Raw genomic sequence first — 54,795 nt, forward strand, 5'->3', positions numbered from 1 at the left:
TCGATGAAAGTGTCCCTTCTCCCCGTTCACGGGGAGAAGATGGCGGCAGCCAGATGAGGGGCGGCGCAACCGCTGGAAAGGGTAGCTGGAAGGCGAAAATTCCGCGCTCAAGCGCCTAAATAAACTGAACCTGGACGATCTCATACCCCCGCGCGCCGCCCGGAGCGTTGACCTCGATGGCGTCGCCAACTTCCTTGCCGATCAGCGCGCGCGCGATCGGCGAGGAGATCGAGATACGGCCGGACTTCACGTCCGCCTCCTGGTCGCCGACGATCTGATAGGTCTTCTTTTCTTCGGTGTCCTCGTCGACCAAAACGACGGTCGCGCCGAACTTCACCTTGTCGCCGCTCAGCTTCGAGACGTCGATCACCTCGGCGCGAGCGATCAGGTCCTCGAGCTCGTTGACGCGGCCCTCATTGTGGCTCTGCGACTCTTTGGCGGCGTGGTATTCGGCATTTTCAGACAGGTCGCCATGCGAGCGGGCTTCGGAGATCGCCTCGATGATGCGTGGACGCTCTTCCTGCTGGCGCCAGCGCAGCTCTTCCTTCAATGACGCGAACCCCTCGCCTGTCATCGGAACCTTGATCATGATGCCTGACCTTTCCTGCCGCCACCCCCGCTTTTCGGGAACAGCCTTGTCAACGGGTACAAAAAGAAAACGGTCCGGCAGCCTCGGGCTAACGGAACCGTCTCACCACAATTTCCCCGAATATAGCAATCTTCGCGCGATTTTCACGCCCAAAAATGAAGTTCGGCAAAATGATCACTGCTTTCGCTTGATCGCCTGGCGGTGAATGCGGCAGCAGCGAGAAACCGGCTGCGAATGCTCGCAGCCGGTTTTGAGAAGCCGGTGGTCAGCTCCTCAGGAAATGATCGATCTGCTCTGACAACATGCCGTATTCGCGCGAGCCCTTGCCGGTTCGCTTCTCGATCTCGATCAACTGCTGTTGCGCGCCGGCAAGATCGCCGATCTGCAGATGCGCCTCGCCGAGATACTCGCGCACCAGCGTGTAGTTCGGGTCGATGCGCAGCGCTTCCTCGTAGTAGCCGAGGCCGACCGTGACGCGGCCGGAATGGCGATGCGAATAGCCGAGATAGTTGAGGATGCGCGGATCCTGCTTGTTGGCGGCGAGCGTCAGCACCGAGATCGCCTCGTCATAGCGCCCGGCCATCGCCAGATCGTGGCCAGCTTCGTAGATGCTGTCGTCATCCAGCATGCCATATTGCGGCGTTACGCATTTCTTCTTCTTCTTGTCCCAGACCTGGCCCTTCTTGCATTGGCTGGTTGTCTGGCCGCCGCTACTGCCGCCTTCACCTGCGGCGAATGCGGGCGCCGCGAACAGCGGCAGGGCAGCAACAGCCATGATCTGGATAAGCAAACGTCTGCGCATCGAAGCCTCCGTGAGCGTGACAATGGCAGATTAACGCGGCCTCTGTGCCGTTTCATCCCGAAAAGCCGGCGGCAGCCAAACTATTTGGACGTCCGGGCGCGTTTCCGTTCCTTGCGAACGGACGTGACGCGGGCCGCAAATCCGCTATCATCGGCCGAGCGCATCACCCGGAGAAAGGCCAGTGCAGCAGCGCCTCGAACAGGAATGGGAGCTTTCGATCGACCCGGACACGGTGCGCCTGTTTATCCTCAAGGCCAAGGCGCTGAGTGCCGCCGTCAACGAGGATTACGACGACGGCGCCGAGCATGAGGTCGAGTTCGACGGCGACACGCACGACAGCCATCATCACGACGGCCTGGTGGAAGAAGCCTCGGAAGACCTCACCGAGGAGGAATTCCGTGAGCTGATCAACGATCTCAATGTCGATGAAGCGGCCGAGCTCGTCGCGCTGGCCTGGATCGGTCGTGGCGACTACGAGGCTTCCGAATGGATCGACGCGGTGGCCGCGGCGCGCGAGCGCGCCAACAAGCGCACTGCCAAATACCTGCTCGGCCTGCCGCAACTCGCCGACTGGCTGGAGGACGGCCTGGAGGCGATCGGCGCGTAACGGCCCGGTAACCGATTTTGATCGCAACGCTGCTGCCGCCAAGGCAACTTTGCCTTGGCGGCGCCGTTTCCGGCCGATGGCAATGCTGAGCTTTTCCGGATTTTGCAGACTGGCGCTGCCCTTGGCGGCGGCGACCTTGCTGATCACGCCGGCCGATGCCAAGCATCGTCACAGGCAGCCGCTGACACCGCGTATGGAGCAGCCGTTGACGCAGCGGGCCGATCAGCCACTGAGGCCGAAGAGTAAGCACCGCGTGAGATCGCGGGGCAAGCGGCAGATCGCACCAAAGCAGACGCAGCAGCAAACGCAGGACCAGCCGACCTCGCCGGCCAATGTTCCGGTACCAGAGCCCCGTCCCGCGGAAGCGCAAAAGGACGACGCCGCAACGATGGAAGAGCGAAACGCTGCCGGTCCAAAGGACGCTGACGCATCCGCCCGCTTCAAGCAAGAAAAGCCTCGTCAGGGAAAGCGAGGGCGACCAGAGCCTTCAGCCCCGGAGCCATCAATCGATATGGAAAGCGAACCTGAGGCGCCGGCCGCGGTGCCGATTCCGACACAAAGACCCGACACCGCGGCACCGGAGGGTAAGCCGCCCGCTGTCGCCCCCACGCCCCCGGAAAAGCCGGCCGAACTGGAACCGGAGCCGCCTGCCGCGGCTCCGCTGCCGCCGGAGAAACCTGCTGAGGAGAAAATCCCTGCCGATCCACGGTCGGCCGAGGTTCCGGCCGAAAAGATGCCCGAAAGCGAAACCGCCTGTCGCGAGCGGCTGAAGGCACTCGGCGTCGAATTCGAGGAACACAAGGCTGAGCACGATGCCAAGATCGGCTGCTCGATCCCCTACCCCATCATCCTGAAAACGCTTGGAAAATCGATCAGCATCGGTTCCGGCACCGAGCTCAACTGCCGAATGGCCGAGGCTGCAGCGCGCTTTGCCGCGGATGTCGTCCGGCCGGCGGTGAAGGCCGAATTCGGCGCCGATCTCAAGGTGATCAACCAGGCATCTGCCTATGTCTGCCGCCCGCGCCACGGCGGCGGCAAGCTGTCGGAACACGCTTTCGGCAACGCGTTGGACATCGCTTCCTTCACCCTGTCGGACGGCAGGACGATCGGCATCGGCCCCGCGCCGCCCGAAAAGGACGGAAAGTTCCTGAATACGGTGCGCAAAGCCGCCTGTGGGCCGTTCAAGACCGTGCTAGGCCCCGGCAGCGACCCCGACCATGCACTGCACTTCCACTTCGACCTCGAGCCGCGCCGCAACGGCGGGACTTTCTGTCAGTGAGCCTGCCCCCGGGTCCGGATAAGATCATGTTCAGGCGGAAATAAAGAACAATGCCGCAATTCGGCCCTAGGCGTGAACACCGGCGCTGATCTTTCCTTTACTCTTCCTCACTAGACTTGTGCCATCCGGGGACAGGATGCCTTTCGATGGCCAGAAGATTTGGCGCCACGCTTTCCATGGCGCGGCAGAACAACCGTGCGCGCATTGTTGTCATGAGGCTGGCCACGGGGCTCGCCATTGCGGCCGTATCGGCCTGCAACACCGGCGATGTCTTCTCGCTGCAGCCTGCCGTCGATGTCGGCGGCCAGACCGCCGCCGTGCCGGAGGCGCCGCAATATTCCGGCATGCAGCGGCTCGTCCCGTCCAATCCCTATATGACCTCGGTCGCTTATCCGCGCATGGATGAGCCGATGTCGCCGGTCGAGCAGATGCCGGCCAGCGAGATCGACTGCCGCAATGAGCTGAAACGCATGGGTGTCGTCTACACGGACATCCAGCCGATCCATGAAGGCCAGTGCGGCATCGATTTTCCGGTGAAGGTTTCGGCCATTGGCAGCGTCGAGATGAGGCCGGCAGCGACGCTCACCTGCAACATGGCAGCGACCTTCGCCGCCTGGACCAGGAACGAGCTGGTGCCGGCCGCCCGCTGGCGCTATTTCTCCGGCGTCAAGACCATCCATCAAGGCTCGAGCTACTCCTGCCGCAACATCGCTGGCGAAGGTGTCCTGTCGGAACACGGCAAAGGCAACGCACTCGATGTCATGAGCATCGAGCTTAACAATGGCGACGACATCGATGTCCGCAAGCCTGGCCTGTTCGCTTTCCGCACCCGCGGCTTCTTGAACAATGTGCGCGCCGACGGCTGCCAGTATTTCAACACGGTGCTCGGCCCGGGCTACAATTACGACCACCGCAACCACTTCCACTTCGACGTCAAGAACCGCAGGAGCGGATATCGCGCCTGCCGCTGAGGCGGCGCAACCCTACTGCCCAATCCACGCGACACCGCATAGAGTGGCCGCGAACGCGTTCAGGAGTGGTTTCTCTTGGGTGAGCGAAGCGTTAGGCGGCGCGCGGCGATCTGGCTGGCGGCTTTCTGCGCCTTCTATCTGGCATTCGCCTATCTCGCCGCGCCGGAATTCTGGACCTGGCGGGAGCGCGGCTTCCGCACGCAGCGCCTCGAGATGGTGACGCACACGCCGCAGGGCATTCCGGGCGACCCGATCAATGTCGGCCTTGTCGGCACCGAAAAGGAGGTCGTCCATGCCTTTGCCGTCGCCGGCTGGGACACGGCCGACGCCGTCACGCTGAGGACCGCGATCGATATCGGCGAAAGTGTCTTGTTTTCCCGTCCCTATCCCGATGCCCCGATGAGCCGCTTGCTGTTCGAAGGCCGCGCCCAGGACTTCGCCTTCGAAAAGCCGGTCGGCGACAGCGCCGACCGGCGCCACCATGTCCGCTTCTGGCAGACAAACACGGTCGGCGATGACGGCCGCCCGCTCTGGCTGGGCGCCGCGAGCTTCGACCGCGGCGTCGGCCTCAGCCACGACACCGGCGCCATCACCCACCATATCGGCCCCGACATCGACGCCGAGCGCAACTTCCTGATCGGCGACCTCAGCGCGGCCGGCCTGCTGACCGCGACCACCGAGATACCGGGGATCGGCGCCACGAAAAGCGGCAGGAATGGCGGCGGCGATCCTTATTTCACCGACGGCATGGCGATGATCGGCGTATTGAAGATGCTGCCGTGAGGAGGTGACGCCGGTGCGGATCAGGTCGCGGTGATGACGATCTTGCCGAACGGCCCCTTCTCCAAATGCCCGAACGCCTGCGGCACGTCATTGAAGCCATAGACCTTCTCGATGACCGGCTTGATGCCGAGCGCTTCGATCGCCCGGTTCATGCGCTCGAAACTGCGGCGATGGCCGATGGAGATGCCTTGCACGACGATGCGGTTGCGCATGAACGGCAGGACCGGAAAGCTGATCTCAGTCGCGCCGAGCAGGCCGATGATCGACAGCCGGCCGTCGGCGGCAAGCGCGTTGAGCGACTGCCGCGCATTGTCGCCGCCGACCATTTCCAGGATGTGGTTCACGCCCAGCCCGTCCGTCAGGTCGCGGGCTGCCTCGTCCCAGGCCGGCTGCGTGCGATAGTTGATCACCTGCCAGGCGCCGAGATCCTTGGCGCGCTCGAGCTTTTCGTCGCTGCTCGAGGTGACGATGGCGCGCAGGCCGAACGCCGCGGCGAACTGCAGCGCAAACAGCGAGACACCGCCCGTGCCCTGGATCAGGATGGTCTGGCCCGGCACAGGCCTCGTCGCTTCGGCCATCGCGAACCAGGCCGTCAGCGCCGCGATCGGCAGCGTCGCCGCCTCGATATCGCTGAGCGATGGCGGCGCGAGCACGGCGGCGTCCTCGCAGAAGACGACATGCTCGGAAAGCATGCCCGAAACCGAGGAGCCCAGCGTGTGCTTATGGAGCACCGGCGGCGCATCGCCGTCCGGCCAGTCGGCGATCACCTGGCCGAGCACGCGCTGCCCGACCTGGAACCGGCTGACCGCGCTGCCGACAGCAACGACCTCGCCCACGGCATCGGAAGTCGGCACAAAAGGGAAGGAAAGATCGGGGATCAGCATGCCATCAACGATCAACTTGTCCTTGTAGTTCAGCGAGACGGCTTTCGTGCGCACGAGAAGCTCGTGCGGGCCTGGCTCAGGCATCCTGTCTCTCACCGGGTTCAATTTTGGCAGGCCGAACCCCGTCATCTGCCAGGACCTGTTGCCGTCGGTGCTCATACGTCGCGCGCCTCGATTGATAGCCACGCCAGACATTTATGCGATCCGACTATGGAAAAAAATGCCGAAATGAGGGACATTTGGCAACGAATTGAAGAGAAGAAGTCTACAAAGGTTGCGCCGTGGATTCGATTGACCTGCAAGGCATCGTCGCATTCGTACATGCTGTCGAAGCCGGCAGCTTCACCGGTGCCGGTGAACGGCTGCATGTGACCAAGTCTGCGATCGGCAAGTCGGTCGCGCAGCTGGAGCAGCGGCTCGGCGTTCGCCTGCTCAACCGCACCACCCGCAGCCTTAGCCCCACCAGCGAAGGCACCAGCTACTACGAAGCCTGCGTGCGGGCCCTGGCGGAAATCGAGGCCGGGCAGGCGCTGCTTGCCTCACGTCGGCAGATTCCTTCGGGCAGGCTCCGCGTCGACGTGCCGCTTGCCTTCGGCCGCAGATGCGTCGCCCCGTGCTGTTCGGCATCTCCAGCAGGTTCCCGGAAATGGCGATCGAGATTTCCTTCAACGACCGGCGCGTCGACCTGATCGAGGAAGGCATCGACCTTGCCGTCCGCATGGGCGATCTCGACGACAGCCTGTCGCTGGCGGCGCGCCGCATCTACGCCCAACGCTCGGCAATATGTGCCGCTCCCGTATATCTCGAAAAATATGGCAGGCCGCGGTCCATCGACGACCTCGTCCGCCACAGCGTCATCGGCTATGGGCGCGAGGGCGTCGTTCGTCCCTGGACCATCAGGAGCACCGACGGCCATCTGACGACTTTCGTCCCCAAGGCCAGGCTTGTCCTTGGCCACGGCGAACCGATGCTCGATGCCGCCCTTGCCGGCTGCGGCATCGCCTTTCTGCCGACCTGGCTGGCGGCTGAGAGCCTGGCGCGCGGCGAGCTCGAAATAGTCCTGTCCGACTGTCTGGTCGAAAACATCGTCGTGCACGCCGTCTGGCCGGTGACGCGAGCGCTGACGCCAAAGGCGCGGGTCGTCATCGACGCGCTCGTCGAACATTTTTCGACACCACCTTGGGATGCCGCCTGAACAATCCGCCTGTCATGGTCCGAAATTGTCATGCTTCAAAAATAATGGCGGACTATTTTCGAATGCACTGCGGCAATGCTATTGACCGCCCATGCTTTATGTTGAAATCGCCGTCGTGGCCGTCCTCATCCTGGTGAACGGCCTTCTGGCCATGTCGGAGCTCGCCATCGTCTCGTCGCGGCCTGCCCGCCTCAAGGCGATGATCGACCGCAACGTCAGGGGTGCCGGCCGCGCGCTGGCGCTGGGCTCCAACCCCGGTAAGTTCCTGTCGTCGGTGCAGATCGGCATCACCCTGGTCGGCGTGCTGTCCGGCGCCTTTTCCGGCGCTACGCTGGGCGAGCGATTGGCGCAATATTTGGTCTCGACCGGTATCCGCGAGACCATTGCCGACCCCATCGGCGTCGGCATCGTCGTCGCGCTCATCACCTACGCCTCGCTGATCGTCGGCGAACTCGTGCCGAAGCAGATCGCGCTGAGGGATCCGGAGCGCGTCGCCGTAAGGGCGGCGCCCGCCATGACCATCCTCGCAACCGTCTCGGCGCCGCTCGTCTTCCTGCTCGATCTTTCCGGCCGCGCTGTTCTGTGGCTGCTCGGCCAGCACGGCGAGGCGGAAGAGAAGGTGACCGACGAGGAGATCAAGATGCTGGTCGCCGAGGCCGAGCATCACGGCACGATCGAATCCGACGAACGGCGCATGATCGCTGGCGTCATGCGCCTCGGCGATCGTGCCGTGCGCGCGGTGATGACGCCGCGCACCGAGGTCGACTGGATCAACCTGCAATCCGACGAGGCAGCCATCAGACGGCTCTTGATGGAGACCCAGCATTCGCGGCTGCCCGCCGGCGACGGCAATGTCGACGCCATGATCGGCGTCGTCCAGACGCGCGACGTGCTGGCGGCGATCCTCGGCGGCAGGGTGCTGGAACCGCGCCAGCACGTGCGCGAAGCACCAATCGTGCATGATCAGGCCGATGCGCTCGACGTGCTGGCGAAACTGAAGGAATCGGACGTGCCGATGGCGCTCGTCCATGACGAATACGGCCATTTCGAAGGCATCGTCACGCCGGCCGACATTTTGGAAGCGATCACCGGCGTCTTCCGCTCGGATCTCGAGGCCGGCGAGGAAGAGAACGCCGTCAAGCGCGAGGACGGCTCATGGCTGCTCGCCGGCTATATGCAGGCCGACGAGATGGCCGAAGTGCTGGGCATCGACCTGCCCGAGAACCGCGACTATGAGACTGTGGCCGGCTATGTGCTGTCGCATCTGCACCACCTGCCCACAACCGGCGAATGCGTCGACGCGCAAGGCTGGCGCTTCGAGGTGGTCGACCTCGACGGCCGCCGCATCGACAAGCTGATCGCCACCCGCCTGCCCGACGGTCACCGCCCGATCGCGAGGCGATAGACCGCGCTAGGGCAATTCCAGGAAAAGTGCGTAACGGTTTTCCGTTCGGAATTGCGTCAAAACAAAGAGATAGAGCGGTTCGCCGTTTCCGTGAAACGGTGAAACGCTCTAGGGCAGCAACACAACCTTGCCGGTCGAGCGGCGCTCCTCGATCAGGCGGTGAGCTTCGCCGGCCTGATCGAGCGCAAAGCGGCCGCCGATTGTCACCCGCAGTTGGCCACTCGCCGCCAGTTCGAAAACTTCGGACAGGCTCGCCCTCTGCATGTCGGGACACAAAAGCGGCAGCAGCGCGAAGCCCTTGAGCGATTGGTTGCGGCCGATCACGCGTCCACGCGGTCTTCCTGAACCGCTCTGCGCGCCGGCACTCATGACTGCGCCCCCAGGAATGCTCGGGCGAAACCAGGCTCAACTGCTTCGATCGTCCCATCGGGCAGCTTGAGCAGGCGGTCAACCGCGATGCCGTAGATCCGCAGCCGCTCCTCGAGCAGGTGCGCGGCTTCCTCGAGGTCGCCCCCTTCGGCCTGGCGCAGCGCACGGTGCATCACGTCCCGGAAGATCAGCCTGATCTGCAGGAGCATGTCGGCGAAGGCAATCGGATCGGGCACCTTGAAGGCGCCCTCCTCGCTCCCCTTCCTCAGGAGGTTTGCGATCATCGGCAAGGCGAGCTCCCTGGCGGTCTCGTCGATCCTGTGGAAGAGCACGACGTTTTCCGGGCGAAAGACCACGGCGAAAGTTTTCCGAAGCTGCGGGGCCAACTCGACGTTGAGCCGCTGCGATCCGGAAAAAAGCGCGTTGAGGCGGCCGATGGCATCGAGTGAAGGATCTTCCAACATAGGCTCGAGTTCGGCGAGGCTCTCGCGCGCGATCCGCGCCGCGAGCGCTTCCAGCAGTGCCTCCTTCGAGGCGAAGTAGTGATAGAACGCCCCCTTCGACAGGCCGGCCTCGCGTATGATGTCGTTGACCGTCGTGTCGTCGTAACCGCGCTGGAAGAACAGTCGCTGGGCACAGTCGAGAAGCTCGGCAGAGCGTACTTCCGGCGACTTTATCACTCTGGCCAATTCGGTTCCCTCGGACGTTACTGAAAGCGTGATCGACAGGCAGGAACGCCGGCCCTGTCAATACGTTTTCAAATATAATAGACCGACGGTCGGTCTAATGCTATAGGTCCCGCCCTTGAAAGAGGAGCGCTCGATGCGCTTTAGACGCTGGATTGCAGGCATTGTCGTGGCTTCGGCGGCTGCGACCGCCGCGACTTGGTATCTGCTGCAGCCGACGCCCGTCTCGGTGGTGACGGCCAGGCGCGGCGACGCGGCGGAGATCGTCTACGCCAGCGGCTCGGTAGAGCCGAAGACCTGGGCAAAGGTGGCGCCCGTGGTCCGCGAGAGAATTGTCGAGCGGTGCGACTGCGAGGATTCGCGGGTCGAGCGCGGCGACGTGCTTGCCCGGCTCGACGATAGCGAGGTCAAGGCCGCGCTCGGTGAGCTCGAGGCGCGGCGGGCTCTGGCCGAACAGGAATTCCAGCGCCAGACGGTGCTCGCGGAGAAAAACGCTGCGAGCCAGCAGGCGCTCGATCAGGCGCGCAGCGAGCTGTCTCAGATCGAGGCGCTGATCGCCGCGCAGAAAGCGCGCCTCGAAACTTATATATTGCGCGCGCCGAGCCCGGGCGTCGTGCTGAGGGAGGACGGCGAGGTCGGCGAGGTCGCTGAACTCGGCACCATACTGTTCTGGATCGGCGAACCGCGGCCGCTGCTCGCGGTCGCTGAGGTCAACGAAGAGGATATTCCGCGCGTCGAGGTCGGCCAGCGGACGCTGCTGAGGGCCGACGCGTTCCCCGGCCGGAACCTGGAAGCGGTCGTCGACCGGATCACGCCCAAGGGCGATCCGGTGGCGAAGACATATCGGGTATACTTCCGCCTGCCGGACGACACGCCGCTCAGGATCGGCATGTCGACCGATGTCAACATCGTCACCCGCGTGGCCAGGAACGCGCTGCTGGTTCCCTCCGCCGCGGTTCAGGGAAACGATGTCGCCGTGGTCGAAGGCGACAGGGCATACAAGCGCGAGATCCGCGCCGGTATTCGTGGCGTGAAGGGCATCGAGGTGCTGTCCGGCATCGGCGAGCAGGATCGCATCGTCTCGCCTTACCCAGCCGACCTCAAAGACGGCACGCGCGTGAAGGCCACCGAGAAAGGCATGTGAGGCGAGATGCCGCTGATCCTCGACATCGCCGTCACCCATATCGCCGGCCGCGGCCGACAGACGCTGGTGGCGTTGATCGGAGTGGCGGTCGGCGTCGGCTTCTCGGTCGCCATGGCGGCGCTGATGCAAGGCGGACAGGACGATTTCGTCAGGCAGCTCGTCGACACCATGCCGCATGTCGACATAACCGACGAGCAGCGCACGGCTCGCCGCCAGCCCGTCGAGGACCTATTCAATGCTGTCGCCATATCGGGTCTGAGGCCGCGTGACGACCGCCGGGGCATCATCAATCCGACCGAAGCGATCGCATGGCTCGAAAGCTGGATGCCTGGACGGTTCGCTGTCAGCCTCAAGACGCAGGGCGTGATCCGCTATTCAAGCCGCGAAGTGGGCGCCGCCATCATCGGCGTCGAACCAGAGCGCGAGCGCGGCGTGTCGCCGATCGTGGATGATTTCGTCGCGGGCAACTTTGCGGCGCTGGCCGCAGGCGGAAACAACGTGCTGATAGGCGACACGATGGCGAGCCGGCTCGGCGCCGGGCTCGGCGACACGATCACGGCGGTGTCGTCGGAAGGGCAGACGCGCAACGTCAAAATCACGGGCTTGTTCCACACCGGCACGACCGCGCGTGACGAGGGCGAGGCCTACGTTCTGTTGAAAAACGCGCAGATCCTTTCGGAGCGGCCGAACGCCATCAACGAGATCCGGATCAAGCTCGACGACCCGAACCGTGCACCGCTGGTGGCGCACCGCGCCGAGGCCGAGCTCGGCTACAAGGCCGTAGCGTGGCAAGAGGCCAACGAAGCGATCCTGCAGGCCTTCGTCATCCGCAACATCATCATGTACACCGTGGTCGGCGCCATCATGCTGGTCGCAGGCTTCGGCATCTTCAACATCATCTCCACCATCACCCACGAGAAGACGCGCGACATCGCGATCATGAAGTCGCTCGGCTTCCCGGAAGCGGATATGCGGCGGCTGTTCCTGCTTGAAGGCGTGGCGATCGGCGCCGGCGGCTCGGCGCTCGGCTGCGCGCTCGGCTTCGCTCTGGTCTATGCGCTGTCGCTGGTGAGCTTCAAGATCGCCGCTGCCGGCCGGGAGATGACCCATCTGCCGATCGCCTGGAGCGCGCTGCACTACATCATCGCCTCGGTCTTCGCGGTCGGCTCGGCGGCGGTGGCCGGCTTTTTGCCGGCGCGGCGGGCGGCGAGGCAAAACCCGGTCGACATCATCAGGGGCGCGACATGAGCACGCTGATCGAGACCGAGAGGCTGACCCGAATTCTACCGGAGACGGTGCCGGTGACGCTCGTCAAGGACATTTCTCTTCGGATCGACGAGAATGAATTCGTTGCCATCACCGGTCCGTCCGGCTCGGGGAAATCGTCACTGCTTTACCTGCTCGGCCTTCTCGACCGGCCGACTTCAGGTCGGCTTGCGGTCACCGGCCATGACAGCGGCCCCATGGACGAAAAGGAACGCGCCAGAACACGGCTCGAAATGATGGGCTTCGTGTTCCAGTTCCATTTTCTGTTGCCGGAGTTCACGGCGCGCGAAAACGTCGAGATCCCGATGCGTAAGCTAGGCCGGCTCGCCAGAGCCGAGATGCGCAAGCACGCCGGTGATCTGCTCGGCTCGCTTGGACTGGGCGAGTATCTCGACCGACGGCCAGATCAGTTGTCAGGTGGTCAGCGCCAGCGGGTCGCGGTGGCGCGCGCGCTCGCCAATGACCCTCCGCTTATCCTCGCCGACGAGCCGACCGGAAGCCTAGACAGCAAGAGTTCCGAGCAGGTGTTCGAAATACTGCAGAACCTGGTGCGTGAGCGCGGCAAGGCGGTGGTCGCCGTGACGCATGACCTGGACATTGCCGCTCGCATGCAACGCCGCATCCATATCGTGGACGGCAAGATCGCGTGAAGGCTGCGGCTCGCCTTTGACCATCACCTCGGCAAAGCCGAGCCCAACGACAACTCATTTGGTGAACGAGCGGGAGCGCCTTGCCGACTGCATCATCAGGCCAAGGCAGGCGGCCGCCGCTTCCGCAAATTGAAAAGGGGCGGCGCAAGCGCCACCCCTGGGAATGATCTTTGAGAGGATGATCTCGGGAGGATGATCCTCCCGCGACGGCTCAAGCCGCCTTGGCTTCAGCGTCAATCGCATCGGCAGCGCGAGCAGCCTTCAGCACCTTCGCCCACCAGGCGACGTCGTTGACGAGCGCGGCCGCCGCCTGGTTCAGATGCTCGATGTCTTCCAGCTTCTTTTCGCCCTGGCGAACCGCAAGGAAATCGCCCCAGGCGATGTGGACGGCCGACTTGACCGGCGCCATCTGCAGCTCGACGGCATGCAGCCGCAGCTGTTCGACGGCGCGCGAGCCGCCGACGCTGCCGTAGCCGACGAAACCGGCCGACTTCTTGTTCCACTCATTGGCGGCGTAGTCGATCGCGTTCTTCAGCACGGCGGTCGGGCCGTGATTGTACTCGGCGGCGGTGAAGATGAAGCCGTCGAACTCGGCGACCTTCTTTTGCCAGCGCTGCGCCACCTCGTTCTGCGACGGCGCCCAAGCGGAGGAGGCAACTTCGTCGAAGAACGGCAGCGGGAAGTCGCGCAGATCGACGACTTCGACGTCGATGTCGGCATGCGTCTTAGCGATCTTGGCGATCCACTGCGTCGGCACGTCGGCGAAGCGGGCGGCGCGCGTCGAACCGACGACGATGGCGATTTTGGGTTTGGACATTGGGCTCTCCTTGCGGGGGATTTCTGGTATCGTTTGGATACCGGCGCTATATGTGATACTGACAAAGTCGCACGCAAGGAGGAACATTTTTGTTACTGAGGCACCCGCACAACACCGAGGACTGCCGCGCCGTGTCGGAAATCCTGCAGCGGGTCGGCGACAAATGGACCGTTCTGGTGGTCGGCAAGCTGGGCGGCGGAGCGATGCGCTTCAACGAATTGCGCGCGGCCGTCGGCGGCATCTCGCAGAAGATGCTCACCACCACCTTGCGCGGTCTGGAGCGCGACGGCTTCGTCACGCGGAAAGTGTTCCCGACCATTCCGCCGCGGGTCGATTACGAGCTCACCGAGCTCGGCCACGAGCTGCTGGTGCCGGTCGGCGCGCTCGGCGAATGGGCGCGAAAGAATACCGAAAGGGTCAAGGCCGCCCGCGCAAAGTTTGATGGCACTCGGGCTTGAAAGCCTTGCACCACAAGGGATTTTAGTTTCTTGGGTGGAAGGCTTTGCCACCGAAGAAGCGCGCCCAGCTATATCTTGGAATCTTTCCGTATTGGACGCGATGTCAGCCTAACGCCTGCTCGACTCTGATGCCGAGGACCGCGTTTTAAAGACAGCCATTCAGGCTTTTGACCTGGTGCTGCCACAAGGCGTTGGATTGCAAATCGCGCGCGTCGCGCCCTGCGTCTCAACGCTCCCGTTGCCATGCAATTGGGCGGTGCGCGGAAGATCTTTTTTGACCTCGGCATAGGCCGTTATGCCGAGCAGGCAGACCAGGGCGACAAGGGCTGCCACCAGCCAGCCGTTCAGCATGTGTTGACGCATTGTCTTTCCTCCGGCGCCTGCAGAATTGGGCGTGAAGGCAACCACAGGATGTCGCGAAGCGCATTGCTCGCGCAGGCGATGTTACAAATGACCCTGGATTGGAGAATCGCCTCCGTCAGCCTTCGGCCGGAACCGGCTTCGGTTTGCCCTCGCCGTCGAGCGCCACCATGACGAAATCGGCATGGGTGACCTTCTCCATCAGGTCGGAGAGGTAGCGCTGGGCCCAGGCCTCGACCTTGAGCGTCATCGAGGTGCGGCCGACGCGCTCGACATGGGTGTAGATGCAGAGCGTGTCGCCGATCTTCATCGGCTTGGCGAAGGACATCTCCTTCACCGCCGCCGTCACCACGCGGCCCTTGGCGCGCTCGGCCGCGCGGATGCCGCAGGCAAGGTCCATCTGCGCCATCACCCAGCCGCCAAAAATGTCGCCGGCGGCATTGGCGTCCGACGGCATGGCGAGCGTCCTCAGCGTCAGATCGCCGAGCGGCGGGCCTTCCGCGTAGTGCACCATAGAGGGATCCCTCCGAGATCGATTGTGCTGATCCCGTACCGGCACTGTCCGGACACGTCAACGCGCCACCAGCCGATGAAGGCACGGCTCGAAATTCCCCAAAGGATACAGAGCGGAGGTCACAGCGCTACATTGCGCGCAGCGAATTGAGGAGGCACCTAAGATGAAGCTCACCTTTCGTCCGCTAACCCCCGATCTATGGCCTGCGCTTGAAGACCTGTTCTCCGAAAGCGCCGTCTGCAATCGCTGTTGGTGCATGTATGGGCGGATCGGCAGTTCTTACCGGAAGAGACCTGGCGAAGAAAACAAGGCAGCCTTTCGGCAAACCGTCGAGCATGGCCCGCCTCCGGGCGTCCTTGCTTTTGACGGCGGTATTGCTGTCGGGTGGTGCCGGGTGACACCGCGAGACGCCGTGCCTTGGCTTGATCGACTGTGGCAGCTCAAGCGAGTGGACGATACGCCGGTCTGGGCTTTGTCTTGCCTCTACGTGCGAAAAAGATGTCGCAGGCAGGGCATCATGTCCCACCTGATCGCAGAGGCGCGGGAGATCGCAAGGCGCGCAAATGCTCCCGCTCTCGAGGCCTATCCTTTCGATGCCGAGGTGTCGCCGAGTGCTTCCGGTGGCGGGTACGCCTCTACCTTCGCTCGCGCCGGTTTTTCGGTGGTAGCTCGCAGGACGCCAGCCCGCCCGATCATGCGTTATGATTTCAAGAACATTGCAGACGATTGATGGCCGGACGCTTTCCCAAGTGGTAAACGGTCGCTTCGGACCGGAAGTCGAAATCCCAACGAAGTGCGCGGTCGCTTTTTTCACAAGCCATGCCGGAAGCCCCGGCGACGCGGTGAGCCGGCAATGTCTAGGGTAGGCGCCGGATTTCGGAGCCGCCCGCGCATCATGCAGACTTATGACTTCATCATCGTCGGCTCCGGCTCGGCCGGCTCGGTTGTCGCCGAAAGGCTCTCGGCCTCAGGCCGCTATTCGGTCCTGGTGCTGGAGGCCGGCGGGACCGACTGGCGTTTCTATGTCCAGATGCCGCTAGGCTACGGCAAGACCTTCTTCGATCCCGCCGTCAACTGGAACTACAAGGCGGAGCCCGATACCGGCCTTGCCGGCAATGCCGACCATTGGCCGCGCGGCAAATTGCTCGGCGGATCGAGCTCGATCAACGCCATGGTCTATATCCGGGGCGCGCGCGAGGATTTCGACGCCTGGGCCGCCACCGGCAATCCGGGCTGGAGCTATGACGAGCTGCTGCCCGCCTTCAAGGCGCTGGAGGACAATGAGGCCGGCGCCGACCAGTGGCGCGGTGTCGGCGGTCCGTTGCACATCACCGATTGCTCGAACGCCGTGCACCCGCTGACCAAGCGCTACCTGGCGGCCGCGCAGCAGGCTGGGCTGCCGTTCAATCCGGATTTCAACGGCCCCACCCAGGAAGGTGTCGGCGTCTACCAGATCACCACCCGGAACGGCCGCCGCATGTCCGCGGCGCGGGCCTTCCTGCGCCCGGCGATGAAGCGCGGCAACGTCCGCGTCGAGACCAACGCGCTGGCGACGAAAATCCTGTTCGAGGGCAAGCGCGCCGTCGGCGTCGAATATGAGCAGAACGGCGAAAGGAAGATCGTCCGCGCGGGCCGCGAGGTGATCCTCTCCGGCGGCTCGATCAACTCGCCGCAGTTGCTGCAGCTCTCCGGTGTCGGCCCAGCCGCGCTGCTCGGAAACCTCGACATCCCGGTCGTCCATGCCAACGACAATGTCGGCGCGAACCTGCAGGACCACGTCGGCATCAACTACACTTTCAGAGGCAAATTGCCGACGCTCAACCAGATCCTGCGTCCATGGTGGGGCAAGCTGCTCGTCGGCATGCAATACATCCTGGCGCGCTCGGGCCCGCTGTCGCTGTCGATGAACAATGCCGGTGGCTTCTTCCGCACCGACCCGTCGATGGCGCGGCCGAACATGCAGCTCTATTTCCAGGCCTTCTCGACGGTCATCCCGAGGAGCGGCGAGCGCCCGATCCTGACGCCTGACCCATGGCCGGGCTTTTCCATCGGCCTTTCCAATTGCCGCCCTTCGAGCCGCGGCGAGATCATGATCCGTTCGAGCAATCCGCGCGATTATCCGAAGATCACGGCGAACGCCTACTCCACCAACGCGGATGTCGACGAGATGCTGGCGGCGGTGAAGTTCGTGCGCAAGATCGCCGCGATGCCGGCCATGGCCGAGATCATCGAGGAAGAGGTTTTGCCTGGTCCGTCAATCACTTCCGATGCCGATCTGATTCAGGATTTCAGGAAGCGCTCCGGCACCGTCTATCACCCGGTTTCGACTTGCCGCATGGGGCCGGATGCCTCGCGCGCCGTCGTCGATCAGCGGCTGCGCGTGCATGGCCTCGATGGCCTGCGCGTCATCGACGCGTCGATCTTTCCCGACAACATCACGGGCAACACCAACGCCGCCTCGATCCTCACCGGATGGAAAGGCGCCGAGCTGGTTCTGGAGGATCAGAAATGAAAGTCACCGACGTCAAGACCTGGGTTGTCGGCAACCCGCCGCCCGGCATCGGCGGCAAGTATTTCATCTTCGTCAAGCTCACCACCGACGGCGGCGTGGTGGGCTACGGCGAGGCATACAACGCCACCTTCTCTGCGCATGTCACGGCCAGGATGATCGAGGACATGGCCGAGCGCTATTTGATCGGCCGCGATCCGCACGATGTCGAGAACCTGTTCCGCCGCGTCTATTCCTCCGGCTTCACCCAGCGACCCGATGTCTCCGGCATGGGCTGCTTCTCGGCGCTCGAAATGGCCTGTTGGGACATTATCGGCAAGGAGGCGGGCAAGCCGGTCTACAAGCTGCTCGGCGGCCAGGTGCATGAGACGCTGCGCTCCTATACCTACCTTTATCCGCACACCGGCAGCGTCCATTCGGAAGATGCCCGCGGCCAGAACGTCTACAACGATCCCGACATGGCCGCCGCCTGCGCGCTCGAATATGTCGAGCAAGGCTTCAACGCCGTGAAGCTCGATCCGGCCGGCCCCTACACCGCCTATGACGGCCACCAGCCGCGCCTCATCGACATCGATCTTTCGGCGCGCATGATCAAGGCGATCCGCGAGGCTGTCGGCACCAGGGCCGACATCCTGTTCGGCACGCATGGCCAGTTCACCGCCTCGGGCGCGCTGCGGCTCGCCCGCGCCATCGAGCCCTACGATCCGCTGTGGTTCGAGGAGCCGGTGCCGCCTGACATGCCGGAGGTGATGGCGCAGGTCGCCCGCGCCACCTCGATCCCTATCGCCACCGGTGAGCGGCTGACCACGAAATCCGAATTCGCACGCGTCATCGAGAACCGCGCCGCGACCATCCTGCAGCCCGACCTCGGCCGCTCCGGCGGCATACTGGAGACCAAGAAGATCGCCGCCATGGCCGAGGCATATCACATCCAGGTCGCGCCGCATTGCTATTGCGGGCCGATCGTCGGCGCCGCCAACATTCAGCTCGCGGTGACGCTGCCCAACTTCCTCATCCTGGAATCGCTGAAGCAGTGGGACGGTTTTCACGCGCAGCTGCTCAAGAAGAAGATCGAATGGCAGGACGGCAACGTCATCCCATCAAAGGAGCCCGGTCTCGGGGTCGAGCTCAACGAAGAGGTCTGCGACGCGCATCCTTACAGCGGCAAGGAATTGCATCTGCAGATGATGCAGACGCCGCTGATGCCGTGAGCGCGCGCCTCGCCTATGCCTTCATCGGGCTCGGCCATCTCGGCGGCAACCTGGCCGCCAGCCTGCTGCGCAACGGCTTTGCCGTCACCGTCTTCGACCGCGACCCGTCGCCGATCGAGCGGCTTGTCGCGCTCGGCGCGACAGCCGCCAGGAGCCCGGCCGAGGCCGCCGCCCGCGTCGGCAATGCGATCACCTGCCTGCCCTCGCCCAAGGTAAGCGAGGCGGTGCTGACCGGCCCTGACGGATTGCTTGACGGCCTGGCCGCTGGCGGCACCTGGATCGAGATGTCGACCAATGGCCGCGACGAGATTTTGCGGCTGTCGGCGCTGGCGTTGGCGAAGGGCGTCGAGACGCTTGAATGCCCGGTCACCGGCGGCGTGCATTTAGCCGCGGTTGGAAAGATAACCGCGCTGGTCGGCGGCGACGCCGCACTCTACGAACGGCATCGCCCTGCCATCGAGGCGATGTGCGCAAAATCGTTCCTGATGGGTCCGGTCGGTTCGGCGGCGGTGATCAAGGTCATCACCAACATGCTGGCCTTCATCCATCTGGTCGCCGCCGGCGAGGCGCTGATGCTGGCCAAGCAAGGCGGACTCGACCTCGCCCAAGCCTACCATGCAATCGTCGCCTCCTCCGGCAACAGCTTCGTGCATGAGACCGAAAGTCAGCTCGTCTTGAACGGCTCCTACGACATCGGCTTCACCATGGATCTGGCGCTGAAGGACCTCGGCTTCGCGCTAGCCATGGGCAAGGATTTCGGCGTGCCGCTCGATCTGGCAACCCGTGTCAACGCGATTTTCGAGCAAGGCAAGGAAGCCTATGGCGGCGATGCCTGGTCGACGCGGATCGTCAAGCTGCTCGAGGATGCCGTCGGAGCCGAGCTTCGCGCATCGGGTTTCCCGGCCAAACTTGAAACATGACCGGCAAAATTTTGCCCAGCCATTTCAATCGTCTGACAGCGCTTGCGGAATCAACCCCTGAGGCAGTTGATTCAACATCGCAGCGTCAGCGCGCCAGGCAGCATTTCGAAAGTCGCTGGAATCCTACCCGGCGACTCGCCGTCTATGTCGACCAGCGCGCCGTTCTTCTCCACATCGCCAACCGGCTCCACCAGCACCTTGCGGCCGCGCAGTATGGTGATCGCCGGGTGGTTGCGGTGGCGCCCGCCATAGAGCAGCCGAATGTCCCGGATCAGCCCGAGCTTGTTCTGCGCCCGCACGATGACGATGTCGAACTGACCGTCAGAGAGCTCGGCGTCGGGCGCGATCATCATGCCGCCGCCGAAGGACTTTCCGTTGGCGACCGCCACCAGCGCCATGCGCGCCTCGATCGGCTCGCCGTCGTCTATGGTGATCCTGACCTCCTGGAAGCGGTAGCGGAGGAACTCCAGCACCGTGCGCCAGAAGAACAGCGCCTTGACCGAGACCTGGCCCTTGCGCTTGTCGGCATTGACCGCGCGATCGGTGGCGCCTGACAGGCCGAGACTGGCGATGTTGATGAAGTGACGGCTGGCCAGCGCGCCGTGGTCGTCGATGTAGCAGATGCGTCCGGCGTCGATCTTGCGCGGACTTGCACGGGCTAATCGCGCCAGCGCCGGCTCGATTTCATCCGGCAGGCCCAGCCCTCGCGCGAAATCGATGCCGGTGCCGCAGGGCAGCAGCCCAAGTTCGCTCGTCCGGCCGGTCTCGAATTCTGCCTGCAGCAGCCCGTCCGCCACTTCGCTGGCCGTGCCGTCGCCGCCGGCGGCAATCACCAGGTCGCAGCCATCGGCGGCGAGGTCGATCGCCAGCCGCTCGGCATCGCCGCTGGTCTGCGTCTCGCGCAGATCGAATTCACCGAAATGCTTCTTGAGCGATGCGGCAACCTCGGGCCAATGACGCTTCAGCTTGCCGCCTCCCGCAATCGGATTGAGAACCACCCCGACCTTCAATCCGACCTCCCCCGAGGCATGCCGCCCAAAAGCGTGCGACGGTTTTGGATAGCGACATACATCCGCCAAAGAGCCTGGAGCAGATGCCCGCATCCTTTGCCGGCATTGAAACGCGGGCCGGTCGGCGGGGCAAGGGCTCCATCCTCCAAGGAGCCACGAAAATGCGGGGCAGGCTGTCTAAGGGGTTTGGGCCGCAAATTCAGGGACTTGTCGCGTCGGTCCCCGATAATCCCGCTATCCACAGGTCCGCGTGTATTCCGCAAAGCCCTTACCCGGCGTACATTGAACCCATCTCAGGCGGCTACCGAACGCCCCGCCGAAAGGCAAAGCGCAAGGCGGATTTCCTGAGGCCCGCACGAGCCGGAACGAGAGCAGGTTCGCCTGTTAGAGGGACGGATGTCGGCGGGGCCGCGGAAAGCGTGCGAACGCCGACGGCGGACCGATGCTGCCATGAAGGCCGGTTAAAACCTTCGATGGTACGCTGGGCGAAGCCCGCAAGGGTGGAGATCGGCGTGGTCCGGAACGGGCGCTGCCCCTCGGGTGGCGACTGGCAGGACCGTCAAAATCAAGGCCGGCTTGGCGCGACGACTTTACGGAAGTTGCTGCCGCGACTGGTTCCTGATCTGACAGGGAGGCGCTGGGAGAAATCCCAGCGCCGACTGTCTTTTGGGCTGCCGCTTCAACACATCTCTCCGGCGACTGATGCTTTCCGGCCACAGTCGCAAGCCAAGCAACCTTCCGCAACCGCAGTCATGCGCAATTCACAATCGCGGCCAAATCCCGCCTTGTTCCCCGGCGATTGATCAGCTTGGGAACGAATTCGAAGGGACAAGACCGTGATCAAGACCGCCCTTGTCGCCATGACCATCGTCGGCTGCGACTGCGACGCCAAGCTCTGCGAATATATCGGCGAGACGCCCGCCAAATGGGCGACGATCGCCGACTGCGAGGCGGCGATGAAGAGCCAGATGCTGCATCAGCGCAACTTCAACTATCCGCTGGTCTCGGGTATCTGCCGCGCCAAGGGTTCGGCATCGACCTCGGAGCTCGCCGCGAAAGCCTCGAGGCCGGCCCTGAAGCCGCCGAACCGCGTCGTCGGAACCATCGCGCCATTGCCGCCCGAGCTCAGCCATCGCCCGAGCGTCCCGGTCGGCGCGACGGTGACGGCCAGCGAGACGGAAGCCGCGCGACCGGTCGCCTTCGAGGCAGCGGTCGACGGCGGTAGCGCCGTGCTCTACCGCACCAAGGCCGGTTATGCGGTGGTCAAGACCGATCTCGGCCGCGCGGCTGACGCGACCGTGGACATGGCGAAGCGGTCGGCAAACTGGTTGGCGGGACTGGTGCCAAGCGGGCTGTAGGAGCATTCCCGGAAAAGTGTGAAGCGGTTTTCCGTCTGGAATTGCGTAAAACTAAAAGTCCACCTCTAAAGTTTGATCTGCAGGGTTTCCCAGAACTTGTCGATCATCGGTTGCTCGGTCGCCGCGTCCTGGTCGCCGATGCGCGTGATGAACAGCAGCCCCTGATCGGCAAGGCCGAAGCCGACGATTTCGAAATCGGCCGTGTCGGCGCGCGTCCTTACAGTGGCCTTGACGCCGGTCAATTCCCTGCCGTCGGGAAGCTTGCGGGTCGTCGGCTCCTGCGTCAGGGTCCCGCCCGCCTGGACCGATTCCTTCGTCATCTCCTGCAGCATCAGTTGATTGAGCGACACCGGGTTCATCTTGCCGTATTCCTGCACCACGACGATGGTGCCGAGGGCCGAGGCAGCCAGATATTGGGTGATGCTGTCGCCGAGGTCGGTCTTGGTGACGGAGATGTTGCTCGGATGGACGAAGGAAAAAGTGCCGCCCGAGAAGGTGGCGAAGTCGTTGCGGTCGAGCCTCACCTTCGCCATCTTGCCGCCAGGCAAGCTCACATTCGCGTCCTCACCGGGATCGATGTCGACAGTCACGCCGTCGATCGTCAGCTTGAAGGCCTTCAGGTCCTCGGCGCGGGCGAGCCCGGCGCAAAGCAGGATCGTGGCGAGCACCGTAGCCGCAAGTCTCAGTCGCATGTCCTGTTCCTCCAAACCAGTTCCACTCCAAGCTTCGCCGGTCGCGCGACGCCGAAGTCGCTCTGCTCACCACCTATCATTCGCTCATGACAGATAGCGTGACCACTCTGAAGGCGTCGATTGATAATGCCGGCGCGTTGCGGGAAGATAGCGGCCTATCCGGAGTTGGGGGGCTTCATGACCTTGACCGTTCGAGCCGCACTGTGTCTGCTCCTGGCGCTCGTTCCCTTGCATGTTCGAGCGCAAGACGCCGATCAGGGCGACGACAAGACGGTGATGGTGGCGCCGGACGATGCCGATATGGCGGCGGCGATCGCAAAGGCACGATCCAGCCTGGATGACTTCCTGGCTTTGTCCGACTCTCCGCCGCCTGGAACCGACAAGTTCAAGTTGAAGGTCATGGTCGTGGACGGAAATGTGACGGAGCATTTCTGGGTCATCCCCTTCAAGAGGACCGCCACCGGCTTTGTCGGCATATTGGCGAACGAGCCGGAACTCGTCCGCAACGTCGTCTTCGGCCAGAACATCGAATTCACCAGGGACGATATTTCCGACTGGGGATACACCAGGGACGGCCATCAGGTCGGCAGCTTCACCGTCTGCGTGATGTTCAAGCAAATGTCGAAGGAAGAGGCGGATTACATGCGCGCCAAATACGGTTTCGACTGCTAGCTGTTGCCCGCTACTCAGCCGCTTCGTCCTTCGCCCCTATCTTGCGTACCAGCGCCGCCGTCGCCAGCATCGCGCCGAGATCGGCGATCATCGGCGCGACATGGATGTTGTAGTCGATCGGCACGGAAATATCCGGCAGCTCGAAGAAGTTCTTCGACCGCGGCATCAGGAGAAAACCGTCGCTGCCACTCAGCGCCACCCGGGCCTGGTCGTAGGGCCATGTCTCGCCGAGCCAGGTCAGCGCCTGCGCCAGCCGCCCGGTAACCAGCGGCTGCGCCGCCTCGGCATTGTCGGTGCGGAATTCGTAGGTGGCATCGAGTTCGGCGACGCCGGATGACAGCTCCTGCATCTTGCTGACGAACATGCCGCGGAAGAAATGCACGACCTTGCCGGCCTTGCGCGCCGCAACCAGCGTGCCCGGGAACGGCTCGATGGTTTCGAAGGCGACGATGACGCCCTTGAAAGCCGTCGTCTCGCTTTTGCCCGAGCCTTCCCAGAGCTTCGCCTCGTAAAGCTCGAACGGAAAATCCTCGTAGCGCCCCGAGATGACGTCGTCGAAGCTCTGCCGGCTGAAAGCGCCGACGATTTCGCGCGGCATCCTGTCGAAGGAATTCGGCCGCACCCCATGCTGGTAGCGCACATCGCGCACGAAGCCGAAGATGATCGGCAAGAGCGAGTCGCGGAAGGATTGCTGCAGCCGGGTTGCCGGCCTCAGCGCCTGGAAATAGAGCAGCACCGCAACGATGAAGCCGCCAAGGTAGAGGAAGACATGCGGCGTCGAGAACCACTGCTCGTTGGGATCGGCGGCGCTGTTGAACAGCCACGCGACGAGCCCGACGAAAACGATTACCAGGCCGACAAACAGCGGCACCCGCCAGCGGACCTGTTTCCGGGCCGACGCCCGCTTCGCCTCATAGGCCTCGATGTTGTGCCTGATGCCGGCGATCACCGCTTCGCTCGGCATGAAATCCGCTGCTTCCATGGCCACCCCCGGCCGCCGCTATGATGCAGCCCATGATAGCGGCTTTTGCGCCAAAGTCGCCAGCAGTCGCCGGTCAGCCCTTTTGGCCCGGGAAAATCGCATCCAGGCGAGCCGTAACCCGCTGTCTTGCGACGCCTTCCAGCGCCTCTACCGGCGCCAGCCGCTCACGGCCGGCTTTGGCCAGGCGCATGAAGAAATGCAGTCGATAGGCGGCAACCATGCCGCGCGTGGCCGCATCGGTGCTGATATCGGCAACAAGGATCGAGCCGATGCGCCCAGGCCATGGCTGCCTGGCAAAGGCCGTGCCGAGGAAATCGCCCAAGCCATAAGCGACGAGGCTGTCTCCGATGCGATCGATCGGCTGGACGACGTGGGCATGGTGGCCGGCGATCAGCCGCACGCCATGACCAGTCAGTCGCCGCGCCAGCGCCAGCGTCGCCGGCCTCGGAAAATGCCGGAATTCCCAATCCCAATGCGGCACGGCGCACACGAGATCGAGGCCTGTCCCCGTCTCGCGTAACCATTCGGCTGGATCGCTCTGCATGGACACCAGCGCCCGAAATTCGGCTTCACCGGCGTTGCGCCAAAGCGTGAAGGCCGCGAAGCCGATCGTCAGCGGCCCGGCGGCATGATGCTGGACCGGCCCGCCGGCCGCGGTGCCGATGATGCGAATGCCGAGCCCCTTCAGCGCCACGACCGTCTCGTCGAAGCCGGCGACACCCTGGTCGAGCATGTGGTTGTTGGCGAGTGACAGCACGAGCTTGTCGCGGACAATACCGACAGCCGCGAGCGCGTCCGCCAAAAAACGCTCGGTCATGGCGTGATGCGTGCCGAGTCGGGTGCCCATCACGGCGCTCGGCCGCGCGACGATCGGGCTTTCGCAATTGCCGATCACGAGATCGGCGGAGCCGAGCAGCGCCGCGAGCGCAGGGTCGCATTCGGGCGCCGTGCGATTGGCGACCGCCGAAATGTCGCCGATGAAGGCAAGCCGCACCGTCCGCGCCGGGGGCGGATCGATCAGCGTCGCAGCCGGCGCCGCGAAACCGTTCCTGTCGCCGCCAAGCGACGGTTTCAGGAAACGCGGCAACCAGGACAATTTGTAGGAGAGCGGATAGTTCGACACGCGGTGCCCCTTTGTCGGCTCTGTGTAGACCGTCGCGCGGGCCGGTTGAAGCCGTCCACGAAGCCGAAAGCAGCCTGCTGACCGGCGCGGGCTGGAGGACGCCTTGGGCCAAAATACGTGTATGCTCGCGAACTGACGCAGTGGAGGGCGATGATGATGCGTACAGCGATCTTTGCAGCCGCCTTGTTTGCATTCCTGCCGGTATCGTCCGCCTGGGCGGAGATGCCCGAGGCGGCAAAGGCCATGTTCGAGGCGAAGAGCGTGACTGACCGGAACACGGCGCTGTCGACCTTGGAAGGAGAAGCGGCCAAGGATCCGGCATCGGCCTATGCCGCCGGCGCCGGCGAGTTCTTCACCGCGCTGGAAATCCTCGCCAGCGGCCTCCATCGCCACGGTTTCGAGAGCCCGCAATCCTTCATGCTGCCTCTGATGCGGCTGCCGGTGCCGGATAATCCCGATCCCGAGCCGCTCACCTACGAACAATTCCACGCCATTCTGGTCGCCTTCCGCGACCGGCTGGAGAAATCCGCCGCCACGCTCGGCTCGGTGCCCGCCGATGCCGATATCGGCATGGTGGTCGACCTCATCCATGCCGGCATCGATCTCAATGAGGATGGCAACATCGCGCCGGACGAAAGCATTGGCGCGATCATGGCCTCGCTCTCACGCGGCGGCATCGACACGAGGGATGGCGCACCGCAGCTTACCTTCCGCTTCGACCGCGCCGACGGCTATTGGCTGCAGGGCTATGCCGAGTTCCTGATGGCGCAGGCCGATTTCTGGCTGGCGCATGATTTCAGAAGCATGTTCGACGGTTCCTTCCACATGCTGTTTCCGCGCGCGAAATTACCCTTGCAGGACGCGCTGGTGCCGCCGGATGGCGGCATGAGCGGCAGCATCTTTTCCTCGGAATGGCGCTTGGCCGACTTCATCTCGCTGGTGCATCTCGTCAACTGGCCGGTGGTCGAGCCGGAGCGCCGGCAAGCCGCGCGCCGGCATCTTCTGGAGATGATCCGGCTTTCGCGTGAGGACTGGAAAGCGATCCGCGCCGAGACCGACAACGACCGCGAATGGCTGCCGGGACCGCGGCAGAAGGGCCTCAATCCGCTCACCGGCCTCGAGGTCGGCGAGGAGCAGGTGCAGGCCTGGCTGGCCACGCTTGATGTGGCCGAGGACCTTCTCGAAGGCCGTGTGCTGTTGCCGCATTTCCGCATCGCCGGCAAAGGCATCAACATGAAGCGCTTCTTCGACGAGCCGAAACCTTTCGACCTCGTCCTGTCGATCACCGGCCCCGCCATCGCGCCTTATCTCGAAAGCGGGAAAATTCTCACCAGCGACGATTTCGACCAGATCCAGCGCGAGTTCGGCGGCGCCGGATTCTTGACTTTCGCGCTGTGGTTTAACTGAGCCTGTTGCCGCGGCCTTTAGCGCGGGCTGTGTCGCCCCTCCTGACAGCCTTCTGTCAGCAGCGTCCGCAGGCAGCGACCGCCATTTCACTCCGCTCTTTCCATTTCGGCCGAGTCCTCCCATATTCGGGCCATGGCCAAACGCACCGACAAGAAAACGCCCTCGCCGGCGCAAGAGGGCGCGCCGAAACGGCGCAGCCCGCTGACCGAATTCCTCGACGCTGCCGAGCCGCTCGAACCCGGCGGCTTTGCTGAGGCGCCGCAGAGAGAGTTCTCCGGCGCACCGCTGACCGGTTCGATTTCCGATTGGGCCGGGCAGATCGAGCGCGAGGCGGAAAAGCAGCCGAAGACAAAAGCGCCGAAGAAAATCCCTGAACGCTCGTCCGCGCCGGGGCGTACGGCGCGCGGCACCTCGATGGGCGGCGCGGCGTCGGCGAAGGAACGCGCGGCCGCGGGCCTCAACCCGGTGGCCGGCCTCGACATCAGCCTGGAGGACGCCGAGTCGGTTTCTTCGAGTGGTGTCACCGCCACGGTGGCGGCGCTGTCGGCGCTGATCGAATCCGGCAACCCGCTGCACAAGGACGGTCAACTCTGGACGCCGCACCGTCCCGCGCGGCCGGAAAAGTCGGAAGGCGGCATCGCGATCAAGATGGTGTCGGATTTCGAGCCGGCCGGCGACCAGCCGACCGCCATCAAGGACCTCGTCGAGGGCGTCGACCAGAGCGACCGCACCCAGGTTCTGCTCGGCGTCACCGGCTCGGGCAAGACCTTCACCATGGCCAAGGTGATCGAGGAGACGCAGCGCCCCGCTTTGATCCTGGCGCCAAACAAGACGCTGGCCGCGCAGCTCTATGCCGAGTTCAAGAAATTCTTCCCGGAAAACGCGGTCGAGTATTTCGTCTCCTACTACGACTACTACCAGCCGGAAGCCTACGTCCCGCGCACCGACACCTATATCGAGAAGGAATCCTCGATCAACGAGCAGATCGACCGCATGCGCCACTCGGCGACGCGTTCGCTGCTCGAACGCGACGACGTCATCATCGTCGCTTCGGTCTCCTGCATCTACGGTATCGGCTCGGTCGAGACCTACACGGCGATGACCTTCCAGATGCAGGTCGGCGACCGCCTCGACCAGCGCGCTCTGCTCGCCGACCTCGTCGCCCAGCAATACAAGCGCCAGGACATCAATTTCGTGCGCGGCTCGTTCCGCGTGCGCGGCGACACCATCGAGATCTTCCCCGCCCACCTCGAGGATCGCGCCTGGCGCATCTCCTTGTTCGGCGACGAGATCGAGGCGATCACCGAGTTCGATCCGCTGACCGGCCAGAAGACGGGTGAGCTGAAGAGCGTCAAGATCTACGCCAACTCGCACTATGTGACGCCGCGCCCAACCTTGAATCAGGCCATCAAGTCGATCAAGGAAGAGCTCAAGCTGCGGCTGCAAGAGCTTGAAAAGGCTGGCCGTCTGCTTGAGGCGCAGCGGCTGGAGCAGCGCACCCGCTTCGACCTGGAGATGCTCGAGGCGACCGGCTCCTGCGCCGGCATCGAGAACTATTCCCGCTATCTCACCGGCCGCCAGCCGGGTGAGCCGCCGCCGACGCTGTTCGAATACGTGCCGGACAACGCACTGATCTTTATCGACGAAAGCCACGTCACCGTGCCGCAGATCGGCGGCATGTATCGCGGCGACTTCCGCCGCAAGGCGACGCTGGCCGAGTATGGCTTCCGCTTGCCTTCCTGCATGGACAACCGGCCCCTGCGCTTCGAGGAATGGGACGCTATGCGTCCGCTGTCGGTCGCCGTCTCGGCGACGCCCGGCGGCTGGGAGCTGGAGCAGTCCGGCGGCGTCTTCGCCGAGCAGGTCATCCGCCCGACCGGCCTCATCGACCCGCCGGTCGAGGTGCGCCCGGCCAAGAGCCAGGTCGACGATGTCGTCGGCGAGATCCGTGACACGACCAGGCTGGGCTACCGCACACTGGTCACGGTGCTGACCAAGCGCATGGCCGAGGACCTGACCGAATACCTGCATGAGAACGGTATCCGCGTCCGCTACATGCATTCCGACATCGACACGCTGGAGCGCATCGAGATCCTGCGCGACCTGCGCCTCGGCGCCTTCGATGTGCTGGTCGGTATCAACCTTTTGCGCGAAGGTCTCGACATTCCGGAGTGCGGCTTCGTCGCCATCCTCGACGCCGACAAGGAAGGTTTTTTGCGCTCGGAAACCTCGCTGATCCAGACCATCGGCCGCGCCGCCCGCAACGTCGACGGCAAGGTCATTCTCTACGCCGACCAGATCACCGGCTCGATGGAACGGGCTATGGCGGAAACCAACCGCCGCCGCGAGAAGCAGATGGAGTGGAACGCGGCCAACGGCATCACGCCGGAATCGGTCAAGTCGCGCATCGCCGACATTCTGGATTCGGTCTACGAGAAGGATCACGTGCGCGCCGACATCTCGCAGTTCACCGACGACGCCGGCGCCATGATCGGCAACAACCTCAAGACCCATCTCGAGGCGCTGGACAAGCAGATGCGCGATGCCGCCGCCAATCTCGACTTCGAGAAGGCGGCCCGCATCCGCGACGAGATCAAGCGGCTGCGCGAGATGGAGCTTGCCATCTCCGACGACCCGCTGGCGCGCGAGGTGGAAAGCCAAAGTCCTGCATCAGGCCGCGAAAAGGGCAAGCACAACAAGGGCGTGGCCAGACACCGTACGGCCGAGGAACAGGACCGTTTCCGCAGGCTCGACGAAGCACGCGCCGCCGAAGAGGCGGCCAAGGCTGCCCGGCCCAACCTCTTCCGCAAGCCGCATCTCGACGAGATGGGCGCTGATGGAGCGGTGCCGGCCAAAAAGCCGCTCTTCGCCAAGCCGTCAATCGACGACATGGGTCCCGGCACCGACATGCCGACCCCGGCAGGCGCGGTGTCGCGCTCGCTGTTCAAGAAGCAGAGCGCGCAGGAGGCGCATGGCTCCGACTTCGGCGTCCCGGGCGATCGCACCAAGCCTTTGTTCCGGAAGAACTCGCTCGACGAAATGACGGTGCGGCGGACGGAAAAGCCGGTCGGGGGAAAAGTGCCTGCGAAGCCGCAGCCAATCTCGGGGGCTGGGACCGAACGGGGCGCGAAGGACGACAAACCGATCGTCCGTCAGCGCTCCGGCATCGGCTCCTACGAAGATCCAGGCGACGAGCGCCGTCAAAAGCGCCGGCCTGGCAAGACGGGACGGCCGGGGCAGTAGCGCCTTTTCCTTCTCCCCTTGTGGGAGAAGGAAAGTGCGGTCCACTTGCCCTCACCCTCGCCTTTGGTGTAATCGCTTCGCATACTCGAACACCTGAAGGAGGGCTGCGTGTCTATCGATCACCACCGTCAGCGCGGCCCTGTCTGTGCCCTGCGAGCTTGCTTGCAGGGCTGACCAGGACGGTCCGGGAATTTCCCCGCTTCGATTTTTGGTCTGCCCTTCGTGGTGCTGCTGAGCTTGGCCTGACGGCCTGCCGGCGCACCGTCAAAGTGCATTGAGCCGGGCTCCGGCAAGACCAGAGAAATCGACATGGCCCTGATCAGCCTCAAATCCCTCGGCGTCACCATGAGTGCGCCGCTCTTCTCCAACCTTGACCTCACCATCGGCGCCGGCGACCGGCTGGGCATCGTCGCAGCCAACGGCCGCGGCAAATCCACCTTGCTGAAATGCTTGGCCGGCGAGCTGGATGCCACGGCCGGCGACATCACGAGGTCGCGCGGCTTGCGCGTTGGCCATGTCGAGCAATCCGTTCCCGATACGCTGCTCGACCGCGGCTTCCATCAGCTGGTCGCCGATGCCTTGCCGCCCGAGCAGCGCGACAGCGAGCTCTGGCGCGTCGACGTGGTTCTCGATTCGCTCGACGTACCCGAGGACATGCGCGGCCGGCCGATGCGGGCGTTGAGCGGCGGCTGGCAGCGGCTGGCGCTGATCGCCCGCGTCTGGGTCACCGATCCGGACGTGCTCCTGCTCGACGAGCCGACCAACCATCTCGACCTTGCCAAGATCGGCCAACTCGAGACATGGCTCAACGCGCTGCCGCGCGAGGTGCCGGTGATCGTCGCCAGCCACGACCGCGCCTTTCTCGACGCCACCACCAACCGCACGCTGTTCCTGCGCCCGGAAGAATCGCCGGTGTTCTCGCTGCCTTATTCGCGCGCCAGGCAGGCGCTCGATGAGGCCGATGCCTCGACGGCGCGCAAGTTCGAGCGCGACATGAAAATCGCCCAGCAGTTGCGCCGACAGGCCGCCAAGCTCAACAACATCGGCATCAACTCCGGCAGCGACCTGCTGACGGTGAAGACCAAGCAGCTCAGGGAGCGGGCCGAACGGCTGGAAGATGCGGCGGTGCAAGCGCATCGCGAACGCTCGGCCGGCGCGATCAGGCTGGCCAATCGCGGCACCCACGCCAAGGTGCTGATCACGCTGGAGGACGCCGCGGTCGAAACGCCCGACGGCACGCTGCTGTTCAGGACCGGCAAGCGCCACATCTGCCAGGGCGACCGTATCGTGCTGCTCGGCCGCAACGGCGTCGGCAAGTCGCGCTTCATCGACATGGTCCGCAACGCTATCACCGAGCCTGGGACCGCGCAGAACATCAAGGTGACGCCGTCGACGGTGCTCGGCTACAGTGACCAGGCGCTGTCGGGCATCACTGGCGACGACACGCCGCTGGCGATGGTCTCTCGCCGCTTCGAGGTCGGCGAGCAACGCGCCCGTTCTTTGTTGGCCGGCGCCGGCGTCGCCATCGAGATGCAGGAGAGAAAAATCGGCGCATTGTCGGGCGGGCAGAGGTCGAGGCTGGTGATGCTGGTCCTGCGGCTCATCAACCCCAACTTCTATCTGCTCGACGAGCCTACCAACCATCTCGACATCGACGGCCAGGAAGCGCTGGAGGACGAGTTGCTGAAGCATCAGGCGAGCTGCCTGCTCGCCTCCCACGACCGCTCCTTCATCCGCGCGATCGGCAACCGTTTCTGGCTGATCGAAAAGCGGCGCCTGGTCGAAGTCGACAATCCGCAGGAGTTCTTCCGCTCGGTCGCCGAAACGGAGCGCTGAGAGCACTGCAAAGGCCGGCCTCTTACGGGCCGGCTTTCCGTGCGCACAAAAAATTCAGGCGCTCTGTCGGATGGCCGCAGCATCCCTCGTCCTTGGGATGCCGACACGATGATGCCGGCATCAACCAGGGAGAGTTCATCATGTCGATACTGTCATCCATCGGCCGCATCGCCACCCAATATGCGGCGGCGCGTGCCCGCTATCGCAGCGAGCGCATCCTGCTTTCGCTGCCGGCCGAACTGCGCAAGGACATCGGCTTTCCGGAAATTTACGACACACGGAATAGCCGCCGCACCGCCACCTTCTCGACCAAGGTCATTTGAAGGCCTACCAACAAATGCGATCACTATCCAAGCTCGCCGGTTGCCCGGCCTGTCCGGGCCCGGCTCTCTAAAAAATTTCTGCGACCGTGTAGGATTGCCGTCGCCTCGTCCGTCTTTTGACCGCAACGCCAAAATCAATCCGTGAAGAGGAACACGCAAAATGACCGACCAGACCCCACCCCGCGCCAAAGTGCTTGGCGGATTGACCCCCTATTTGCAGGTCGACGGCGCCATCAAGGCGGCCGAGTTCTACAAGAAGGCTTTCGGGGCGGAGGAAGTCTTTGCCTATCCGCCGGATGACAAAGGCCGCACCATGCATGTCCATCTCTATGTCAACGGCTCGACGCTGATGCTGGGCGACGCCTATCCCGAACACGGCCATCCGCATCAGCCGGCGCAGGGCTACACGCTGCAGCTCCATCTCGGCAGCGACGACATCGATGCCTGGTGGAAGCGTGCGGTGGACGCCGGCTGCGAGATCGTCACGCCGCTCCAGGTGATGTTCTGGGGCGATCGCTGGGGTCAGGTGAAGGATCCCTTCGGCGTCGCCTGGGCGATGAACGCACCGGTGAAGTGAGCCCGTCTACCTCTCCCCCTGTGGGAGAGGTCGGATTGCCCCGAATTGCCCTTCGCAATTCGGCTGGCAATCCGGGTGAGGGGTAAGCAGCGCCAAGCTGGAACACCCCTCATCCGTCTCGGCGCTGCGCGCCGATCCACCTTCTCCCACAAGGGGAGAAGGGAGAGCCGCACCCAACCAAGGAGTTCACCATGTCCTATGTCGATGGCTTCGTGCTCGCCGTGCCGAAGGTAAATCTCGACGCCTACAAGAAAATGGCCACACAGGCCGGCGCTATCTGGAAGGAGTACGGCGCGCTCGCCTATGTCGAATGCATCGGCGACGACGTGCCCTATGGCGAGATCACCTCGTTCCCGCGCGCCGTCCAGGCCAAGGATGACGAAGTCGTCGTCTTCGCCTGGGTCGTCTATGAAAACAGGCAAAGCCGCGACGCCGTCATGGCCAAGATCATGGCCGACGAGCGGTTGAAAGCCGATTGGCCGACAATGCCGTTCGACGGCAAGCGCATGATCTTCGGCGGCTTCCAGCCGTTCATAGAGCTGTAGGCGCGGCGCCTCAGGCGAGGCGATCGAGCAGCGGCTTCAGCCGATCGCCATAGCGCTTCCACAGATCGACCGAGCCCTGATACATCGGCTGGCGCACCTGCGCGGCGGACGCCGTGCGCACCGGCCGGTCGGTCTCGTGGAACGACAGCACCTTGTCGTCCCAGGGCAGGCCGAGTTGCGCCATCAGCGCCCTTGTCTGCCCCTCCTGGTCGGCGACGAAATCCTCATAGCGCACATCGTGCACGACGCCGGGCAGCACTTTGTGCCAATGCGCCATGATGTCCGTGTAGAGGTTATGGAAATCGGCGAGCTCGCCGAGGTCGTAGCCATAGCGGTGGCTGTCGCCGCGGAAATGCACCTTGAAGATCGACAGGCACGTGGCCGCCGCGTCTCGCGCGCAATGCACAATCTTCGCCTTCGGCAGCATCATGTGGAGGAAGCCGACCAGAAGGAAGTTGCCCGGCATCTTGTCGGTGACATGGCGGAAGCCCGGATAGCGGGTATGCAGCATGTCGAGATAAGCCTGCCCCGCCTCGGCGAAGGCCTTGTCCGGAATGTCGGCGATCCCCCAGGGAAAGCCGCCCGGCATGCTCATCGGAAACTGCTTGCCGACCGCCGTCTTCAGGATGCTGAGCTCGCCCGCGCCAAAAACCTGGGGATGGCTGGCGATGATCTGCTCGACCAGCGTCGTGCCGGAGCGCGGCATGCCGACGACGAAGATCGGCGTGTCGTCGGAAATGTTGCTCGTCCGGTGCTTTTCGAAGAAGGCCTTGTCGAAGACCGCCTTCATCGCCTCGAACTCGTCGCGCGTCCTCACCGGATCGTAGTCGATGCCCTTGCGGCGAATCGAATTGCCCTCGGCGAAATAGTCGAAGGCGCGGCCATAGTCCTTCAGATCGTCATTGGCCTTGCCGAGGCCGAAGGAAAGCTGCATGCGCGCAAGGCTCTCTCGCGGCGCCTTGGCGTGCTCGGCCTCCATGCCGGCAAGCTCCGGGTCGCGCTCGGACTGGCGCTTGACCTGTGTCAGCAAAAGCCAGGCTTTCGCCATGGCGGGAGCGATCGCCACCGCCTGGCGGGCAAGATCGGCGGCATCAGTGAGCTTGCCCTTCTCCATCATGGCGACGCCGAGCCCGTAGAGCAGCTCCGCGTCCTTGGGCCGGATCGACAGCGACTCGCGGAAGAGGGCAATCGCCTCGTCCAGCCGCCCGGCTTCCTGCAGCGTTTCGGCAAGGCCGATGCGCGCGCGGACATGGAAGGGGTTGCGGCCGATAGTGCCGCGATAGATCTCCTCGGCGCCCTCGAACTGGCCGAGCTGCTTCAGCGACGAGCCGAGATTGTCGCGCGCGGCTAGCTGGTCCGGCCGGATCTCCACCGCGCCGCGGAAGAAATCGGCGGCGGCGGCGACGCGACCGAGATCGCGCATGACCGTGCCCATATTGTTGAGGAAATCGGCATTCCTGGACTGCAGCGTCACCGACTGCTCGATGAGGTCGAGCCCTTCCTCGCTGCGGCCGGTCTGATGCAAGAGAAGGCCAAGGAAATGAAGTGCAGCGGCATGGTTCGGCTGCTGCCCCAGCACCTGCCGGTAAAGCGACTCCGCTTCCTGGCGGCGCCCCGCCTGGTGCAGTTGCAGCGCGCGCTGCACATAGGGATCGAGCGGGCTCGCCGATCCTGGCTTGCCGCCCGCGTTTGCCGCTCTTCTCTGATCTCTGTTAATGGGAAACCTGCCGTATTTGTCCGCCCGCCGGACCTAAGCCAAGCGGACGGGAGATGCAAGTGTGTGGACTGGCGCTACGGCGGATTGCCTCGACACGCAGCGCAAACCAGGCCGCGCTAGCAAGGCCCGTCGCCGATGACGCGATAGTCCGCCGCGCGGGCCTCGCATGCGTTCGGGAAGGTGCGCACCGCGCCATGGCGCCTGGCGCAGACCGGCGCGTATTCGCGCGTGCAGAAGGTCTGCTCGCCGCCCCCGCCGCCGCCATCCCGGCAAGGACCATCGCGCACGATGCGATACCCGGCCGTCTCTGCCTGGCAGGCGTTGGCGAAGGTTTGGCGGTCGCCGCCGCGCCGTGCGCAGACCGGTTCATATTGCATGGTGCAGAGTTGCGGATGTGGCCTTGGCGGGCGTGGACGCGGCCCTTCATCGACCACGACGGTGCAGGCCGCCAGCAATGCCGACATAAGCAGGGCGACAAAGCCCTGCAGCGAAACGATTGCCGCTAGAAATCGCATGGGTCCCTCCCCGGTCCTCGTTCCGGCGCAACCGCGCCAACTCGCGCAATCCTCGACATTTCGGCATCGAACGCAACCCCGGCTTGTGGATTGCATGGGCGGAAGATCCAATGCATGTCGCCCAAAAGTGCGCAGCGGTTTTGGGAAAACGACATGCATCAAAACAAAGACTTAAAGCGCGTCGCTTGAGTCCGTTTCGACGTGACGCGCTTTATTGCCGACTGGCTTTCTCGCTGGCCCATGCCTGGCTCCTTTCTGGCCGATGACCAGTCATGGCGCCGGGTCTATCGATGCCCCTGCGTCGGGCGCGCTGAGGGCCGCCCGCGGCGCCGTCTTGCAACCATCACATTTCCGTGTAATAAATTTCGGGTTCGGGCATTTACGACCCGGAGAGCGGCACGTTTTGGAACGACCTTTCCCCGATAGTGTGAATCTCTGACGGCTCCGTTTTTCGGCGGGGGCCTTGACCATGCGCGAATGCATGACTGCCGAACCAAGCACCGGGACTAGCCCAGACACGAGACAGCGGGCGAGCCCACGAGACTGATACGGGTGAAGGAGTTTCCCCCATGGCCCAGACCGGCACCGTAAAGTTCTTCAACGCCACCAAAGGCTTCGGCTTCATCACGCCTGACGGCGGCGCCAAGGACGTGTTCGTCCACATTTCCGCGATCGAGGCCTCCGGCCTGCGCACGCTCGTCGATGGTCAAAAGGTTACCTTCGACGTCGAGCCGGACCGCATGGGCAAAGGCCCGAAGGCGGTCAACCTGCGCGCGGCCTGAGCGGGCAACGCTGCCTGTCTTCCGCTGATGAATGGCGCGGCAGGATCATGAATTGGCTTCGCAAGAAGCTTGAGTTTTCGAGGGCGCGACGGGACCGTTGCGCCCTTTTTTGTCCGGCAAATGCTGGATTGGCAGGCGAAAACTTTCTCTTGCCGATAGCGCTAAAATAAAGGACAAATTTCCTCTCGGGCAGTTTGCCGGCCCGAGACTGACATGATGGGATCAAAGGAGCTTCCCATGCCGCAGACCGGCACCGTCAAATTCTTCAACCATGCCAAGGGCTTCGGCTTCATCACGCCCGACGATGGCGCGAAGGATGTCTTCGTCCATATTTCGGCCGTGCAGGCGTCGGGCCTTCCCGGTCTTGAGGATGGGCAGAAAGTGACATTCGACACCGAGCCGGACAAGCGCGGCAAGGGTCCGAAGGCCGTCAATCTGTCTATCGGCTAAGCCGGCTCACGACAGATCCGACGGAGGCTGAGCAGGCGGGACGCTCCCGCAGAGCTCGGAATTTTTGTTCGAGCCGCGAAATCGTTCGCCCAATTCCGTTCAGCCTCCGTTCAGCCACGGTCTTCTATCAATCTTTGCTAAAGCCGATCCGCATCCCCTGAAAAATACGCGGGCCGGCGCGAAGGAGACCGAAAATGAACCGAATTCTCAAGACCGCCATTCTGACTGCGGGCATCGCCGCGACGACGCTGGCCACCTTCTCGGCCGCCAATGCCGACGACTGGCGCTGGCGCCATCATCGTCACGGTGGCCATGGTGACGCTCTCGCCGCCGGCGTGGTCGGCCTTGCGGCAGGTGCGCTGATTGGCAGTGCGCTCAGCAACCCCGGGCCGAGGTACTACGATCCAGCCTATGATGACGGCTATTATGTCGACCGGCCCGTTCGCCGGTATTACGCGCAGCCGCGTGTCGTCTATGCCGACCGCTATGCCGAGCCGTGGACCCGCGACTGGTACGAGTACTGCTCGGACCGCTACCGCAGCTTCAACTCGCGTACCGGCACCTTCACCGGCAATGACGGCGAGCAGCATTTCTGCGTCGCCAACTGACAAAGCTTAGGGTTCCCTGCCCCAAGCGAAGCGCCGCCTCTCGGTGGCGCTTTTCTTTTGGATGCAGGTCAGACCAAAAACGGATTGGTCCGCCGCTCCTCGCCGAAACGGCCGCCCGGACCGTGGCCGCAGATGAAGCCGACATCGTCGCCGAGCGGCAGGAGCTTGTTCTTTATCGAGGCGATCAGCGCGGCGTGATCGCCGCCCGGCAGATCGGTGCGGCCGATCGAGCCGCGGAACAGCACGTCGCCGACATGGGTGAACTTGGCCGCGCGGTTGTAGTAGACGACATGACCCGGCGCGTGACCCGGGCAATGCAGCACCTCGAACACATGCTCGCCGAATGAAACCGTCTCGCCTTCGATGAGAAACCGGTCCGGCACGCAATTGCGTACGGGATCCGTGAGCCCGAAACGCCTGGCCTGGTTCTCGAGGTTGGCAAGCAGCGGTCGATCGGCCTCATGCGGGCCGATGATGTCGATGCCGAGCGCATCTTTCAGTTCCATCGCGCCGCCCGCATGATCGATATGGCCGTGGGTGATCCAGATCGCTCCCGCCGTGATCGCATTGTCCTTGAGCACCGCCAGTATCTTGTCGACATCGCCGCCGGGATCGACGACGACGCCGTTCCTGTCGTCCATGTCGAACAGGATGGCGCAGTTCTGCTGGAAGGGCGTGACCGGCACGATGCCGGCATTGAGCTGACCCATGGCTTTCCTTTCCCCACGGCTTTCCTTTCGAAGTGTCGCCCAGATGTAGACAGGTGAGCGAGCGGCGTCCACCATCCGGCCGGAGCGAATGATCCTCGAAAAAGAAATGGGCGGCCGTAGCCGCCAGCAAATGCTTGAAAAGAAATGGGCGGCCGTAGCCGCCCATGGCGAAGCCCGAAAAAAATATAGGCCTATTTCTTCATCGCGCCCATGACCGCGCCGATGATGGCGGTCAGGATGGCGCCGCCACCGGCGCCGCCGACGATGTTAGGCACGTTCAGCGCGCTGCCCAGTCCGCCCGCTGCTGCCGCGGCCGCCGCCGGATCGACCGTGCCGCCGCCGAGCAGGCTGCCGAGAATGGCCGCGCCGCCGACGCCGCCGATAGCGCCGCCGAGGATCTTGGGAAGTTGGCCCATTGCCGCCTGTTTCAGCGCCGCGCCGACTGCCTGACCGCCGATGACACCCGTGATCACCTGAATAACGATCGCAACGAGTGTGTTCGTATCCATGTACCTAGTCCCTCCATAGCCGCCAGCCTCCTCGGGCCGACGCCATCATGAGACGCCGAATTGTTCGAAAGTCAAATGCGCGAGCGCTTAAATAAAAGGGGCGGCCCGAAAACCGCCCCTGCTGCATAAAAAAGCTGTGACTATCGCTATTCTGCGGCGATGGCGTGCTTTGGTTGCACTGCAGCAGAATAGTCGTTCATCAACGTCTTGGCGATCTCGCCAACCTCGAATCGGTACGGGCCGATCTCCGAAACCGGAGTGACTTCCGCGGCCGTGCCGGTGAGGAAGCACTGCTCGAAGCCTTCGAGCTCTTCAGGCATTATGGCGCGCTCGATCACCTCGAGACCTCGATCCTTGGCCAGGCCGATCACGGTGCGGCGGGTGATGCCGTCGAGGAAGCAGTCGGGCGTCGGCGTGTGGATCTTGCCGTCCTTGACGAAGAAGATGTTGGCGCCGGTGGCTTCCGCCACCTGGCCGCGCCAGTCGAGCATCATGGCGTCGGCATAGCCCTTGGCCTCGGCGGCGTGCTTGGAGAGCGTGCAGATCATGTAGAGGCCGGCGGCCTTGGATTTGGACGGCTCGGTGCGCGGGTCTGGGCGGCGCCATTCGGCGATGTCGAGACGAATGCCCTTCAGCTTCTGCGCCGGGTCGAAATAGCTCGGCCATTGCCATATGGCGATGGCGCAGTTGATGCGGTTGTTCTGCGCCGAGACGCCCATCTGCTCGCTGCCGCGCCAGGCGATCGGGCGCACATAGGCGTCCTGGAAACCCTGCTTCTTTAGCAGCGTGCGGCAGGCCTCGTCGATCTCGGCGACCGAATAGGGAATCTTGAAGCCGAGCAGGCGCGCCGATTCATGCAGGCGCTCGTTGTGCTCGGTCAGTTTGAAGATCTGGCCGCCATAGGCGCGCTCGCCTTCGAAGACGGCGCTGGCATAGTGCAGGCCGTGGGTCAGCACGTGGATCTTGGCGTCGGCCCATTTGACGAACTCGCCGTTCATCCAGATGAAGCCTTCCAGTTGATCGAAGGGAACAGATGCCATGGAAACCTCCCGCGGGCGGGCGCCCGCAAATCGTTGTGTCATATAGCGTTTCGCGTCAGCCGCGCCACAGGTCCGAAACGCCGGCCGGTGCTTGGAAACCTAGGCGGATATTCAATCCATGGCAAACTCAGGAAGTTCCGGAAAAACCGCTTTCGCTTGCCTTTTTTGTTCGCAATCCGCCGAAAAGCTTGTCAAAAATTATCATTGCCGGGGAAATTACGTCAACAGTGCTGACATAATCCCGCCTTCGCATGGAGAAATGATGACGGATCGAAGCCCCGCAGCCGGAAAACCGATCAGAACGGCGATCACCGACGAGGACGGCATCGACTTTGCCATCATCGAATTGTTTTTCTTCGCTTATCGCGACTTCACCTCCGATCCGGACCAGATCCTCGCCGATTACGGCTTCGGCCGCGCCCATCACCGCGTGCTGCATTTCGTCAACCGCAGGCCCGGGCTGACGGTCGCCGAGCTGCTCGACGTGCTGAAGATCACCAAGCAGAGCCTCGCGCGGGTGTTGAAGCAGTTGATCGACACCGACCATATCGTCCAGTTGCAGGGCCCGCGCGACCGCCGTCAGCGCGAACTCTATCCGACCGCCAAGGGCCGCGCGCTGGCGCTGGCGCTGGCGCGGCCACAGTCGCGCCGCATCCGTGCTGCATTGGAGGATTCTGGGACCACCGAACGCACCTCGATCGAAAGATTCCTGGAGGCGATGGTCAATCCGGAACTAAGAGCGCAGATCAACATTGTGCCTGCGCAAACATCGGGGAAGAAAAATGGAGACCACTGAGAAGGTTGATCATCCGGCGGCGCCCGGCGATGATGCGCCGCATCTGCTGGTGGTCGATGACGATACCCGCATCCGCAATCTGCTCAAGCAATACCTGTCCGAGAATGGCTTTCGCGTCACGGTCGCCGGAAATTCAGGCGAGGCCCGGCGCAAGCTCGCGGGCCTCGACTTCGACCTGCTCGTGCTCGACGTCATGATGCCTGGTGAAACCGGCGTCGACCTCACCAAGGCGCTGCGGGCAGAGAAGAACGTGCCGATCCTGATGCTGACGGCGCTGTCGGAAACCGACAGTCGCATCACCGGGCTGGAAGCCGGCGCCGACGACTATCTGCCGAAGCCCTTCGACCCGCGCGAGCTGATCCTGCGTATCAACAACATTCTGCGCCGCGGCGGGCCGGCGGCGACGCCGAAGGTCGAGCAGCTCGTCTTCGGCCCTTACACGTTCCAGATCGCCAAGCGCGAACTGAAGCGTGGCGGCGAGGCGCTGAAGCTGACCGACCGCGAGCAGGAGATCCTGGCGATCTTCGCCGCGCGTGCCGGCGAAACCATCCCGCGGCACGAGCTCGTCGGCGACGAATCGGACGTCGGCGAGCGTACTATCGATGTCCAGATCAACCGACTGCGCCGAAAGATCGAGCGCGATCCGTCCAATCCGGTGTGGCTGCAGACCGTGCGCGGTATTGGGTATCGGCTCAGCGTGGAATAACATCCTCTCGACGGCCTTTTGCTGAACGGCCATCGACGAGCGGAAGGGCGAATGGCGACCACGCAACTGGAACATCCGAAAGGAGGCGGTCCCGGCGATTTCGCGATGCGGACGCTGAAGGCGATGCCGCGCGCCTGGAACCGGTTCTGGCGCCTGGTCGCGCTCTATATGCCGAAGCGGCTTTATGCGCGCTCGCTCATCATCGTCATCGCGCCGATGATCCTCCTGCAGTCGGTCGTCGCCTTCGTGTTCATGGAGCGGCATTGGCAGACGGTCACCCAGCGTCTGTCGCAGGCCACCGTCCGCGATATCGCCGCCATCATCGACATGATGGAGACCTATCCGCACGACGCCGACTACGCCAACATCATCCGCATCGCCCAGGACCGCATGCAGCTGAAGGTGGATCTGCTGCCGCCCGATCCGCTGCCGCCGCCCGGACCGAAACCGTTCTTCTCGATCCTCGACGAGGCGTTGTCGTCAGAGATCACCAGACAGATCAACCGCCCCTTCTGGATCGACACCGTCGGCAATTCCAATATCGTCGAGGTGCGCGTCCAGCTCGAAGGCAAGGTCTTGCGCGTCTTCGTGCGCCGCAGCCAGGCCTATGCCTCCAACACCCATATCTTCCTGATCTGGATGGTCGGCACCTCGCTGGTGCTTTTGATGATCGCCATCCCCTTCCTGCGCAACCAGATCAGGCCGATACTCACCCTTGCCGAAGCCGCCGAAAGCTTCGGCAAAGGCAGGCCGATGCCGCGCGATTTCCGCCCGCGCGGCGCGGAGGAAGTGCGCCGCGCCGGCTTCGCCTTCATCCAGATGCGCGAGCGCATCGAGCGCCAGATCGAACAACGCACCGCCATGCTGACCGGCGTCAGCCACGACCTCAGGACCATCCTCACCCGTTTCAAGCTGCAGCTGGCGCTGGCGGGCGGCAAGGCCGAGACCAAGGCTGCGCTCAACCAGGACATCGACGACATGCAGTCGATGCTGGAGGGCTACCTTGCCTTTGCCCGCGGCGAGGCTACTGAGGATACCGGCCGCTTCGATCTTGAGATCTATTTCCAGAAGCTGGGCGAAGAAGCGCAGTTGCGCAAGGCCAAGCTGTCCACCACCTTGATCGGCGATCCGGCCGTGCACGTGCGGCCGAATGCCTTTGCCAGGCTGCTGTCCAACGTCATCGGCAACGCCTTCCGCTATGCCAAGACCGTCGAGGTCCATGCCAACCACGGCCGCGGCTCGCTGACCGTCACCATCGACGACGACGGTCCGGGCATCGCGCCCGACAAGCGGGAAGAGGTGTTCAAGCCGTTCTTGCGGCTCGACGAGGCGCGCAACCTCGATGCCAGCGGCACGGGCCTCGGCCTTTCGATTGCCCGCGACATCGCCCGCAGCCATGGCGGTGACATCACGCTCGAGGACAGCCCGCTTGGCGGCTTGCGCGCGGTGATCAAGGTTCCCGCCTGAATCGGGCAAAGACAGGGTTCATGCGCCCGTCATGAAATCATGATCAAGAGCGCCCATGAAGCGTGCGACCTTTATCGATTCGAGCCTGCCGCCTCGCTTTGATCCCGTCGTGCCTGGAAGGGTGCACTGGAGCGAAGCGCGAGCTGCCGCCTGGTTGCCGTTCCGCTACCGCGCGGGCGCGCTCAAAAGCCTTTCCAAAGGATCGCCATGCGCATCCTGATGGTCACCGATGCATGGCGGCCGCAGGTCAACGGCGTGGTCCACACGCTGGAGCGGCTGACCGAGACGCTGAAATCCCTCGACGTCCAGGTCGATTTCCTGACGCCGAACATCTTCCGCACCTTGCCGCTGCCGACCTATCCGGACATTCGGCTCGCGTTGACAACCCCCCGCCACGTCGCGCGCCTGATCGATCAGCGCAAGGCCGACCATGTCCACATCGTCACCGAAGGCCCCCTAGGCATCATGGCGCGCCGCTATTGCCGCAAGACAGGGCGTCCCTTCACCACCAGCTACCACACGCGCTTTCCCGAATATCTCAGCGCCCGCCTCCCGGTGCCTGAGAGCTGGGCCTACAACTGGCTGCGCGACTTCCACAATTCCGGACAGGGCACGCTTGTCGCCACGCAGTCGCTGGCGGACGACCTTGCCGCGCGTGGCTTCAACAAGCTGAGACCCTGGACGCGGGGCGTCGACATCGATCATTTCCGGCCGGACAAGCGCAAGGACACGAGCTTTTCACGCCCCGTCTTTCTTTGCGTCGGCCGCGTCGCGATCGAAAAGAACCTTACCGCCTTCCTCGACCTCGACCTTCCCGGCAGCAAGGTGATCGTCGGCGAAGGGCCGGAGCTGGCAAAGCTCAAGGCCCGTTATCCGAACGCGCATTTTCTCGGCCATCGCCCCAATGACGAACTGGCGGAAATCTACGCATCGGCCGACGTCTTCGTCTTCCCGAGCCGCACCGACACATTCGGCAACGTCATCATCGAGGCTTTGGCCAGTGGCACGCCGGTGGCCGCCTACCCGGTGACGGGACCGATCGACATCGTCGGCGACGGCGTCGGCGGGGCCGTGTCCGAGGATCTGGGCGAGGCCGCGCTCAAGGCGCTTCACATCGACCGTGCGGAAGCACGCCAGCGCGCCATGCGCTACAGTTGGAAGGCCTGCGCCGAGATGTTCCTCGACGTGGTCGAGGAAGCGCTGGGGATGCCGCGCAAGCTGGCTGCTTGACAGAGCCGGCGGCGTCAGCCCTCCGGCGGTGCGGATCGGGGGCAATTGGATCGCCTCTTCGACGCCGCCGACTCGTGCATTTCCACCAGGAAATCCTGGACTTCGATAACTTGCCAATGCCTTTGGGCAAGTCTTCCGCGTGAAGTTGTTTAGATGCGCCGCGAGATCGCGCGCCGACGAGCTTTGATCCCGCGAGCGCGCTCCTTGCGAGAGCTTGCGCGACAGTTCCTTGCGGTGCATTATTCTGCGTAAGTAGTTCGCTGCGGGGTTGACGCCGATTTCAACGCTGGACGAGTTGCCTGCCGTATCGCGGAAGCGTCGTGTCTTGCGCATCAGCAAGACCGTTGCGAGGGTGTTCGGCTATTGCCGCGCGAATGCCTGGTCGCTCTTCGTGGCCGCCTGGTTTCCCTGCTTTCTGACGACGCTCTGTCTGGCGGTGCTTGCCCTTATTCTTTTTGCCGATCCGGAGCAGGTGCCTACCTGGCTCTTATCGCCAGGCTTTGCCCCCAGGACTTGGCTTTCCGCGATTGTTGCCGCGCCGTTCTCGGCGATGGTCTTTGCGTTCGTTCTCGACCGCATGGCAAACGCGCCCGAGCGCGGCCGTGTCGTTGTTCGGCGCGGCATTGAAAATGTCAAACGCTTCGCTGTCCCGGGCATGCGCTTTGATCTCGGCCGGCGGATTCTTCTGGCTGCGTTGCTTCTCGCGGCCGTCCAGCTTTTTTGCGGCTTTGCGGTCGCCGGCGAGCACAGACTGTTTGTTGCCGGCCTGCTGGCCACACATGACCTGCCGCTCAGCCCCGAGGACGTCGCGTCTTGGGCGATGGTGAGGGGAGTCTTCAACATGCTTGTGGGCGGTTTCATACTTGCCTGGGCATATCTCTTTGTCGGCGATTTTCTCTGGACGGGATCGTTTGAACCAATCGGATGCTGGCGTGCGCTCGACGGCAATCGTCTGCGTTTCCTCGCCATAATGTTCATCGTTTTCGCAATAGTTGCCATACTCAAATATGGGCTGGGCCTCGCCGTAGGCTTGATCCTGATTCCCGCGGATGGCGCGTCGCCTTCCTTCTTGAACCTTATGCTGATGCATTTCGGACTGGCCTGGCCGTTCGACGTCCTCCATCTCGTGCTTTCAGCCGCAACGGTAGGGACCATTCTCGGCGCGTTTCGGCCACCAGCCATCGCTTCGCAGTCTGCTCGGTAATTTTTAGAATAGGCGTCCGCCGTTCGGCACCTTGCGCTCTATGGCGCCGAGCACCACGGCGCCCTCTTCATCCGGAAAGCCAAGCGTCAGCACTTCCGACATGAACGGGCCGATCTGGCGCGGCGGGAAATTGACCACCGCGAAGACCTGCCGGCCGATCAGCGTCTCCGGCGTATAATATTTGGTGATTTGCGCCGAAGACTTCTTCACCCCGATCGCCGGACCGAAATCGATCTTCAGCTTGAACGCCGGCTTGCGCGCCTCCGGAAACGGCTCAGCCTCGATAATCGTGCCGGCACGGATGTCGACGCGGTCGAAATCGGCAAAGCTGATCTCGGGCTTGCGCTCGCTGCTGGAACTCATCGCTGGTGTCTGCCTGGTTCAGGCGTTTCCATGGGTCTCAAAGAGCACGCTGGACAGCGCGTCCTTGGCCGATGTACCCGACCAGACAACGAACTGGAAGGCCTGGAAATAGCACTCGCAGGCCTCGAGCGCCGAGGACAGCAGCACCTCGACCTGCTGGCTCGAAGGCTCGACCCCGCCGGCAAGCAGCAGCGACTGGCGAAACATGATTGCGCCCTCCTGCTCCCAGAGGTCGAAATGGCCGAACAGCATCTGCTCGTTGATGAGCGACAACAGCCGCATCACCTCCAGCGCGCGCGTCTCCGGCACCTTGATGTCGAAGGCGCAGGCCAGATGCAGCGCCTCGAAATCCTCCATCCAGGAGAAGGAGACGTGATAGTCGGTCCAACTGCCGGCCACCGAAATCGAAATCTCGTCGTCGCCGGCGCGTTCGAAGGACCAGTCGTTGTTGTGAGCCACCTGCTCGATGACATCCACCGGGTGGATTTCGCGGGAGAATTCGAGTTCGAGGAGTTCCATGAATGCTTCCTGTGTTCAGGGGAGCGCCACACGCTCCGCGGGGCACACACGACGAACAATCTGTCTAGAACTCGGACGGCCAGGGCTTTCCAAACGCAAAGACCCCAACCGGACCCCACCGCCCGGCGCATGATCCTGCTCCGAATCATGCAACAAATTCAGTCTATTGATCGGGAGTCGCGTGAACAGCCCAATTTTTCGCACTGCGTCATTCGCATGTGGAAAGGCGCTGTCAAAAAGATTCATGCAATGCCGGTAAGCGATTCACGGCAAAGCGATTTTTCGGATCGCGCTTTGTGGAAAAGTTTACGATTATTTTTTTGATCTGGGCTTCGCCGCAGCCGCCGGTGCGGCCTGTCCGGTCAATTCGGCGAGCTTCGCCTCGAGCGCTTCGACGCGCGCCGCGAGTTGGATGTTGTCTTCCCTGGCCTTGACGGCCATCTCGCGCGTGGCCTCGAACTCCTCGCGCTGCACCACATCCATCGAATTGAGCAGGCGCTCGGCCTGGCTGCGAAAGGCTGTCTCCATCTCACGCCGAACGCCCTGGGCTGCCCCCGCTGCATCCGTCATCAGCTTGGCGAAATCATCGAGAATGCGGTTCGGTCCGTTCGACATGGCAGATCCTCGCTTGCTGGTTTTGACGTAGTGGCGCGCGACGCGGAATGCAAGCGAAGCCTGCCTTGACCCCGCCAAAACCCTGCCGCATGGTCCGCGCCCGATAGACGACCGCAATCGGGAGACCCAGTTTGAGCGAATATTTCCTGCTGCCGCTGGCCTCCCTGCCCTTCCCCAATATCGATCCGGTCATCGTCCGTATCGGACCGCTGGCAGTGCATTGGTATGGCGTCGGCTACATCGTCGGCATCCTCTTTGCCTGGTGGTACGCCAAGCGTTTGGTCACCAATTCTGCGCTGTGGCCGGACGGCAAGCTGCCGATGAAGCCCGAGGACCTCGACGATTTCATTGTCTGGGCAGCGATCGGCGTGGTGCTCGGCGGGCGTACCGGTTACGTGCTGTTCTACGACCTGCCGCGCTACATCGCGCACCCGCTCGACATCTTTGCCGTCTGGCAGGGCGGCATGTCGTTCCATGGTGGGCTGCTCGGTGTCATCCTTGCCATGACACTGTTCTCGCTCAAGCGCGGCATCCATACCTGGACGCTGTTCGATGTGGTGGCGGCCGGTGTGCCGGTCGGCCTTGGGCTGGTGCGCGTCGCCAATTTCATAAATTCGGAACTCTGGGGCAGGCCTTCAGACGTGCCTTGGGCGATCGAATTCCCCAATGGCGGCCCGTTCACCCGGCATCCCAGCCAGCTCTATGAGGCGCTGCTCGAAGGCCTCGTGCTGTTCCTGGTGCTGCGCTTCCTCACCCATTCGCGGATGAAGCTGAGGACACCGCGTTTCGTCGGCGGCGCCTTCATCTGCGGCTATGGCCTGTCGCGCATCTTCGTCGAGTTCTTCCGCGAGCCCGATCAGCAGCTTGGCTACCTGCTCGGCACCAATTGGCTGACCATGGGCATGATCCTGTCCACACCGATGGTGCTTGCCGGCATCTGGGCAATGGCGACGGCAAAGCCGGTGTCGCAACCGCAAGCGATATGACCCGGCTGAAGGAGCGCATTGTCGACCTGATCGGCGCCGTGGGGCCGATCCCGGTCAGCGAATATATGGCGCTCTGCCTGTTCGACCCTAAGGACGGCTATTACACGACAAGAGAGCCCTTCGGCGTCGCCGGCGATTTCGTCACCGCGCCGGAAATCAGCCAGATGTTCGGCGAGCTTGTCGCCGTCTGGCTTTACCTGGCCTGGCAGCGCGCCGGCCGGCCGCTCCCCGCCACCTTCGCCGAAATCGGGCCCGGCCGCGGCACGCTGATGAAGGACATGCTGCGCACCTGGTCACGGCTCGACCCCGCGCTTGCCGCCGGCGCGTCCTTTGCCATGATCGAGACCAGTCCGTGCCTTGCCGACGTCCAGAAAGAGACTCTGGCCGGCCAGAGCGCGGCCCTCGCCTGGCACCAGACCATCGACACGCTGCCCCGACGGCCGCTTTTCATCGTCGGCAACGAGCTGTTCGACGCGGTGCCGATTCGCCAGTTCGTCTATGTCGGCACCGGTTGGCGCGAGCGCATGGTCGGCCTCGACGACGCCGACAATCTCCGTTTCTTCGCCGGCGCCGGTTCCGTCGACCCGGCGCTGCTGCCGCCGGGCGCTGCCGACGCGCCGCAGGGCGCAATCGCCGAGGTGGCGCCGGCCCGCGCGGCGCTGATGTCGGCGATAGCCGAGCGCATCGCCGGCCATGGCGGCGCCGGGCTGTTCATCGACTATGGCCATCTTGTACCCGGCCTCGGCGACACATTGCAGGCCCTGCGCAGGCACGATCACGAAGACGTGCTGGCCAATCCCGGCGAGGCTGACCTCACCGCCCATGTGGACTTCGCGGCTCTGTCCGCGAGCGCCGGCGCGCACGGCCTCGACGTGGAACTGACCACGCAGGGCGAATTCCTGCTCGGCATGGGGTTGCTCGAGCGCGCCGGAGCACTGGGCGCCAAGGCCGATGACGGCGAGCGGCAGGCGATTTCCGACGCGGTCGAACGCCTCGCCGGGCCCGATGCGATGGGCGAGTTGTTCAAGGTGATGAAGATCCTGCCCGCGGCGAAAACCGGCTGACATCGGCAGGCAACCCGTGCAAGCTGGTCCGGCCAATTTGCCGGACTTCTCCCACTCGCCCGAACTTCACCTTGACGAAATCGCCCGCGCGGACAACAAACCCATCCATGCTGAATCAGACCAGACCCGATCCAGTACGCTCGCCCCTTCTGGAGAAGGCGCAAGGCATCCGTCACGGTTACTTTACCCGCATCGGCGGCGTCTCCAGCGGCATCTACCAGGGCCTCAACATCGGCACCGGCTCGAGTGACGACCAGACGCTGGTCGCCGAGAACCGTCGCCGCGTCGCCGACTGGATGGGCGTGACAGCGGATCACCTGCTCACCGCGCATCAGGTCCATTCCCCCGACGTCGTCATCGCCAGGGAACCTTTCGCAGGCCCTCGCCCCAAGGCCGACGCCGTCGTCACCGACCGGCCAGGCATCGCCGTCGGTGCCTCGACGGCCGATTGCGGACCGGTCCTGTTCGCCGATGCCGAGGCCCGTGTGATCGGCGCGGCCCATGCCGGCTGGAAAGGCGCCTTTACCGGCGTGCTTGAAAACACCATTGCCGCGATGGAAGGTCTCGGCGCCCACCGGGAGCGCATCGTCGCCGTGCTCGGTCCCTCCATCGGTCCCGACAATTACGAGGTCGGGCCGGAGTTCGTCGCCCGCTTCGTCGAAGCCGACGCCGGCAATCAACGCTATTTCAAGCCGTCCGCAAATCCCGGCCACTCGATGTTCGACCTCAACCAATATACGGTCGACCGGCTGCGGGACGCTGGCGTGACCGCCGAAGGGCTCGGCCGCTGCACCTATGCGGAAGAAGATCTTTTCTATTCCTACCGGCGCACCACCCACCGCAAGGAAGCGGATTACGGGCGCCAGGTTTCGGCAATCGTTCTGGAGAAAGAGTAATGGCGCTGCATTTCGAACGTTCGGAATTCGACGCGCGGCGCGATCGGCTGCTGATCGAAATGGCCGAGAAGAAGCTCGACGCCGTGCTCCTGTTCGCGCAGGAGAGCATGTACTGGCTGACCGGCTACGACACCTTCGGCTTCTGCTTCTTCCAGTGCCTGGTGGTGAAGGCCGACGGCTCGATGGTGCTGCTCACCCGCTCGGCCGATCTGAGGCAAGCGCGCCACACCTCGACCATCGACAACATCGTGCTTTGGACCGATCGCGACAGCGCCAATCCGGCGATCGACCTGCGCAACCTGCTCAATGACCTCGATCTGCTCGGCGCCCGCATCGGCGTCGAATACGACACCCATGGGCTGACCGCCTATAATGGCCGCCGCGTGGATGAGCAGTTGCAGACCTTCGGCCAGATCGCCGATGCCTCCGGCATTGTCGGCCGGCTGCGCCTCTTCAAGGGTCCGGCCGAGGTCGCCAAGGCCGAAAAAGCCGCAAGCCTCGCGGACGATGCGCTCGACGCCGCGTTGCCGCTGATCAAGCAGGGCGGCGACGAAGCTCTGATCCTTGCCGCCATGCAGGGAGCGATTTTCGCCGGCGGCGGCGACTATCCCGCCAACGAATTCATCATCGGCTCCGGCGCGGATGCCCTGCTCTGCCGCTACAAGGCCGGGCGCCGCAAGCTTACCAAGAACGACCAGCTGACGCTCGAATGGGCGGGCGTCTTCCATCACTATCACGCAGCGATGATGCGCACCGTTTTGACCGGCAAGATCTCGAAGCGTCATCAGGAACTGTTCGACGCCGCGCGTGCGGCCCTGCTTGCGGTCGAGAAGGCGATGACGCCGGGCAACACCTTCGGCGACGTCTTCGACGCGCATGCCCGCACGCTCGAGGCGCACAACCTGACCAAGCACCGGCTGAACGCCTGCGGCTATTCGCTCGGCGCCCGCTTCACGCCATCCTGGATGGACATGCCGATGTTCTACCAGGGCAATCCGGAACCGATCGCGCCCAACATGACGCTGTTCGCCCACATGATCATTATGGACTCGGAAACCGAGACGGCGATGACGCTCGGCCGCACTTACCTCACCACGGAATCGGCGCCGAAGCCGCTCTCCCGCCATGATCTCGACTTGATCGTGCAGTGAATCCATAATGGTTGGTTCACGCGGGGGCGTTCGCCGCCAGGGAGTTTCGGGCAAATGAGACGATCGCAGGTGACGACCGTGTCATTGCTTGCGGCGCTGGCGCTTGCCGCTTGCACCAACGCCAAGGATGTCCTCGATCCTTCCGCCGTCAAGCCGCCGGCGAATTCGGCCCAGGCTTTGCCGGCCACGCAGGGCACATCGGCCACCACCTCCCCGACCACGACCTCGCCTGCCCCCACGGCGACGGCGGCGGCTTCGACACCCGCCACGCCGGCTCAGACCGCCGCTATCGCCAAGACCCGGCTGCAGGTGGCGCCGATCGTCGGCGCCTCCGTGGAAGCGGCAGCACCGCTGACGGCGGAACTGCAGGCGCGCGCCAGGCAGCGCGGCGTCACACTTGTCGGCAGCACCGACCAGACGGCAACGCATGTGCTGAAGGGCTATTTTTCGACGATGTCCGAAGGCAAGGACACCACCGTCATTTATGTCTGGGACGTCTACGACCCGTCGGGCAACCGCCTGCATCGCATCAACGGCCAGCAGAAGGCGCCTTCCGCCGGCAGCACCGAGGGCTGGCCGGCGGTGGCGCCGGCGACCATGCAGGCGATCGCCGATCAGACGATCGACCAGTTCACCGCCTGGCTTGGCAGCGGCGGCGCCGGCTAGGGCAATTCCAGGAAAGTGTGCGACGGTCTTCCGCCCGGTATTGCGTCAAAGCAGATAGCTGGAGCAGTTCAGCGACTCCACCGGGCGCTGAACTGCTCCAACGAACCTGTTGCCGGCTTGCGATGCCGTCAGCCTTTGTTGAGCCTTGTCGAAGGATTCCCGATCACGAGGCTTGCAATACCGGCACGGGCCGCTAAAAGCCCGCATAAAACGCTCATGAGAGTCCGTCAGGTCTCTCCATCCTTCACCAGGAACGGTGCATGAAGCTTTTCGCGGGCAATTCCAACAGGGTGCTGGCCGAAGCGGTCGCTCGCTATCTAAACATCCCGCTGGGTAAGGCCAGCGTCAGGCGCTTCGCCGATCAGGAGATCTTCGTCGAGATCCAGGAAAACGTGCGCGGCGAGGATGTGTTCATCCTGCAGTCGACCTCTTATCCGACCAACGACCATCTGATGGAACTGCTCATCATGATGGACGCCTTCATGCGCTCCTCCGCCCGACGCATCACGGCGGTGATCCCCTATTTCGGCTACGCCAGGCAGGATCGCCGCGCCTCCGGCCGCACGCCGATCTCGGCCAAGCTCGTCGCCAACATGATCACCCGCGCCGGCGCCGACCGTGTGCTGACGCTCGACCTGCATGCCGGCCAGATCCAGGGCTTCTTCGACATCCCGACCGACAATCTTTTCTCGGTGCCGGTGATGGCCCGCGACGTGAAGGCGAAATACAAGCAGCTCGGCAATGTCGTCGTCGTGTCGCCCGACATCGGCGGCGTGGTGCGGGCGCGCGCGCTGGCAAAACGCTTCGATGCACAGCTGGCCATCGTCGACAAGCGCCGCGAGCGCCCTGGCGAATCCGAGGTCATGAACATCATCGGCGCCGTCGCCGGCAAGGATTGCCTCTTGATCGACGACATCGTCGATTCGGGCGGCACGCTCTGCAACGCGGCGGAAGCGCTGCTCGCCAACGGCGCGACCAGCGTCACCGCCTACATCACCCATGGCGTGCTCTCGGGCGGCGCCGTAACCCGCATCGCCGGCTCGAAGCTGCAGGAACTGGTGATCACCGATTCCATCCAGCCGAGCCAGGCCGTGCTCGACGCGCCCAACATCCGCGTCATCTCGATCGCCGACCTGATGGGCGAAGCGATCTCGCGGACCGCAACCGAAGAATCGGTCTCCAGCCTTTTCGATTAAGCCGCGGCGCTGCTGGCCTGAACCGAACCGGTCAGCCGCTTGCTGCCTTCGCCTGCCTCGCGCGCGCCGCGCATATAGCCGCGGGGCGAAGTCCCGAGCATGCGCTTGAACATGGTGATGAAGGCCGGCACGCTGTCATAGCCGAGATCGAGCGCCACCCTGGTGATCGGCTCGCCATCGGCAAGCCTGGGCAGCGCGGCGAACAGGCAGGCCTGCTGGCGCCATGTCGACAGCGACAGGCCGGTCTGGCGATGGAAGGCGCGGGTGAAGGAGCGCCGGCTCATGCCCACAGCATCCGCCCATTCGTCGATCGTGGCATGCGGCGAAGGTGCCGCTACGAAGCGCCGGCAGAGCGCCGCGAGCTTCGGGTCCGACGGGAAAGGCAGGCCGAGCGGCCGCTCCGGCAGGTTCGGGATCTCGTGCAGCAAGAGCCCCATGATCAGCGCGGCGCGCCCTTCGAGCTCGCCGCCCTGCGGCAGCTTCTCCGATTCGACGATCAGGCTGTGCATCAGCTCGGTGATGCCGACGACGCGCAAGCCCTCCGGCAGCCCGGGAATGGCATCCGGCACGACATAGACCGAGCGCATCGAGACATCGCCCAGCATCTCGACGGAATGCTCGGTGCCGGCCGGTATCCACATCGCATGGTCCGGCGGCACCATCCAGCGACCGTGCTTGGTGGTCACCAGCACCACGCCGACCAGCGCGTGCAGCAGCTGGCTGCGGCTGTGGCGGTGCCGCGGCACGTGGTAGCCGTCCGGATATTCGGTCGGCAGCGCGACTGCCGGCCCGACGGCCTGCTCCAGCCATTGCCAGCGGCTTTCGTGCAGCCGGCCGAGTTCGGCGGCGTCGCCCCTGAAGATTTCCCGGCCGTGCGGCATCGGATGTGGCCCACTTGCGAAACTATTGGACCAAACCACGAAAGAAGTAACCTGACAAGCGTCCTATAAGGCTGCCTGCGGTTCGCCGCCAAAAAGACCACGGAGCATTGCCTTGACCGATACGACCGCCACCGCCGTCGCCACCCCGGCGCCGGCCAGCCACCCCTCGGCGCAAACGACGGCCCTCACCGTCATTCTTGCGGTGAGCTTCTGCCACTGCGTCAACGACATCATGCAGTCGCTGCTTTCGGCCATCTATCCGCTGCTCAAGGACAATTACGGTCTCGATTTCTGGCAGATCGGTCTTTTGACCTTCACCTTCCAGGTGACGGCCTCGCTGCTGCAGCCGGTGATCGGCATGGTCACCGACAAGCGGCCGATGCCCTATTCCCTGCCTTGGGGCATGGCCTCGTCGCTGGTCGGGCTGGTGGTGCTCGCTCATGCCGGCCATTACTGGCTGCTCCTGATCGGCGCCTCGCTGATCGGCATCGGCTCGGCGATCTTCCATCCGGAATCCTCGCGCATCGCCCGCTTCGCCTCCGGCGGCCGCTTCGGCCTGGCGCAGTCGCTGTTCCAGGTCGGCGGCAATTTCGGCCAGGCGATGGGCCCGCTGCTCGCCGCCTTTATCGTCGTGCCGTTCGGCCAGACCAGCATTTCCTGGTTCGCCGTCGGCTCGCTGATCGGCATCGTCGTTCTGTGGCAAGTCGGCGGCTGGTACAGCCGGCTGCGCGCCTCGATGGCCACCCGCAAGCAGGCGGCCCACGTCTCCCCCTTCCCGCGCAACAAGGTCATGTGGGCATTGGCGGTGTTGACGCTGCTGGTGCTGACCAAGAACGCCTATATCGCCTCGCTCTCCAGCTACTACACCTTCTACGCCATCCATAAGTTCGGCGTTTCGGTGCAGATGTCGCAGGTGATGCTGTTCCTCTTCCTCGGCGCCTCGGCGCTGGGCATCCTGCTCGGCGGCCCGTTCGGCGACCGTTACGGACAGAAGGCGATGATCTGGTTCTCGATCGTCGGCGTGCTGCCGTTCACGCTGGTGCTCCCCTACGCCAACCTGGAATGGACGATGGTGCTCACCGTGCTGATCGGCCTCATCCTGTCATCGGCCTTCTCCAACATCGTCGTCTTCGCGCAGGAGCTGGTCCCCGGCCGCGTCGGCATGATTGCCGGCATCTTCTTCGGTTTCGCCTTCGGCATGGGCGGCATCGCCGCCGCGGTGCTCGGCATCATCGCCGACATGAAGGGCATCGACTTCGTCTACCAGATCTGCTCCTACCTGCCCTTCCTCGGCCTGCTGACGGTGTTCCTGCCGAACATGAAGGAAGCCAGGAAGACGCAGGCGACCGGTTAGAAACGCCGATCTTCAGGACCTGATATGAGGGCGTGGCCGCTGCTACGCCCTCAGTGATTCTTTCCGCACACGCCAGGTGAAGCCTGCTAGTGTTCGATACGCGTGCGCGAGGCGACACAGTGAACATAAGGAACCGGGCTCAGCGCCTGATCGGTGCGCCGCGATACGCGTAAGAATGGGGGC

Annotated in this window: 59 protein-coding genes; 38 read left to right on the top strand and 21 right to left on the bottom strand. The window is 63.7% G+C overall.

Features of this window, described 5'->3' with window-relative positions; all coding sequences use genetic code 11:
- Positions 1–115: 115 nt before the first annotated feature.
- Both greA and RFM40_RS25855 read right to left on the bottom strand, forming a co-directional pair.
- Positions 116–589 (bottom strand): transcription elongation factor GreA, encoded by a 474-nt coding sequence (greA, locus tag RFM40_RS25850; protein ID WP_126088090.1) that lies wholly within the window; start codon positions 587–589, stop codon positions 116–118.
- A 265-nt stretch (positions 590–854) separates the two neighbouring features.
- The gene (locus tag RFM40_RS25855) at positions 855–1,391 is read right to left on the bottom strand and encodes a tetratricopeptide repeat protein (RefSeq protein WP_320229191.1); all 537 of its coding nucleotides are present in this window, start codon (positions 1,389–1,391) and stop codon (positions 855–857) included.
- Between the two features lie 181 nt (positions 1,392–1,572).
- Here RFM40_RS25855 and RFM40_RS25860 point away from each other — a divergent pair, with 181 nt between their 5' ends.
- The 4 genes from RFM40_RS25860 to RFM40_RS25875 all read left to right on the top strand — a co-directional run bounded on the left by RFM40_RS25860 (position 1,573) and on the right by RFM40_RS25875 (position 5,031).
- Positions 1,573–1,998 carry a DUF3775 domain-containing protein gene (locus RFM40_RS25860; RefSeq protein ID WP_320221815.1) on the top strand — a complete coding sequence of 142 codons (426 nt, stop codon included), beginning with the start codon at positions 1,573–1,575 and terminating at the stop codon, positions 1,996–1,998.
- Between the two features lie 121 nt (positions 1,999–2,119).
- Positions 2,120–3,277, top strand: coding sequence for an extensin family protein (locus RFM40_RS25865; RefSeq protein WP_320278548.1), 1,158 nt, complete (start codon positions 2,120–2,122; stop codon positions 3,275–3,277).
- A 146-nt stretch (positions 3,278–3,423) separates the two neighbouring features.
- Positions 3,424–4,248, top strand: coding sequence for an extensin-like domain-containing protein (locus tag RFM40_RS25870; RefSeq protein WP_320229193.1), 825 nt, complete (start codon positions 3,424–3,426; stop codon positions 4,246–4,248).
- 75 nt (positions 4,249–4,323) lie between these two features.
- Complete coding sequence (locus tag RFM40_RS25875; RefSeq protein ID WP_320229194.1) at positions 4,324–5,031, top strand: LssY C-terminal domain-containing protein; 708 nt, start codon at positions 4,324–4,326, stop codon at positions 5,029–5,031.
- 20 nt (positions 5,032–5,051) lie between these two features.
- Here the strand turns inward: RFM40_RS25875 and RFM40_RS25880 are convergent, their stop codons facing one another.
- Complete coding sequence (locus RFM40_RS25880; RefSeq protein WP_320229195.1) at positions 5,052–5,999, bottom strand: zinc-dependent alcohol dehydrogenase family protein; 948 nt, start codon at positions 5,997–5,999, stop codon at positions 5,052–5,054.
- Between the two features lie 197 nt (positions 6,000–6,196).
- Here RFM40_RS25880 and RFM40_RS25885 point away from each other — a divergent pair, with 197 nt between their 5' ends.
- The 3 genes from RFM40_RS25885 (at position 6,197) to RFM40_RS25895 (ending at position 8,515) form a co-directional block, all read left to right on the top strand.
- The gene (locus RFM40_RS25885; protein WP_320229196.1) at positions 6,197–6,604 is read left to right on the top strand and encodes a LysR family transcriptional regulator; all 408 of its coding nucleotides are present in this window, start codon (positions 6,197–6,199) and stop codon (positions 6,602–6,604) included.
- The gene (locus RFM40_RS25890) at positions 6,562–7,110 is read left to right on the top strand and encodes a LysR substrate-binding domain-containing protein (protein ID WP_320229197.1); all 549 of its coding nucleotides are present in this window, start codon (positions 6,562–6,564) and stop codon (positions 7,108–7,110) included. The genes RFM40_RS25885 and RFM40_RS25890 overlap by 43 nt, the downstream gene beginning before the upstream one ends.
- A 91-nt stretch (positions 7,111–7,201) precedes the next feature.
- The gene (locus RFM40_RS25895; protein ID WP_320229198.1) at positions 7,202–8,515 is read left to right on the top strand and encodes a hemolysin family protein; all 1,314 of its coding nucleotides are present in this window, start codon (positions 7,202–7,204) and stop codon (positions 8,513–8,515) included.
- Between the two features lie 108 nt (positions 8,516–8,623).
- On the opposite strand, the gene RFM40_RS25900 is transcribed toward RFM40_RS25895, so the two are convergent.
- Both RFM40_RS25900 and RFM40_RS25905 read right to left on the bottom strand, forming a co-directional pair.
- Positions 8,624–8,839 carry a zinc-binding dehydrogenase gene (locus tag RFM40_RS25900; RefSeq protein ID WP_320229199.1) on the bottom strand — a complete coding sequence of 72 codons (216 nt, stop codon included), beginning with the start codon at positions 8,837–8,839 and terminating at the stop codon, positions 8,624–8,626.
- Positions 8,840–8,880: 41 nt separating this feature from the next.
- Positions 8,881–9,564: a TetR/AcrR family transcriptional regulator gene (locus RFM40_RS25905; RefSeq protein WP_320229258.1), complete on the bottom strand. Its 684-nt coding sequence runs from the start codon at positions 9,562–9,564 to the stop codon at positions 8,881–8,883.
- Between the two features lie 142 nt (positions 9,565–9,706).
- Here RFM40_RS25905 and RFM40_RS25910 point away from each other — a divergent pair, with 142 nt between their 5' ends.
- The 3 genes from RFM40_RS25910 to RFM40_RS25920 are packed head-to-tail and all read left to right on the top strand — an operon-like array spanning position 9,707 to position 12,630.
- Entirely contained in the window at positions 9,707–10,714 is a 1,008-nt protein-coding gene (locus tag RFM40_RS25910; protein WP_320229200.1) for an efflux RND transporter periplasmic adaptor subunit, read from the top strand.
- Positions 10,715–10,720: 6 nt separating this feature from the next.
- Positions 10,721–11,962, top strand: coding sequence for an ABC transporter permease (locus tag RFM40_RS25915; protein WP_320229201.1), 1,242 nt, complete (start codon positions 10,721–10,723; stop codon positions 11,960–11,962).
- Positions 11,959–12,630, top strand: a complete 672-nt coding sequence (locus tag RFM40_RS25920; RefSeq protein ID WP_320229202.1) for an ABC transporter ATP-binding protein — start codon at positions 11,959–11,961, stop codon at positions 12,628–12,630. The genes RFM40_RS25915 and RFM40_RS25920 overlap by 4 nt, the downstream gene beginning before the upstream one ends.
- A 211-nt stretch (positions 12,631–12,841) precedes the next feature.
- Here the strand turns inward: RFM40_RS25920 and RFM40_RS25925 are convergent, their stop codons facing one another.
- Entirely contained in the window at positions 12,842–13,447 is a 606-nt protein-coding gene (locus RFM40_RS25925) for an NADPH-dependent FMN reductase (RefSeq protein WP_320229203.1), read from the bottom strand.
- Between the two features lie 89 nt (positions 13,448–13,536).
- Between RFM40_RS25925 and RFM40_RS25930 the strand changes: the two genes are divergently transcribed.
- Positions 13,537–13,905, top strand: a complete 369-nt coding sequence (locus RFM40_RS25930; RefSeq protein ID WP_320229204.1) for a winged helix-turn-helix transcriptional regulator — start codon at positions 13,537–13,539, stop codon at positions 13,903–13,905.
- 159 nt (positions 13,906–14,064) lie between these two features.
- Here RFM40_RS25930 and RFM40_RS25935 read toward each other — a convergent pair whose 3' ends face one another.
- Together RFM40_RS25935 and RFM40_RS25940 are read right to left on the bottom strand one after the other, a co-directional pair.
- The gene (locus RFM40_RS25935; protein ID WP_126098809.1) at positions 14,065–14,268 is read right to left on the bottom strand and encodes a hypothetical protein; all 204 of its coding nucleotides are present in this window, start codon (positions 14,266–14,268) and stop codon (positions 14,065–14,067) included.
- Between the two features lie 115 nt (positions 14,269–14,383).
- Positions 14,384–14,779 carry an acyl-CoA thioesterase gene (locus RFM40_RS25940; protein ID WP_320278549.1) on the bottom strand — a complete coding sequence of 132 codons (396 nt, stop codon included), beginning with the start codon at positions 14,777–14,779 and terminating at the stop codon, positions 14,384–14,386.
- A gap of 163 nt (positions 14,780–14,942) precedes the next feature.
- Here RFM40_RS25940 and RFM40_RS25945 point away from each other — a divergent pair, with 163 nt between their 5' ends.
- From RFM40_RS25945 to RFM40_RS25960, 4 genes are all read left to right on the top strand, one after another.
- Entirely contained in the window at positions 14,943–15,509 is a 567-nt protein-coding gene (locus RFM40_RS25945; protein ID WP_320229207.1) for a GNAT family N-acetyltransferase, read from the top strand.
- 165 nt (positions 15,510–15,674) lie between these two features.
- Positions 15,675–17,291 (top strand): GMC family oxidoreductase, encoded by a 1,617-nt coding sequence (locus tag RFM40_RS25950; RefSeq protein ID WP_320229208.1) that lies wholly within the window; start codon positions 15,675–15,677, stop codon positions 17,289–17,291.
- Positions 17,288–18,499, top strand: a complete 1,212-nt coding sequence (locus tag RFM40_RS25955) for a mandelate racemase/muconate lactonizing enzyme family protein (protein ID WP_320229209.1) — start codon at positions 17,288–17,290, stop codon at positions 18,497–18,499. Before RFM40_RS25950 ends, RFM40_RS25955 begins: the two co-directional genes overlap by 4 nt.
- Positions 18,496–19,419, top strand: a complete 924-nt coding sequence (locus tag RFM40_RS25960) for an NAD(P)-dependent oxidoreductase (RefSeq protein ID WP_320229210.1) — start codon at positions 18,496–18,498, stop codon at positions 19,417–19,419. Before RFM40_RS25955 ends, RFM40_RS25960 begins: the two co-directional genes overlap by 4 nt.
- A gap of 71 nt (positions 19,420–19,490) precedes the next feature.
- Here RFM40_RS25960 and RFM40_RS25965 read toward each other — a convergent pair whose 3' ends face one another.
- Positions 19,491–20,429 (bottom strand): diacylglycerol/lipid kinase family protein, encoded by a 939-nt coding sequence (locus tag RFM40_RS25965; RefSeq protein WP_320229211.1) that lies wholly within the window; start codon positions 20,427–20,429, stop codon positions 19,491–19,493.
- An 836-nt stretch (positions 20,430–21,265) separates the two neighbouring features.
- Between RFM40_RS25965 and RFM40_RS25970 the strand changes: the two genes are divergently transcribed.
- On the top strand, positions 21,266–21,787 hold the full coding sequence (locus RFM40_RS25970) for a hypothetical protein (RefSeq protein WP_320229212.1): 522 nt from the start codon (positions 21,266–21,268) through the stop codon (positions 21,785–21,787).
- Between the two features lie 65 nt (positions 21,788–21,852).
- Here the strand turns inward: RFM40_RS25970 and RFM40_RS25975 are convergent, their stop codons facing one another.
- Positions 21,853–22,479 carry a hypothetical protein gene (locus RFM40_RS25975; protein ID WP_320229213.1) on the bottom strand — a complete coding sequence of 209 codons (627 nt, stop codon included), beginning with the start codon at positions 22,477–22,479 and terminating at the stop codon, positions 21,853–21,855.
- 177 nt (positions 22,480–22,656) lie between these two features.
- On the opposite strand from RFM40_RS25975, the gene RFM40_RS25980 reads away from it, so the two are divergent.
- A complete protein-coding gene (locus tag RFM40_RS25980) occupies positions 22,657–23,151 on the top strand; it encodes a YegJ family protein (RefSeq protein WP_320229214.1) in 495 nt (164 codons plus the stop codon).
- 10 nt (positions 23,152–23,161) lie between these two features.
- Here RFM40_RS25980 and RFM40_RS25985 read toward each other — a convergent pair whose 3' ends face one another.
- Both RFM40_RS25985 and RFM40_RS25990 read right to left on the bottom strand, forming a co-directional pair.
- On the bottom strand, positions 23,162–24,133 hold the full coding sequence (locus RFM40_RS25985) for a hypothetical protein (RefSeq protein WP_320229216.1): 972 nt from the start codon (positions 24,131–24,133) through the stop codon (positions 23,162–23,164).
- Positions 24,134–24,206: 73 nt separating this feature from the next.
- On the bottom strand, positions 24,207–25,256 hold the full coding sequence (locus RFM40_RS25990) for a CapA family protein (protein ID WP_320278550.1): 1,050 nt from the start codon (positions 25,254–25,256) through the stop codon (positions 24,207–24,209).
- Positions 25,257–25,409: 153 nt separating this feature from the next.
- On the opposite strand from RFM40_RS25990, the gene RFM40_RS25995 reads away from it, so the two are divergent.
- The 6 genes from RFM40_RS25995 (at position 25,410) to RFM40_RS26020 (ending at position 33,187) form a co-directional block, all read left to right on the top strand.
- The gene (locus RFM40_RS25995; protein WP_430691731.1) at positions 25,410–26,663 is read left to right on the top strand and encodes a hypothetical protein; all 1,254 of its coding nucleotides are present in this window, start codon (positions 25,410–25,412) and stop codon (positions 26,661–26,663) included.
- 132 nt (positions 26,664–26,795) lie between these two features.
- A complete protein-coding gene (gene uvrB / locus RFM40_RS26000) occupies positions 26,796–29,906 on the top strand; it encodes an excinuclease ABC subunit UvrB (protein ID WP_320229220.1) in 3,111 nt (1,036 codons plus the stop codon).
- A gap of 309 nt (positions 29,907–30,215) precedes the next feature.
- Positions 30,216–31,742 (top strand): ABC-F family ATP-binding cassette domain-containing protein, encoded by a 1,527-nt coding sequence (locus RFM40_RS26005; protein ID WP_320229221.1) that lies wholly within the window; start codon positions 30,216–30,218, stop codon positions 31,740–31,742.
- A gap of 140 nt (positions 31,743–31,882) precedes the next feature.
- A complete protein-coding gene (locus RFM40_RS26010) occupies positions 31,883–32,065 on the top strand; it encodes a hypothetical protein (RefSeq protein WP_320229222.1) in 183 nt (60 codons plus the stop codon).
- A gap of 160 nt (positions 32,066–32,225) precedes the next feature.
- Complete coding sequence (locus RFM40_RS26015; protein ID WP_320229223.1) at positions 32,226–32,642, top strand: VOC family protein; 417 nt, start codon at positions 32,226–32,228, stop codon at positions 32,640–32,642.
- 191 nt (positions 32,643–32,833) lie between these two features.
- Complete coding sequence (locus RFM40_RS26020; protein WP_320229224.1) at positions 32,834–33,187, top strand: DUF1428 domain-containing protein; 354 nt, start codon at positions 32,834–32,836, stop codon at positions 33,185–33,187.
- 10 nt (positions 33,188–33,197) lie between these two features.
- On the opposite strand, the gene RFM40_RS26025 is transcribed toward RFM40_RS26020, so the two are convergent.
- Positions 33,198–34,832 (bottom strand): tetratricopeptide repeat-containing sulfotransferase family protein, encoded by a 1,635-nt coding sequence (locus tag RFM40_RS26025; RefSeq protein WP_320278551.1) that lies wholly within the window; start codon positions 34,830–34,832, stop codon positions 33,198–33,200.
- A 188-nt stretch (positions 34,833–35,020) separates the two neighbouring features.
- Positions 35,021–35,419 (bottom strand): Kazal-type serine protease inhibitor domain-containing protein, encoded by a 399-nt coding sequence (locus RFM40_RS26030; RefSeq protein ID WP_320229227.1) that lies wholly within the window; start codon positions 35,417–35,419, stop codon positions 35,021–35,023.
- Positions 35,420–35,988: 569 nt separating this feature from the next.
- Between RFM40_RS26030 and RFM40_RS26035 the strand changes: the two genes are divergently transcribed.
- The 3 genes from RFM40_RS26035 (at position 35,989) to RFM40_RS26045 (ending at position 37,259) form a co-directional block, all read left to right on the top strand.
- Entirely contained in the window at positions 35,989–36,201 is a 213-nt protein-coding gene (locus RFM40_RS26035; RefSeq protein ID WP_006202520.1) for a cold-shock protein, read from the top strand.
- A 237-nt stretch (positions 36,202–36,438) separates the two neighbouring features.
- Complete coding sequence (locus tag RFM40_RS26040; RefSeq protein WP_006202521.1) at positions 36,439–36,651, top strand: cold-shock protein; 213 nt, start codon at positions 36,439–36,441, stop codon at positions 36,649–36,651.
- Between the two features lie 194 nt (positions 36,652–36,845).
- Positions 36,846–37,259: a BA14K family protein gene (locus RFM40_RS26045; RefSeq protein WP_320274286.1), complete on the top strand. Its 414-nt coding sequence runs from the start codon at positions 36,846–36,848 to the stop codon at positions 37,257–37,259.
- A gap of 68 nt (positions 37,260–37,327) precedes the next feature.
- Here the strand turns inward: RFM40_RS26045 and RFM40_RS26050 are convergent, their stop codons facing one another.
- The 3 genes from RFM40_RS26050 to RFM40_RS26060 all read right to left on the bottom strand — a co-directional run bounded on the left by RFM40_RS26050 (position 37,328) and on the right by RFM40_RS26060 (position 39,518).
- Entirely contained in the window at positions 37,328–37,969 is a 642-nt protein-coding gene (locus tag RFM40_RS26050) for an MBL fold metallo-hydrolase (RefSeq protein WP_320229229.1), read from the bottom strand.
- 191 nt (positions 37,970–38,160) lie between these two features.
- On the bottom strand, positions 38,161–38,478 hold the full coding sequence (locus RFM40_RS26055; protein ID WP_320229230.1) for a hypothetical protein: 318 nt from the start codon (positions 38,476–38,478) through the stop codon (positions 38,161–38,163).
- A 146-nt stretch (positions 38,479–38,624) separates the two neighbouring features.
- A complete protein-coding gene (locus RFM40_RS26060) occupies positions 38,625–39,518 on the bottom strand; it encodes a branched-chain amino acid aminotransferase (RefSeq protein ID WP_320229231.1) in 894 nt (297 codons plus the stop codon).
- Positions 39,519–39,780: 262 nt separating this feature from the next.
- Between RFM40_RS26060 and RFM40_RS26065 the strand changes: the two genes are divergently transcribed.
- The 5 genes from RFM40_RS26065 (at position 39,781) to RFM40_RS26085 (ending at position 44,921) form a co-directional block, all read left to right on the top strand.
- Positions 39,781–40,314 carry a MarR family winged helix-turn-helix transcriptional regulator gene (locus tag RFM40_RS26065; protein WP_320221844.1) on the top strand — a complete coding sequence of 178 codons (534 nt, stop codon included), beginning with the start codon at positions 39,781–39,783 and terminating at the stop codon, positions 40,312–40,314.
- Entirely contained in the window at positions 40,301–41,020 is a 720-nt protein-coding gene (locus RFM40_RS26070) for a response regulator (protein ID WP_059188911.1), read from the top strand. The genes RFM40_RS26065 and RFM40_RS26070 overlap by 14 nt, the downstream gene beginning before the upstream one ends.
- A 51-nt stretch (positions 41,021–41,071) precedes the next feature.
- On the top strand, positions 41,072–42,487 hold the full coding sequence (locus tag RFM40_RS26075; protein ID WP_320229232.1) for an ATP-binding protein: 1,416 nt from the start codon (positions 41,072–41,074) through the stop codon (positions 42,485–42,487).
- 207 nt (positions 42,488–42,694) lie between these two features.
- Positions 42,695–43,717 carry a glycosyltransferase family 4 protein gene (locus RFM40_RS26080; RefSeq protein WP_320229233.1) on the top strand — a complete coding sequence of 341 codons (1,023 nt, stop codon included), beginning with the start codon at positions 42,695–42,697 and terminating at the stop codon, positions 43,715–43,717.
- 325 nt (positions 43,718–44,042) lie between these two features.
- Positions 44,043–44,921, top strand: a complete 879-nt coding sequence (locus tag RFM40_RS26085; RefSeq protein WP_320278552.1) for a hypothetical protein — start codon at positions 44,043–44,045, stop codon at positions 44,919–44,921.
- A 3-nt stretch (positions 44,922–44,924) separates the two neighbouring features.
- On the opposite strand, the gene RFM40_RS26090 is transcribed toward RFM40_RS26085, so the two are convergent.
- The 3 genes from RFM40_RS26090 to RFM40_RS26100 form a co-directional block, all read right to left on the bottom strand.
- On the bottom strand, positions 44,925–45,284 hold the full coding sequence (locus RFM40_RS26090; RefSeq protein ID WP_320274288.1) for a tRNA-binding protein: 360 nt from the start codon (positions 45,282–45,284) through the stop codon (positions 44,925–44,927).
- An 18-nt stretch (positions 45,285–45,302) separates the two neighbouring features.
- Positions 45,303–45,803, bottom strand: coding sequence for a type III secretion system chaperone family protein (locus RFM40_RS26095; RefSeq protein WP_040989643.1), 501 nt, complete (start codon positions 45,801–45,803; stop codon positions 45,303–45,305).
- Between the two features lie 312 nt (positions 45,804–46,115).
- Complete coding sequence (locus RFM40_RS26100) at positions 46,116–46,418, bottom strand: accessory factor UbiK family protein (protein ID WP_320229236.1); 303 nt, start codon at positions 46,416–46,418, stop codon at positions 46,116–46,118.
- 131 nt (positions 46,419–46,549) lie between these two features.
- Here RFM40_RS26100 and lgt point away from each other — a divergent pair, with 131 nt between their 5' ends.
- The 6 genes from lgt (at position 46,550) to RFM40_RS26130 (ending at position 52,377) form a co-directional block, all read left to right on the top strand.
- Positions 46,550–47,404 (top strand): prolipoprotein diacylglyceryl transferase, encoded by an 855-nt coding sequence (gene lgt / locus RFM40_RS26105; protein ID WP_320278553.1) that lies wholly within the window; start codon positions 46,550–46,552, stop codon positions 47,402–47,404.
- Positions 47,401–48,468: a class I SAM-dependent methyltransferase gene (locus RFM40_RS26110; RefSeq protein WP_320229238.1), complete on the top strand. Its 1,068-nt coding sequence runs from the start codon at positions 47,401–47,403 to the stop codon at positions 48,466–48,468. The genes lgt and RFM40_RS26110 overlap by 4 nt, the downstream gene beginning before the upstream one ends.
- Positions 48,469–48,575: 107 nt before the next feature.
- Positions 48,576–49,364 carry a peptidoglycan editing factor PgeF gene (gene pgeF / locus RFM40_RS26115; RefSeq protein ID WP_320229239.1) on the top strand — a complete coding sequence of 263 codons (789 nt, stop codon included), beginning with the start codon at positions 48,576–48,578 and terminating at the stop codon, positions 49,362–49,364.
- Positions 49,364–50,515 carry a M24 family metallopeptidase gene (locus tag RFM40_RS26120; protein ID WP_320278554.1) on the top strand — a complete coding sequence of 384 codons (1,152 nt, stop codon included), beginning with the start codon at positions 49,364–49,366 and terminating at the stop codon, positions 50,513–50,515. Before pgeF ends, RFM40_RS26120 begins: the two co-directional genes overlap by 1 nt.
- Before the next feature lie 54 nt (positions 50,516–50,569).
- Positions 50,570–51,181: a hypothetical protein gene (locus tag RFM40_RS26125; protein WP_320229241.1), complete on the top strand. Its 612-nt coding sequence runs from the start codon at positions 50,570–50,572 to the stop codon at positions 51,179–51,181.
- 260 nt (positions 51,182–51,441) lie between these two features.
- Positions 51,442–52,377 carry a ribose-phosphate pyrophosphokinase gene (locus RFM40_RS26130; RefSeq protein WP_040970951.1) on the top strand — a complete coding sequence of 312 codons (936 nt, stop codon included), beginning with the start codon at positions 51,442–51,444 and terminating at the stop codon, positions 52,375–52,377.
- On the opposite strand, the gene RFM40_RS26135 is transcribed toward RFM40_RS26130, so the two are convergent.
- Entirely contained in the window at positions 52,374–53,258 is an 885-nt protein-coding gene (locus RFM40_RS26135; protein ID WP_320229242.1) for an AraC family transcriptional regulator, read from the bottom strand. The genes RFM40_RS26130 and RFM40_RS26135 overlap by 4 nt on opposite strands.
- A 112-nt stretch (positions 53,259–53,370) precedes the next feature.
- Here RFM40_RS26135 and RFM40_RS26140 point away from each other — a divergent pair, with 112 nt between their 5' ends.
- A complete protein-coding gene (locus RFM40_RS26140) occupies positions 53,371–54,612 on the top strand; it encodes an MFS transporter (protein WP_320229243.1) in 1,242 nt (413 codons plus the stop codon).
- The last annotated feature ends 183 nt before the right edge of the window (positions 54,613–54,795 follow it).

The sequence above is a fragment of the Mesorhizobium captivum genome, assembly GCF_033977165.1.
In the GTDB taxonomy this organism is placed as follows: domain Bacteria; phylum Pseudomonadota; class Alphaproteobacteria; order Rhizobiales; family Rhizobiaceae; genus Mesorhizobium; species Mesorhizobium captivum.

What these genes read in the sequence shown, in the direction of transcription:
- RFM40_RS26125 (WP_320229241.1), top strand. Translation starts at nt 50,570, where the DNA reads ATGAGACGATCGCAGGTGACGACCGTGTCATTGCTTGCGGCGCTGGCG.
- RFM40_RS25975 (WP_320229213.1), bottom strand. Translation starts at nt 22,479, where the DNA reads ATGCGACTGAGACTTGCGGCTACGGTGCTCGCCACGATCCTGCTTTGC.
- RFM40_RS26055 (WP_320229230.1), bottom strand. Translation starts at nt 38,478, where the DNA reads ATGGATACGAACACACTCGTTGCGATCGTTATTCAGGTGATCACGGGT.
- RFM40_RS25895 (WP_320229198.1), top strand. Translation starts at nt 7,202, where the DNA reads ATGCTTTATGTTGAAATCGCCGTCGTGGCCGTCCTCATCCTGGTGAAC.
- RFM40_RS26005 (WP_320229221.1), top strand. Translation starts at nt 30,216, where the DNA reads ATGGCCCTGATCAGCCTCAAATCCCTCGGCGTCACCATGAGTGCGCCG.
- RFM40_RS25955 (WP_320229209.1), top strand. Translation starts at nt 17,288, where the DNA reads ATGAAAGTCACCGACGTCAAGACCTGGGTTGTCGGCAACCCGCCGCCC.
- RFM40_RS26020 (WP_320229224.1), top strand. Translation starts at nt 32,834, where the DNA reads ATGTCCTATGTCGATGGCTTCGTGCTCGCCGTGCCGAAGGTAAATCTC.
- RFM40_RS26065 (WP_320221844.1), top strand. Translation starts at nt 39,781, where the DNA reads ATGACGGATCGAAGCCCCGCAGCCGGAAAACCGATCAGAACGGCGATC.
- greA (WP_126088090.1), bottom strand. Translation starts at nt 589, where the DNA reads ATGATCAAGGTTCCGATGACAGGCGAGGGGTTCGCGTCATTGAAGGAA.
- RFM40_RS25985 (WP_320229216.1), bottom strand. Translation starts at nt 24,133, where the DNA reads ATGGAAGCAGCGGATTTCATGCCGAGCGAAGCGGTGATCGCCGGCATC.
- RFM40_RS25910 (WP_320229200.1), top strand. Translation starts at nt 9,707, where the DNA reads ATGCGCTTTAGACGCTGGATTGCAGGCATTGTCGTGGCTTCGGCGGCT.
- RFM40_RS26110 (WP_320229238.1), top strand. Translation starts at nt 47,401, where the DNA reads ATGACCCGGCTGAAGGAGCGCATTGTCGACCTGATCGGCGCCGTGGGG.
- RFM40_RS25945 (WP_320229207.1), top strand. Translation starts at nt 14,943, where the DNA reads ATGAAGCTCACCTTTCGTCCGCTAACCCCCGATCTATGGCCTGCGCTT.
- RFM40_RS26120 (WP_320278554.1), top strand. Translation starts at nt 49,364, where the DNA reads ATGGCGCTGCATTTCGAACGTTCGGAATTCGACGCGCGGCGCGATCGG.
- RFM40_RS25980 (WP_320229214.1), top strand. Translation starts at nt 22,657, where the DNA reads ATGACCTTGACCGTTCGAGCCGCACTGTGTCTGCTCCTGGCGCTCGTT.
- RFM40_RS26030 (WP_320229227.1), bottom strand. Translation starts at nt 35,419, where the DNA reads ATGCGATTTCTAGCGGCAATCGTTTCGCTGCAGGGCTTTGTCGCCCTG.
- pgeF (WP_320229239.1), top strand. Translation starts at nt 48,576, where the DNA reads ATGCTGAATCAGACCAGACCCGATCCAGTACGCTCGCCCCTTCTGGAG.
- RFM40_RS26015 (WP_320229223.1), top strand. Translation starts at nt 32,226, where the DNA reads ATGACCGACCAGACCCCACCCCGCGCCAAAGTGCTTGGCGGATTGACC.
- RFM40_RS26045 (WP_320274286.1), top strand. Translation starts at nt 36,846, where the DNA reads ATGAACCGAATTCTCAAGACCGCCATTCTGACTGCGGGCATCGCCGCG.
- RFM40_RS25915 (WP_320229201.1), top strand. Translation starts at nt 10,721, where the DNA reads ATGCCGCTGATCCTCGACATCGCCGTCACCCATATCGCCGGCCGCGGC.
- RFM40_RS26040 (WP_006202521.1), top strand. Translation starts at nt 36,439, where the DNA reads ATGCCGCAGACCGGCACCGTCAAATTCTTCAACCATGCCAAGGGCTTC.
- uvrB (WP_320229220.1), top strand. Translation starts at nt 26,796, where the DNA reads ATGGCCAAACGCACCGACAAGAAAACGCCCTCGCCGGCGCAAGAGGGC.
- RFM40_RS26095 (WP_040989643.1), bottom strand. Translation starts at nt 45,803, where the DNA reads ATGGAACTCCTCGAACTCGAATTCTCCCGCGAAATCCACCCGGTGGAT.
- RFM40_RS25935 (WP_126098809.1), bottom strand. Translation starts at nt 14,268, where the DNA reads ATGCGTCAACACATGCTGAACGGCTGGCTGGTGGCAGCCCTTGTCGCC.
- RFM40_RS26035 (WP_006202520.1), top strand. Translation starts at nt 35,989, where the DNA reads ATGGCCCAGACCGGCACCGTAAAGTTCTTCAACGCCACCAAAGGCTTC.
- RFM40_RS25940 (WP_320278549.1), bottom strand. Translation starts at nt 14,779, where the DNA reads ATGGTGCACTACGCGGAAGGCCCGCCGCTCGGCGATCTGACGCTGAGG.
- RFM40_RS25920 (WP_320229202.1), top strand. Translation starts at nt 11,959, where the DNA reads ATGAGCACGCTGATCGAGACCGAGAGGCTGACCCGAATTCTACCGGAG.
- RFM40_RS25880 (WP_320229195.1), bottom strand. Translation starts at nt 5,999, where the DNA reads ATGCCTGAGCCAGGCCCGCACGAGCTTCTCGTGCGCACGAAAGCCGTC.
- RFM40_RS26090 (WP_320274288.1), bottom strand. Translation starts at nt 45,284, where the DNA reads ATGAGTTCCAGCAGCGAGCGCAAGCCCGAGATCAGCTTTGCCGATTTC.
- RFM40_RS26130 (WP_040970951.1), top strand. Translation starts at nt 51,442, where the DNA reads ATGAAGCTTTTCGCGGGCAATTCCAACAGGGTGCTGGCCGAAGCGGTC.
- RFM40_RS26080 (WP_320229233.1), top strand. Translation starts at nt 42,695, where the DNA reads ATGCGCATCCTGATGGTCACCGATGCATGGCGGCCGCAGGTCAACGGC.
- RFM40_RS25925 (WP_320229203.1), bottom strand. Translation starts at nt 13,447, where the DNA reads ATGTCCAAACCCAAAATCGCCATCGTCGTCGGTTCGACGCGCGCCGCC.
- RFM40_RS25890 (WP_320229197.1), top strand. Translation starts at nt 6,562, where the DNA reads ATGGCGATCGAGATTTCCTTCAACGACCGGCGCGTCGACCTGATCGAG.
- RFM40_RS26070 (WP_059188911.1), top strand. Translation starts at nt 40,301, where the DNA reads ATGGAGACCACTGAGAAGGTTGATCATCCGGCGGCGCCCGGCGATGAT.
- RFM40_RS26135 (WP_320229242.1), bottom strand. Translation starts at nt 53,258, where the DNA reads ATGCCGCACGGCCGGGAAATCTTCAGGGGCGACGCCGCCGAACTCGGC.
- RFM40_RS26075 (WP_320229232.1), top strand. Translation starts at nt 41,072, where the DNA reads ATGGCGACCACGCAACTGGAACATCCGAAAGGAGGCGGTCCCGGCGAT.
- RFM40_RS26060 (WP_320229231.1), bottom strand. Translation starts at nt 39,518, where the DNA reads ATGGCATCTGTTCCCTTCGATCAACTGGAAGGCTTCATCTGGATGAAC.
- RFM40_RS26010 (WP_320229222.1), top strand. Translation starts at nt 31,883, where the DNA reads ATGTCGATACTGTCATCCATCGGCCGCATCGCCACCCAATATGCGGCG.
- RFM40_RS25950 (WP_320229208.1), top strand. Translation starts at nt 15,675, where the DNA reads ATGCAGACTTATGACTTCATCATCGTCGGCTCCGGCTCGGCCGGCTCG.
- RFM40_RS26050 (WP_320229229.1), bottom strand. Translation starts at nt 37,969, where the DNA reads ATGGGTCAGCTCAATGCCGGCATCGTGCCGGTCACGCCCTTCCAGCAG.
- RFM40_RS25855 (WP_320229191.1), bottom strand. Translation starts at nt 1,391, where the DNA reads ATGCGCAGACGTTTGCTTATCCAGATCATGGCTGTTGCTGCCCTGCCG.
- RFM40_RS25870 (WP_320229193.1), top strand. Translation starts at nt 3,424, where the DNA reads ATGGCCAGAAGATTTGGCGCCACGCTTTCCATGGCGCGGCAGAACAAC.
- RFM40_RS26100 (WP_320229236.1), bottom strand. Translation starts at nt 46,418, where the DNA reads ATGTCGAACGGACCGAACCGCATTCTCGATGATTTCGCCAAGCTGATG.
- RFM40_RS25995 (WP_430691731.1), top strand. Translation starts at nt 25,410, where the DNA reads ATGATGCGTACAGCGATCTTTGCAGCCGCCTTGTTTGCATTCCTGCCG.